The sequence below is a fragment of the Parabacteroides sp. AF19-14 genome (assembly GCF_003635485.1).
Lineage (GTDB): Bacteria > Bacteroidota > Bacteroidia > Bacteroidales > Tannerellaceae > Parabacteroides > Parabacteroides distasonis.
Genome location: NZ_QTMJ01000017.1, coordinates 57,672 through 104,453 on the forward strand (window position 1 = coordinate 57,672; position 46,782 = coordinate 104,453).

General features: G+C 47.7%; 38 protein-coding genes and 1 tRNA gene (1 of these 39 cut by a window edge). 24 read left to right on the plus strand and 15 right to left on the minus strand.

Annotated features, from left to right (window positions below; translation table 11 throughout):
- Positions 1-841, minus strand: the start of a protein-coding gene (locus DWX33_RS16100) for a SusC/RagA family TonB-linked outer membrane protein (RefSeq protein ID WP_005865330.1). It extends 2,405 nt beyond the left edge of the window; the window shows 841 of its 3,246 coding nt (coding positions 1-841); it begins with the start codon at positions 839-841; the stop codon falls past the left edge of the window.
- Between the two features lie 559 nt (positions 842-1,400).
- On the opposite strand from DWX33_RS16100, the gene DWX33_RS16105 reads away from it, so the two are divergent.
- Positions 1,401-2,069, plus strand: a complete 669-nt coding sequence (locus tag DWX33_RS16105; protein ID WP_008771694.1) for a DUF1080 domain-containing protein — start codon at positions 1,401-1,403, stop codon at positions 2,067-2,069.
- Positions 2,070-2,120: 51 nt separating this feature from the next.
- Here DWX33_RS16105 and argB read toward each other — a convergent pair whose 3' ends face one another.
- The gene (argB, locus tag DWX33_RS16110) at positions 2,121-2,888 is read right to left on the minus strand and encodes an acetylglutamate kinase (RefSeq protein ID WP_005855613.1); all 768 of its coding nucleotides are present in this window, start codon (positions 2,886-2,888) and stop codon (positions 2,121-2,123) included.
- 77 nt (positions 2,889-2,965) lie between these two features.
- Here argB and DWX33_RS16115 point away from each other — a divergent pair.
- From DWX33_RS16115 to DWX33_RS16140, 6 genes are all read left to right on the plus strand, one after another.
- Positions 2,966-3,038: transfer RNA gene (locus tag DWX33_RS16115), tRNA-Gly, on the plus strand.
- Positions 3,039-3,400: 362 nt separating this feature from the next.
- Entirely contained in the window at positions 3,401-4,588 is a 1,188-nt protein-coding gene (locus tag DWX33_RS16120; protein ID WP_122380671.1) for a DUF4105 domain-containing protein, read from the plus strand.
- On the plus strand, positions 4,585-6,174 hold the full coding sequence (locus tag DWX33_RS16125) for an alkaline phosphatase family protein (protein ID WP_005865323.1): 1,590 nt from the start codon (positions 4,585-4,587) through the stop codon (positions 6,172-6,174). Before DWX33_RS16120 ends, DWX33_RS16125 begins: the two co-directional genes overlap by 4 nt.
- Positions 6,175-6,339: 165 nt before the next feature.
- Positions 6,340-9,720 carry a preprotein translocase subunit SecA gene (secA, locus tag DWX33_RS16130; protein ID WP_005855607.1) on the plus strand — a complete coding sequence of 1,127 codons (3,381 nt, stop codon included), beginning with the start codon at positions 6,340-6,342 and terminating at the stop codon, positions 9,718-9,720.
- 96 nt (positions 9,721-9,816) lie between these two features.
- Complete coding sequence (gene ald, locus DWX33_RS16135; protein ID WP_122380672.1) at positions 9,817-10,911, plus strand: alanine dehydrogenase; 1,095 nt, start codon at positions 9,817-9,819, stop codon at positions 10,909-10,911.
- 155 nt (positions 10,912-11,066) lie between these two features.
- On the plus strand, positions 11,067-11,810 hold the full coding sequence (locus DWX33_RS16140; protein WP_005855602.1) for a lipopolysaccharide assembly protein LapB: 744 nt from the start codon (positions 11,067-11,069) through the stop codon (positions 11,808-11,810).
- Between the two features lie 91 nt (positions 11,811-11,901).
- Here the strand turns inward: DWX33_RS16140 and rseP are convergent, their stop codons facing one another.
- The 8 genes from rseP to DWX33_RS16180 form a co-directional block, all read right to left on the minus strand.
- Positions 11,902-13,230 (minus strand): RIP metalloprotease RseP, encoded by a 1,329-nt coding sequence (gene rseP / locus DWX33_RS16145; RefSeq protein ID WP_005865319.1) that lies wholly within the window; start codon positions 13,228-13,230, stop codon positions 11,902-11,904.
- 30 nt (positions 13,231-13,260) lie between these two features.
- Complete coding sequence (locus tag DWX33_RS16150) at positions 13,261-14,412, minus strand: 1-deoxy-D-xylulose-5-phosphate reductoisomerase (protein ID WP_022193136.1); 1,152 nt, start codon at positions 14,410-14,412, stop codon at positions 13,261-13,263.
- A gap of 6 nt (positions 14,413-14,418) precedes the next feature.
- The gene (locus tag DWX33_RS16155; protein WP_122378967.1) at positions 14,419-15,282 is read right to left on the minus strand and encodes a M23 family metallopeptidase; all 864 of its coding nucleotides are present in this window, start codon (positions 15,280-15,282) and stop codon (positions 14,419-14,421) included.
- A gap of 10 nt (positions 15,283-15,292) precedes the next feature.
- Entirely contained in the window at positions 15,293-15,826 is a 534-nt protein-coding gene (rimM, locus tag DWX33_RS16160; protein ID WP_022193134.1) for a ribosome maturation factor RimM, read from the minus strand.
- Between the two features lie 12 nt (positions 15,827-15,838).
- On the minus strand, positions 15,839-17,143 hold the full coding sequence (gene murA / locus DWX33_RS16165) for a UDP-N-acetylglucosamine 1-carboxyvinyltransferase (RefSeq protein ID WP_121962395.1): 1,305 nt from the start codon (positions 17,141-17,143) through the stop codon (positions 15,839-15,841).
- The gene (locus DWX33_RS16170) at positions 17,140-17,745 is read right to left on the minus strand and encodes a DUF4290 domain-containing protein (RefSeq protein ID WP_005855584.1); all 606 of its coding nucleotides are present in this window, start codon (positions 17,743-17,745) and stop codon (positions 17,140-17,142) included. Before DWX33_RS16170 ends, murA begins: the two co-directional genes overlap by 4 nt.
- 66 nt (positions 17,746-17,811) lie before the next feature.
- The gene (locus tag DWX33_RS16175) at positions 17,812-18,309 is read right to left on the minus strand and encodes a GNAT family N-acetyltransferase (protein ID WP_122115022.1); all 498 of its coding nucleotides are present in this window, start codon (positions 18,307-18,309) and stop codon (positions 17,812-17,814) included.
- A gap of 93 nt (positions 18,310-18,402) precedes the next feature.
- Positions 18,403-20,217, minus strand: a complete 1,815-nt coding sequence (locus tag DWX33_RS16180) for a glycoside hydrolase family 2 protein (protein ID WP_122380673.1) — start codon at positions 20,215-20,217, stop codon at positions 18,403-18,405.
- Positions 20,218-20,612: 395 nt separating this feature from the next.
- Between DWX33_RS16180 and DWX33_RS22920 the strand changes: the two genes are divergently transcribed.
- The 13 genes from DWX33_RS22920 to DWX33_RS16250 all read left to right on the plus strand — a co-directional run bounded on the left by DWX33_RS22920 (position 20,613) and on the right by DWX33_RS16250 (position 36,598).
- The gene (locus tag DWX33_RS22920; RefSeq protein WP_229040523.1) at positions 20,613-20,897 is read left to right on the plus strand and encodes a hypothetical protein; all 285 of its coding nucleotides are present in this window, start codon (positions 20,613-20,615) and stop codon (positions 20,895-20,897) included.
- A gap of 447 nt (positions 20,898-21,344) precedes the next feature.
- Entirely contained in the window at positions 21,345-21,797 is a 453-nt protein-coding gene (locus DWX33_RS16190) for a hypothetical protein (protein ID WP_005865306.1), read from the plus strand.
- An 11-nt stretch (positions 21,798-21,808) separates the two neighbouring features.
- The gene (locus DWX33_RS16195) at positions 21,809-23,578 is read left to right on the plus strand and encodes a C13 family peptidase (protein WP_122380674.1); all 1,770 of its coding nucleotides are present in this window, start codon (positions 21,809-21,811) and stop codon (positions 23,576-23,578) included.
- A gap of 926 nt (positions 23,579-24,504) precedes the next feature.
- Positions 24,505-24,939, plus strand: a complete 435-nt coding sequence (locus DWX33_RS16205; protein ID WP_122380675.1) for a hypothetical protein — start codon at positions 24,505-24,507, stop codon at positions 24,937-24,939.
- A gap of 201 nt (positions 24,940-25,140) precedes the next feature.
- On the plus strand, positions 25,141-25,992 hold the full coding sequence (locus tag DWX33_RS16210; protein ID WP_005855566.1) for a DUF3298 and DUF4163 domain-containing protein: 852 nt from the start codon (positions 25,141-25,143) through the stop codon (positions 25,990-25,992).
- Between the two features lie 13 nt (positions 25,993-26,005).
- Positions 26,006-26,698, plus strand: coding sequence for a 16S rRNA (guanine(527)-N(7))-methyltransferase RsmG (rsmG, locus tag DWX33_RS16215; RefSeq protein ID WP_008778511.1), 693 nt, complete (start codon positions 26,006-26,008; stop codon positions 26,696-26,698).
- Positions 26,695-27,333, plus strand: coding sequence for an MBL fold metallo-hydrolase (locus DWX33_RS16220; RefSeq protein ID WP_122380676.1), 639 nt, complete (start codon positions 26,695-26,697; stop codon positions 27,331-27,333). Before rsmG ends, DWX33_RS16220 begins: the two co-directional genes overlap by 4 nt.
- 12 nt (positions 27,334-27,345) lie before the next feature.
- Positions 27,346-30,198, plus strand: coding sequence for an aminomethyl-transferring glycine dehydrogenase (gene gcvP / locus DWX33_RS16225; protein WP_122380677.1), 2,853 nt, complete (start codon positions 27,346-27,348; stop codon positions 30,196-30,198).
- A complete protein-coding gene (locus DWX33_RS16230) occupies positions 30,195-31,304 on the plus strand; it encodes a hypothetical protein (RefSeq protein WP_008778512.1) in 1,110 nt (369 codons plus the stop codon). The genes gcvP and DWX33_RS16230 overlap by 4 nt, the downstream gene beginning before the upstream one ends.
- A gap of 111 nt (positions 31,305-31,415) precedes the next feature.
- Positions 31,416-32,801 (plus strand): MFS transporter, encoded by a 1,386-nt coding sequence (locus tag DWX33_RS16235; RefSeq protein WP_057327314.1) that lies wholly within the window; start codon positions 31,416-31,418, stop codon positions 32,799-32,801.
- 155 nt (positions 32,802-32,956) lie between these two features.
- Complete coding sequence (locus tag DWX33_RS16240; protein WP_057329207.1) at positions 32,957-33,862, plus strand: electron transfer flavoprotein subunit beta/FixA family protein; 906 nt, start codon at positions 32,957-32,959, stop codon at positions 33,860-33,862.
- 4 nt (positions 33,863-33,866) lie between these two features.
- Entirely contained in the window at positions 33,867-34,886 is a 1,020-nt protein-coding gene (locus DWX33_RS16245) for an electron transfer flavoprotein subunit alpha/FixB family protein (RefSeq protein WP_008771673.1), read from the plus strand.
- A gap of 2 nt (positions 34,887-34,888) precedes the next feature.
- Positions 34,889-36,598: an acyl-CoA dehydrogenase family protein gene (locus DWX33_RS16250; protein ID WP_048927739.1), complete on the plus strand. Its 1,710-nt coding sequence runs from the start codon at positions 34,889-34,891 to the stop codon at positions 36,596-36,598.
- A 136-nt stretch (positions 36,599-36,734) separates the two neighbouring features.
- Here DWX33_RS16250 and DWX33_RS16255 read toward each other — a convergent pair whose 3' ends face one another.
- The 3 genes from DWX33_RS16255 to DWX33_RS16265 are packed head-to-tail and all read right to left on the minus strand — an operon-like array spanning position 36,735 to position 39,420.
- On the minus strand, positions 36,735-38,042 hold the full coding sequence (locus DWX33_RS16255) for an MATE family efflux transporter (protein WP_122380678.1): 1,308 nt from the start codon (positions 38,040-38,042) through the stop codon (positions 36,735-36,737).
- A 14-nt stretch (positions 38,043-38,056) separates the two neighbouring features.
- Entirely contained in the window at positions 38,057-38,899 is an 843-nt protein-coding gene (locus DWX33_RS16260; RefSeq protein WP_122380679.1) for a PAS domain-containing sensor histidine kinase, read from the minus strand.
- Positions 38,896-39,420, minus strand: a complete 525-nt coding sequence (locus DWX33_RS16265) for a response regulator transcription factor (RefSeq protein ID WP_122380680.1) — start codon at positions 39,418-39,420, stop codon at positions 38,896-38,898. Before DWX33_RS16265 ends, DWX33_RS16260 begins: the two co-directional genes overlap by 4 nt.
- A gap of 175 nt (positions 39,421-39,595) precedes the next feature.
- On the opposite strand from DWX33_RS16265, the gene DWX33_RS16270 reads away from it, so the two are divergent.
- Together DWX33_RS16270 and DWX33_RS16275 are read left to right on the plus strand one after the other, a co-directional pair.
- The gene (locus DWX33_RS16270) at positions 39,596-41,938 is read left to right on the plus strand and encodes an FtsX-like permease family protein (protein WP_122380681.1); all 2,343 of its coding nucleotides are present in this window, start codon (positions 39,596-39,598) and stop codon (positions 41,936-41,938) included.
- A 49-nt stretch (positions 41,939-41,987) separates the two neighbouring features.
- Positions 41,988-42,668: an ABC transporter ATP-binding protein gene (locus DWX33_RS16275; protein ID WP_005865277.1), complete on the plus strand. Its 681-nt coding sequence runs from the start codon at positions 41,988-41,990 to the stop codon at positions 42,666-42,668.
- A 98-nt stretch (positions 42,669-42,766) separates the two neighbouring features.
- On the opposite strand, the gene tpx is transcribed toward DWX33_RS16275, so the two are convergent.
- On the minus strand, positions 42,767-43,267 hold the full coding sequence (gene tpx / locus DWX33_RS16280) for a thiol peroxidase (RefSeq protein WP_005865275.1): 501 nt from the start codon (positions 43,265-43,267) through the stop codon (positions 42,767-42,769).
- A 164-nt stretch (positions 43,268-43,431) separates the two neighbouring features.
- Here tpx and DWX33_RS16285 point away from each other — a divergent pair, with 164 nt between their 5' ends.
- Positions 43,432-44,703, plus strand: a complete 1,272-nt coding sequence (locus tag DWX33_RS16285; RefSeq protein ID WP_122144508.1) for a DNA recombination protein RmuC — start codon at positions 43,432-43,434, stop codon at positions 44,701-44,703.
- The gene (locus tag DWX33_RS16290; RefSeq protein ID WP_048927735.1) at positions 44,700-46,283 is read left to right on the plus strand and encodes a YfcC family protein; all 1,584 of its coding nucleotides are present in this window, start codon (positions 44,700-44,702) and stop codon (positions 46,281-46,283) included. Before DWX33_RS16285 ends, DWX33_RS16290 begins: the two co-directional genes overlap by 4 nt.
- Here DWX33_RS16290 and trxA read toward each other — a convergent pair.
- Positions 46,280-46,579 (minus strand): thioredoxin, encoded by a 300-nt coding sequence (gene trxA, locus DWX33_RS16295; protein WP_005855547.1) that lies wholly within the window; start codon positions 46,577-46,579, stop codon positions 46,280-46,282. The two genes, DWX33_RS16290 and trxA, sit on opposite strands and share 4 nt — an antisense overlap.
- Positions 46,580-46,782 lie beyond the last annotated feature (203 nt).

Genomic DNA, 46,782 nt, shown 5'->3' on the forward strand with positions numbered 1-46,782 from the left:
CCTTCCAATCATACTCGGAAGCGTAATAGCCTTGTCCGTACTTATTCTGCAATCTAGGCAAATTATAAACCCGGTCAATCGTGATATCACCCTCATAAGAGATAGATACACCCTTGTCTTTCTTACCGGATTTAGTAGTAACCAAGATAACGCCATTACCGGCACGCATACCATACAAAGCGGCAGATCCACCCTTTAACACAGAGATAGACTCTATATCCTCCGGATTAATATCATTCAAGCCGGAACCCAAGTTTACAGTGGCACCTTTCGCGTTATCATTAGCGATAGGCACACCATCCACAACGATCAACGGTTGGTTATTACCAAAAGAGGAATTACCGCGAACCACGATATTCTGCGACGCACCAACCTGTCCACCTTGAGAAGTAATCTGCACACCGGCGATCTTACCGGAAAGTGAGGTCGCCAAGCTCTGTTGGCCAGCTTTTGTCAACTCATCAGATTTCACCTCTTGCAGGGCATAACCCAAGGCTTTCTTCTCACGAGTCAAACCCATAGCGGTTACAACCACCTCATCCAACGCTTTTGAATCCGAGTCCAAAACAACGTTGATCACGGATGCCACAGGTACTTCCTTCGTTTTCAATCCTACATAAGAAATAAAGATCATCTTAGCGTCTCTCGGTACATCTAAACTAAAGTTTCCCTCAAAGTCCGTAACCGTACCAATCGTAGTGCCTTTCACAACGACAGCCGCACCGATCACGGGTTGCTGATCTTCCGATGATATAACATTACCTGTTATCTTCATCGTCTGTGCCGTTGCGACTCCTATGCCTATAAACAAGCATAATAACAAAAAAGTCAACCTTCTCATAAACACACTTTTTGTTTAACAATTAATTATTTAAATCAAAATTCACACATAACTTACCATAGTTTACGAAGAACTTAGTTTAAAACAGCAGGATTATACATGCATATATTTAAAATTACATTAAAATATTCACTTTACTTTTACATACAATCATACATATACCTAATCTTCACACCGCAAATATAAAGAATATTTTCTGTTAAAAACAAATAATATAATAGTTTTATGTCATCAAAACAGTCAAATATATTTCACAACGTCATTTTTAGACCTATTAAATGCATATTTTGACACACAAGCAATATCATAATAACACAAAACCAATCAAGCAATAGGTAATTTTCAGTTAATCTATTTTACAACAATAAAGATTATACAAGATTTTAATATCATTTTAACAAACTATTTGATTTTTGATAAAAAAAGAAGATTTCCTTAAGAATCATAGCATTTCAACCTATTTCGCTTTCACTTGTAAATAAAATCGTTCTTCGTAGACTATGTTCCTTCCAAAATAAATGAATACATTTGCCTCACGTAAATCTTTAAAACTAATAGCATGAAACATTTTCTTTTAGCCATGGCTACTTTATGGTGTGTGGCAGGTACATTCTCCTTATTCGCGGCGGATAACAATAAATGGAAGCCTCTCTTCGGTAAAAATCTGGAAAACGCCAACTACAATCCGGAAGTTTGGAGCGAGACTGATGGCGTGTTAGGTGCCGTGAAGGACGAGTCTATCTGGACAAAGGATGAATATGAGAACTTCGAGCTGGATCTTGATTTTAAGACCGACGTAGGCACGAACAGCGGAGTAGTCGTTTACTGTACGGACACGAAGGACTGGATACCCAACTCGGTAGAAATACAGATAGCGGACGACCATTGTGAAAAATGGGGAAACGGCAAGCCGTATGAGAAATGCGGAGCCATTTACGGACATCTAGGCGCCGTGCAAGACAAGGTTGTCAAAAAACCCGGGGAGTGGAATCATATGCGTATCAAATGCGCCGGACAACATATCATGGTTATCCTCAACGGAAAGAAAGTTACCGAAATGGATATGAGCAAATGGACTTCCGGCACCAAGAACCCGGATGGAAGCGATATCCCAAGCTGGCTGCCCAAACCTTTCGCCGAATTACCGACAAAAGGATTTATCGGATTACAAGGAAAACATGGGGATTCATTAATCTGGTTCCGTAATATCAAGATTCGGAGTCTTTGATAGACCTATTATATAATGTACGTGAGGGGCCATAAACAGCCCCTCATTTATTTAAAAGACTCTCGTCCCTTTTCCTTGGTGAATCTCCGAGGCTTGCGTAATAATCACTTGCTTCACCCCGGCGTCTATCGCTTGGTAAGCGTTTTCCAGCTTTGGGATCATGCCCCCTTGGATAATTCCTTGTTCTACATATCCCTTAAACGCTATACGATCGATTTCCGGTATCACGCTCTCATCATCGTTCTCGTCCAACAAAACGCCTTTTTTCTCGAAACAGAACATCAATGTCACCTCAAAATGTTTCGCCAACGCTTTAGCGGCTTCTCCCGCTATCGTATCAGCGTTCGTATTCAACATATGGCCTTGCTTATCATGTGTAAGAGGAGCCAGTACCGGCACGATACCTTGATGGATAAGAGAGGCTAGCAAATCGGCATTCACCTCTTTCACGTCGCCTACGAAACCATAATCCACCTCTGCCACGGGACGTTTGTCGGAGCGCATCAAATTCATGTCCGCACCAGTCAATCCTAAAGCGTTTACGCCCAACGCCTGCAAGCCCGCTACGATGTTTTTATTCACCAACCCGCCATAGACCATTGTCACGACCTTCAAGGTCTCGGCATCCGTAATACGGCGACCGTTCACCATCTTGCTCTCGATCCCTAATTGGGCGGCAAGCTTGGTAGCCGAGCGTCCTCCCCCATGCACCAAGACCTTATATCCCTCGATAGCAGCGAAATCGTTCAATAATTGACGAAGCGTTTCTTCTTCCTCAACGATCTTCCCTCCTACCTTTATCAAGACTAGTTTTTCCATACTTAATTCTTTTTTATAAAATTTTCTCGCCAAAGTTACTAAAAAAAGAAAGATTTGTATACATTTGCACTCGCAATGCGGTAGTAGCTCAGTTGGTAGAGCATCAGCTTCCCAAGCTGAGGGTCACGAGTTCGAGCCTCGCCTACCGCTCTATCAGGCATTAGGCGATTATCCAAATAAGGATGGTCGCCTAATTTTGTTTTATCTCCTCAATGCTCCTTCTAAAAGCAACGTCCGTTTCTCTAGCTAGAAACTAGAGTTTTGTGCAAGGGAAACTTCTGTTTCCTCATAGGAAAACTTTTGTTTTCCCTAGAAGAAACTAAAGTTTCTTAAAAAAAAATCCGTAAAAACTGCAACACTCTTATAATCAAAGACGTAACCAAGTTTCCTTTTCCCTTTATAATAAAAACAAAGCTATCTCTTTTCTCGACATAAAGCCATATGTTATGCTTAAACGATCTATACTGTTTAAGAAAAATAATCTACCTTTGCGTCAAATAATCAAGAAGAGAATGACAAAAAGCATATTTCTATTTCTGCTGGGGATTCTTTCCCTATCGGCGATGGCGCAACCCAAACTGAGCGAGGAAGCCCGTATCAGTCTGATGACCAGCGCACCGTACGATGAAGAGGTATTCACCGTGTACGGGCATGCCGCTCTACGCATATACGATCCCAAGCAAAATATAGATTATATATTCAATTACGGTATATTTGATTTCTCCAAGCCTAATTTTATCTACCGATTCGCTAAAGGAGAGACGGATTATAAATTGGGAGTGGCCGATTTCCAAGACTACGTGATCGAGTACCAAATGCGGGGCAGCGATATCACGGAACAAGTATTGAACCTCACCCAAGAAGAGAAAGAACATATATGGGATGCCCTGCTTATTAATTACAGGCCGGAGAACAGGGTATATCGTTATAACTTCTTCTTCGATAATTGCGCTACCCGCCCTGCCGCGATATTGGAAAAGGAGATCAACGGGAGCGTCGATTATCAGTATCCCTATCAATCCCAGACCTTCCGGGATCTTATTAATTATTGTACCCGAAACCATCCGTGGCTCACATTCGGATGCGACCTAGCGCTAGGCAGCCCCACCGACCGGGAGGCCACCCAGCACGAGATGCTCTTCCTCCCCCCTTATCTAAAAGAAGCGTTCGCTAAAGCCACCATCACGGGCCCGGACGGGACAATCCGCCCATTGGTGAGCGAGACCCACGTGATCGGAGCCGGGGAAGCCGACGAGCCGGAAAAAGATATCTGGGATTTATTCACCCCTTTAGTCTGCGCTTGGCTTCTGTTCGGAATCGTTTTAGGGTTTACTTGGATCGAATGGCGCAAAAAAAAATACTTCTTGTGGGTGGATTGTGTCCTTTTCTCGGTAGCCGGAGCCGGAGGTGTCATCCTCTTCTTTCTTAGCTTCATATCCGTCCATCCCTGCACGTGGCCGAACTGGTCTTTGGTATGGTTACAGCCGCTCGATTTGATCGCTGTTATTTTGTTTTGCGTAAAAAAGCTGAAGAAGGCTGCATATTACTATCATTTTATTAACTTTGCGGCGCTTACGCTGATGTTACTGGGATGGTATTTCATTCCGCAACATCTAAACAGTGCCTTTATTCCGCTTGTAGCCTCGATTTGGGTTCGTTCGGGTTGGGGTGTTTACAGAAAGATATGGAGAATCGGATGAGAAAAATTATAACGTCACTTATCGCTATCCTCGTGGTAACAAACCTTGAGGCGCAGCAACGTACCCCCAAATTGGTGGTATGTATTACAGTGGATCAGCTAAGGGGCGACTATATAGAATACTTTTATAATACATTTGGTGAACGTGGCTTCAAGCGTTTGATGAACGAGGGGTTGGTGTACAACAATATCCGCTTCGAGTTCTCGGACATAGACCAAGCCAGCGCGTTCGCGACTCTTTTTACCGGAAGCAACCCTTGCTTCAGCGGTATCGCGGGGGAGAAGACGTTTGATTTCGAGAAAGAGAAAGAGGTCTCGATCTTAAATGATCCTGAATATCTGGGTAATTACACGAAAGAGAATTATTCGCCCAAGAATTTATTCAGTTCCACGATCGGCGACGAGTTGAAAATCGCCTCTCAAGGAAGAAGCGACGTATATTCCATCGCCCCGGATGCCGAGAGCGCTATCCTTTCCGCCGGACATGCGGCGAACGGAGCTTTCTGGATGGATAACACCAACGGGAAATGGGCTACCACGACGTACTATAAGGGAATCCCTTGGTACGTAGACCGCTATAATAACGGCCCGGAATCCTTGGCGTCACGCTTGGAAACCATGGTATGGACTCCTACCCTTCCGATGGAGAAATACGATGCCTTTCCTTACGTATTGGATGATCTTCCTTTCCGCTATACGTTCAGCGAGAAGTTCGCGAACTGCTATCCGAACCTGAAGACCTCGCCGTTCATCAATAAGGAGATCAATCGCTTGGCCCTCCAGTTCCTAGAGTACGGAGGGTTTGGTACACGCAGTTGCCCGGATATGTTGTCTATCACGTACTACGCGGGCAATTACCGGGGTACGATGAGCAAGGAATACACCCGGGAGATTCAAGATACGTATTATCAACTCGATCAAGATATCGAGAAGCTACTGGATACGATCGACAAGAAAGTGGGCTTGGCCAATACATTGGTAGTCTTCACCGGTTCCGGTTATTATAAAAGCGAGGAGTCTTATCCGGACGGCCTGATGGTGAACGGTGGCGAGTTCCACCCGAAACGTTGTCTGGCCCTGCTTAATATGTACTTGATGGCCATTTACGGCCAACATACCAGTTGGGTACAAGGATACTACAACAACCAGATCTACTTGAACCGCAAGGCGATAGAAGACGCCAAGCTGGATTTGACGACTTTACAGAACAAGGCCGCCGAATTCATACAGGAATTTAGTGGCGTACAACTCGTCACCACGGGCAGGAGCTTGCTTACGGGCGACTGGAACGAGGGAACCGCCAAATTCCGTCAAGGTACGCACCATCTGAGACGGGGCGATCTGATCATCGAGTTGCAACCCGGTTGGAAAGTGAACCTCGACAATCCGAAAGAAAAAGTCAAGATTATACGCAATAATGCTGTTATCACCCCGCTGGTATTTATGGGCAACGGGTTGAAACCCCAACATATCTACCGCGAAGTCAAGGCCACTGAGGTAGCCCCCACGGTAACCCATGTGCTAAGAATCAGGCCACCAAACGCTACTCAAAGCCTACCGCTTTGGGAATTGAAAATTGGTAATTGAGAATTAAAATTATCATAGAAGGGAAAGGTAGGTGGTTCTCCCCTAAGTATTTTATCTGAATTCAAATAACAAAGTAATAACAGACGATGATTGCTCATTGACAATCGGAAGTTGAACTCTCAATTTTCAATTTTCAATTATCAATTATCAATTAACATAAGAATCATGGGATTTAATGAGTTTATGACGAAGCTGTTCGGCAATAAGTCGCAGCGTGACCTTAAAGAAATCACACCTTACGTAGATAAGGTAAAGGCCGTATATCCGTCAATCAAGGCACTCTCGAACGACGAGTTGCGTGCGAAAACAGATGAGATCAAACAACGTATCCAGGACTACGTAGCCGAGGAGAAAGCGCAAGTGGAAGAGCTTCGCAAAGGCATCGAGGATAAGGAACTGGAAGAACGTGAGGCGATCTGGGCCGAGGTAGATAAAATCGAGAAAGCCATCACGGACAAGATGGAAGTGGTACTGGAGCAATCCTTGCCCGAGGTATTCGCCATCATGAAAGATACGGCCCGCCGTTTCGCCGAGAATGAGGAAGTGGTAGTTACCGCTAACCAATTCGACCGGGATCTGGCCGCTCGTTTCGACTTTGTCCGCATCGAGGACGATAAGGCGATTTACGCCAATCATTGGAAAGCCGGTGGAAACGAGATCACATGGGATATGATCCATTACGACGTTCAGCTATTCGGTGGCGTCGTTCTTCATAAAGGTAAGATCGCCGAGATGGCGACCGGTGAAGGTAAGACCTTGGTGGCTACCCTTCCGGTATTTTTGAACGCCTTGACACGTAACGGTGTACACGTGGTAACCGTGAATGATTACTTGTCAAAACGTGACTCCGAGTGGATGGGACCGCTTTATATGTTCCACGGACTTTCCGTAGACTGTATCGATAAGCACCAGCCGAACTCCGAGGCTCGCCGTAAGGCTTACGAGGCGGATATTACGTTCGGTACGAACAACGAGTTCGGTTTCGACTACTTGCGTGACAATATGGCGATCAGCCCGAAAGACTTGGTACAACGCAAGCATAACTACTCCATCGTCGATGAGGTGGACTCCGTATTGATCGATGACGCTCGTACGCCGCTGATCATCTCCGGACCGATCCCTCGTGGCGAGGAACAATTATTCGAGCAATTCCGCCCGAACGTGGAGGTTGTCGTGAACGCGCAGAAAGACCTTTGCTCCAAATTATTGATCGAGGCCAAGAAGAAAATGGCTAGCGACGACCAGAAGGTCGTTGAGGAAGGCTCTATCCTTCTGTACCGCTCCTTCAAGGGATATCCCCGCAACAAGGCGTTGATCAAGTTCTTAAGCGAGCAAGGCGTAAAAGCTCAAATGTTGAAGACGGAAGAATATTTCATGTCCGAGAATATGCGCCATATGCACGAGGCGACCGATGAGTTGTATTTCGTGATCGACGAGAAGAACAACAGTATCGAATTGACGGATAAAGGTATCGACCTATTGACCGGTAAGACGGACGACCCGACCTTCTTCGTACTTCCCGATATCACGTCCCAATTATCTCAATTGGAGAACATGACAGGAACCGAGGAAGAGAAACAAGCTCAAAAGGACGAGATCTTGGCGAACTATTCCGTTAAGAGCGAGCGTGTACATACCATCAACCAGTTGTTGAAAGCTTACACCTTATTCGAGAAGGATGATGAGTACGTGGTTATGGACAACAAGGTCATGATCGTTGACGAGCAGACGGGCCGTATCATGGACGGACGTCGTTATTCCGATGGCCTGCACCAAGCGATCGAGGCTAAGGAACGTGTAAAGGTAGAGGCCGCTACACAAACATTCGCCACGATCACCTTGCAGAACTACTTCCGTATGTACCATAAGCTGTCCGGTATGACCGGTACGGCGGAGACGGAAGCAGGCGAGTTCTGGGATATCTACAAATTGGACGTAGTAGTGATCCCGACCAACCGACCGATCGCCCGTAACGATATGAACGATCGTATCTACAAGACAAAACGTGAGAAATATAACGCTGTTATCGAGGAAATCGTTCAGCTGACGGAAGCAGGCCGTCCGGTATTGGTGGGAACAACATCCGTAGAGATCTCCGAGCTATTGAGCCGTATGCTTACGATGCGTAAGATCCAGCACAATGTATTGAACGCTAAGTTGCACCAGAAAGAGGCCGAGATCGTGGCCTTGGCGGGTCAAAAGAGTACGGTTACGATCGCTACCAACATGGCCGGTCGTGGTACCGATATCAAGCTGTCCAAGGACGTGAAAGACGCAGGCGGTTTGGCTATCATCGGTACGGAACGCCATGAGAGCCGTCGTGTAGACCGTCAGTTACGTGGTCGTGCCGGACGTCAGGGAGACCCGGGTTCTTCCGTATTCTTCGTTTCACTGGAAGACGACTTGATGCGTTTATTCGCTTCCGAGAAGATCGCCGGCTTGATGGATAAGCTTGGTTTCAAGGAAGGCGAGGTTCTGGAGCACAATATGCTGAGCAAGTCCGTAGAACGTGCCCAGAAGAAGGTCGAGGAAAACAACTTCGGTATCCGTAAACGTCTGTTGGAATACGACGACGTGATGAACTCGCAACGTAACGTAATCTACACCCGCCGTCGCCACGCCTTGATGGGAGAGCGTATCGGTCTGGACGTATTGAACACGATTTACGATACTTCTACAGCTATCGCCGATCAACACGCCGAGGACTTCGAGGGCTTCAAGTTGGAATTGTTCAAGACATTCGCCATGGAAAGCCCGTTCACGGAAGACGAATTCAAGAGCATGAAACCGGAGCAACTCGTAGAGAAATTGTTCGAGGAGGCATTGAAGACTTACAAACGTCGCATGGAACGCATGACGCAAGTCGCTCACCCGGTCATCAAGCAAGTGTACGAGAATCAAGGAGCGATGTACGAGAACATCATGATCCCTATCACGGACGGCAAGCGCATGTATAATGTATCTTGCAACCTGAAAGAGGCTTACGACACGGAATGTAAGGCAATCGTTAAATCCTTCCAGAAATCAATCGTATTGCATATGATCGACGAGGGATGGAAAGAGCATCTACGTGAGATGGATGAGCTGCGCCACTCCGTACAAAACGCTAGCTACGAGAACAAGGATCCATTGTTGATCTACAAACTTGAATCTTACAACCTGTTCAAGACAATGGTAGACAACATGAACCGTAAGACAGCCGCCATCTTGATGCGTGGACAGATCCCGGTACGTGAGGAGCCGACCGAGGAGCAACGCCAAGCCATGCAAGCCCGTCAAGCGGCCGTAGCCCAGCAAGCCGCCCAAGCGATTGCCGAGGAAAGAGCCCGTCAACGTATCGCCGTACAAGAGGCCGCCCCGGAGAAGCACGAGGATATGAGCCGTTACCGCACGGAGAAAACAGACTTGAGCGGAAACAACACCCAAGCTGAGGCACCTCAACCGAAGCAAGCTCCGGTCCGTGCCGAGAAACGAGTAGGACGCAATGATCCATGTCCTTGCGGAAGTGGCAAGAAATACAAGAACTGCCACGGACAAGGTTTATAAGGAACAAGAAATAAGATAAAAAAAGAGGGACAGAATACCAATCTGTTCCTCTTTTTTGTATATTGCAGGCATATAAACCCATTAAATGCTACCATTATGATTATTGGAATTCCAAAAGAAATCAAAAACAACGAGAACAGGGTAGCTCTTACTCCCGCCGGAGCCAAAGAGTTGGTGAAAAGAGGTCATACCGTGTATGTACAACACACGGCTGGTATAAACAGTGGTTTCGCCGATGATGCCTATGTGGCGGCAGGGGCCCGGATACTCCCGTCCATTGAGGATGTATATGGAATTGCCGAGATGATCGTAAAAGTAAAAGAACCGATCGCCAGCGAATATCCCTTGGTACGCAAAGGACAGCTTGTCTTCACCTACTTCCATTTCGCATCCGACGAGGCTCTCACCCTTGCCATGATAAAGAGCGGCTCCATCTGTCTGGCTTACGAGACCGTGGAGAACCCAGATCATACGTTACCCCTTTTGATTCCTATGAGTGAGGTGGCCGGACGCATGTCCGTACAGGAAGGCGCTCGTTTCCTTGAGAAACCGCAAGGTGGCAAAGGCGTATTGCTAGGTGGCGTGCCGGGCGTGAAACCGGGTAAGGTATTGGTTTTAGGCGGTGGTGTGGTAGGCCACAACGCCGCCTTGATGGCCGCCGGGCTAGGCGCCGATGTCACGATCGCCGACATCTCGCTTCCCCGCTTACGCTATCTGTCCGAGACGATGCCGAAAAACGTGAAGACGTTGTTCTCTTCCACGCATACGATCGAACAGGAATTACCCACTACCGATTTAGTGATCGGCGCCGTATTAATCCCCGGAGCCAAGGCCCCGCACCTGATCACCCGGGATATGTTGAAGTTATTAAAACCGGGCAGCGTATTGGTAGATGTAGCCATCGATCAAGGCGGTTGCTTCGAGGCCTCCCACCCGACTACGCACGCCAATCCGGTTTATGAGATAGACGATATCCTCCATTACTGCGTAGCCAACATTCCGGGAGCGGTCCCGCAGACTTCCACATTAGCCTTGACCAACGCTACCCTGCCGTACGTGATCAAGCTTGCCGACAGAGGTTGGGAAAAAGCCTGCGAGGAAGATCCGGGCCTAGAACTGGGATTAAACATCGTGGAAGGAAAGATTGTCTACCCCGCCGTGGCTGAGGCTTTTCCTTCACTCAAAGCATAAGTTCCAAAGAATCTTTCATTAGTAGGGATTGCTTGCGGCAATCCCTTTTTTATGTTTTCTATTTTTATTGTTTTCTAAAAAACGTAAAATATCTTGGCTCCTTTTCCCGCACACCTTAACTTAGAGCACAAAATCAATTAAATTTAATAATTACCATGAAGAAAATTGTTTTATTAGTGGCTTTATGCCTATGTGTCGGAAACCTATTCGCACAAGACGCTGACAAATTAAGAGATGAAGGTGACGCTGCTTTGAAAGCAAAAGATTACGCTACCGTCGTAACAAAATACGGCGAATACTTGAAACAAAACAATTACCAAGACACCGCCCGTATCTTCAATTGCGGATACGCCGCTAATCAAGCGAAGAACTACGCCGAGGCCGCCAAATACTTCGACATGGCCGTTAAGATGAACTACAACGTAGACGACTCTTATGTAGGCGAGGCTATGGCTTACCGTAACTTAAACAAAACTGAAGAATTCCTGACTACGGTAAAAGAGGGATTAAAAGTGATTCCCGATGGAAACAAGAATAAGACCAATCTGGAAAAGTTGCTTTACGGTTACTGCATCAAACAAGGACAAGCCGCCCAAAAGAAGGGAGATCTGGCCGGTGCCGAGAAAATGTACAAAGAGGTCCTAGCCGTATCGAACAAGGATTACCAGAGCAACGCTTACTACAGCCTTGGCGCCATGCTGTATGGCAACGGAGCGAAGATATTACAGGCCGCTACCCCGATCGCTACTTCCGAGCCGGATAAATACAACGCCGAGAAAGCGAAAGCCGACAAAGACTTCAAGCAAGCGAAAGAATATTTGACAAAGGCTGTCGAACTCGACCCGAAAGACGAGAACTCCAAGAAGATCCTCGCTTCTATCAACGACATCCTGAAATAAGAAAGAGGACTTTATTCATACAAAAAAACCTCCCGGATCACATAGAAAAGTGATCCGGGAGGTTTTTTGTATCTAGTTGTAGAGACATACGTTACTTGAAGAAGAAGCGGAAGATGTCATTTCCATTCGCATAGATCAATAAAGCGAACAGGATAAACATACCTGCCATTTGGGCATACTCTAGGAATTTATCGCTCGGTTTGCGACGGGCCACTACCTCATAGATCAAGAACATCACGTGTCCGCCATCCAAGGCCGGAATCGGCAAGATATTCATGAACGCCAAGATGATAGATAGAAAAGCCGTACGTTCCCAGAAAATCCGCCAATCCCAGACAGACGGGAACAATCCGCCGATCGTACCGAAACCGCCCAAACTGGAGGCACCTTCCTTCGTAAACACATATTTCATGTCGTTCACATATCCCTTCAAGGTATTAATACCTAATTTAATACCGGCGGGGAACGACTCGAAAAAGCCGTATTCGCGGGTCACGGTCTGATAGAGATCCGTAGGCAACATCACCGCTACGCCAATTTTCCCGGCCGAGTCCGTCCTCATGGTCAACGACTCCAACTGGCCGTTCCGGTAGAAATCTACTGTCACCTCTTCGCCCTTATTCTCTAACAATAACCCGGAGGCATCATAAAACGTCGGGGTAGCCACACCGTTAATAGCCACCACGCTATCCTTCGGCAGCATGCCAGCGAGAGCCGCCGGGGCATTCTTGTCGGGAAGCTCACGAACAACCATCGGGATACGCAAAGGATCGGCGAAGCCTTTTCCGTCACGCATGCAACGTTGCATCATATCCTCCGGTATGGAGATCACGGTCTCCCGCCCGTCACGGAGCACCGTCACGGTCTTTGCCTCCACCACCTTGCGGAAACTGTCGCTACCGAAACGCTCCAACTCCTCATTGTCCGCTCTCAGCAAGATATCACCGTCCTGAAAACCGACGTTCTGGAACGTCTCGCTATAATTCATACCCATCTTCATGTTCTTCAAAGGCAAGTACGTATCGCCCCACGTAAACAAGATCATGGAATAAATAAACAAAGCCAGCAAGAAGTTGAACACCACGCCCGCTACCATAATCATCAAACGCTGTCCGGCCGGCTTGGAGCGGAACTCGTAAGGCTTGGGCGGCTGGGCCATCGCCTCCTTGTCCATACTCTCGTCGATCATACCGGAGATCTTACAATATCCTCCCAACGGAAGCCAGCCTACGCCGTATTCCGTGTCACTGTTTTTCGGCTTGTACTTGAATAGCGAGAACCACGGATCGAAGAAGAGGTAGAACTTCTCTACCCGCACCTTGAAAATCCGGGCAAAGATAAAATGCCCGAACTCGTGGACAATCACCAGTATCGATAAGCTCAAGATAAGCTGTAACGCCTTAATCAAAAAAGTTTCCATCTACTATTGTTTGTTCTGTTTTAAATTATTTCAAAATAACTCGGCCGCCAACCGCCTAGCCTCGGTGTCGGTAGCCACGTAATCCTCATACGAGGGATTGACGATAAACGAGGCTTTCCGCATGGTCTGCTCAATCACGTCGCTCATTTGCAAGAAGCCGATACGATCTTGCAGGAAGGCGGCCACCACCACCTCATTGGCGGCATTCAAGATACAGGGCATATTCCCTCCTTGGCGGGCCGCCTCGAAAGCGAAAGCCAAGTTGCGGAAACGTTCCATATCCGGCTCCTCGAACGTCAAGGTCGAATATTGGTTGAAATCCAGACGGGGCGCCATGCTCCTCATACGTGTCGGGAACGAGAAAGCGTAGGCGATCGGCAATTTCATGTCGGGAATTCCCAGCTGGGCGATCACGGCGCCATCCTCAAACTGCACCATCGAGTGGATCACCGACTGCGGGTGCACCACCACCTGTACCTGATCCGGCGTGACATCGAACAACCATTTCGCCTCGATCATCTCGAAGCCCTTGTTCATCATCGAGGCCGAGTCTATCGTGATCTTCGCCCCCATCGTCCAGTTCGGATGCCTCAAGGCCTGCGCCTTCGTCACGGTAGCCAGCTCCTCCAGCGTCTTCCGCCGGAACGGACCACCGGAAGCCGTCAGCAAGATCTTCTCGATCGGATTATCGTACGCACCTGTTAAACATTGAAAAATGGCCGAATGTTCCGAGTCCACCGGCAAGATAGGCACCTTATGCTCGGCGGCCAGCTTCATGATCAGCTCGCCGGCCACGACCAATGTCTCCTTATTCGCCAAGGCGATCGCCTTTCCCGCCTTGATCGCCGAGATCGTCGGTCGCAAGCCGGAATAGCCCACCATCGCCGTCAGCACCATATCGATCGGCTCCGACTGCACCATCTGGGCGATAGCGTCGGCACCCGCCCATACCTTGATCGGCAGGTCTTCCAAGGCCTCTTTCAGCTCGGGATATTTCCGCTCATTGGCGATCACCACCACCTCCGGCATATATTTCCGGGCCTGATTGATCAATAAGTCCACTTGGTTATTCGCGGTCAAGGCATACACCTCGAAAAGATCGGAATGCTCGCTCACTACCTCCAAGGCTTGGGTTCCGATGGAACCGGTCGAGCCTAATATCGCTAACTGTCTTTTTTTCATGGATTATCAAAAAGCTATATATTCTTCCGGATTCACCGGATTGCCCTTATACCACAACTCGAAATGCAGGTGCGGCCCGGTAGACAACTCTCCCGTATTCCCGACCAGAGCGATCGCCTCACCGGCTACCACATGGTCTCCCACCTCTTTCAGCAACAATTCGTTGTGCTTATAAACCGAGATGAATCCGTTCTTATGTTGTATTTGAATTACGTTTCCGTGGTTCGGATCGAAACCGGTATAGATCACCGTACCATCCAACGTAGCCAAGACACTCTCCTTCGGGGCCGCGGCCAGATCCACGCCATAATGATGGACATCCGTCTCATAATGAGAGGTGACCACGCCATTCACGGGCTTATAGAAAAAGACCCCCTCGGTCGGTACCTTGCCCGGGTCGGTCAATACCGATAAATTATATTTCTCCTCTTCCTCGTAATCTTTCACGAAGCGAGTCTCTTCCTTGCTACGAGGAATCTCATAGTTAATATCGTTGCTAGCCAAAGAATCTATCTGACGGATCGAGTCCAAGGGCATCGTACCGGAAAGGATTCCGGCCACATTATTCAGATAAAGGGACTGGATCTCCATCATACGCTCCAACGAATCCGCCCGCAAGGCATTCTGCATAATCTCCTTGCGAACCTCCACGTCGAGATAGCCCGGCAAGTAGTTGCGAATCGGTGTCTTGATGATGATAAAGGCGGTAACGGCGATCAAGAAAAAGGCGAACACCGCCAAAGTGACAAACGCCGATAACTGCGAAAGCCGGAAAGACCACACCTCCTCCAACGTCCCCTCATTGATGAAGGAAAGTTTATATTTAAACCGGATCCGGTGCCAAAACGATTTCGTATTCTTCTTTTTCAACCCCTAATCTTCAATTATCAATTATCAATTCTATAAGTCCCTCCGGCAAAGACACCGTGAGACTACGGGCCTCATGGTCGGCCTCAGTGATCAACTCCTCCACGGCGGGGATCAACAGCTCCTCGCCTTTATGATCGACACGCAGAAGGACGTTGATTGTCGTCTCATCCACGTCTGTTATCTCTCCTAAATAGCCTTTCTGTACGTCCGTCACGGTATAACCGATAAAACTGTCCCACGTCATATCCCCCACGAGATCCTCCTCGTCCACGGCGTCCAAAGGATAAAACACCTCCTTGCCCACAAACATGCGAGCATCCTCCTCGGAATTCACGTCCTCCAGTTTCACCAAGACCACCGTATCGGTCTTATAGCGGAAATCCTCCACGAAGAACGGTACCAAGATACCATCCATCTCGCAAACAATGTACGGGTCCTCGGCATCTTCCAGCACATCGCTGTTCGTCACCAACGACAACTCCCCCTTGATACCATGGGGCTTGGCAAACTGCCCGATCTTGAAAACCTCTCCTTCTCTAATCATCGCCTAAAATCTTTAAATCCTCGTGATACGTGCCCCGATCTGGTTCAATCGCTTATCGATCCCTTGATATCCCCGGTCGATCTGGTCTATATTATGGATCGTGCTGGTACCCTCGGCGCTCATAGCGGCGATCAGCAAGGCGATACCCGCGCGAATATCCGGGGATACCATCGTAGAGCCCCGTAGCTTGAAGCGGTTACCCAGCCCGATCACCGTAGCCCGGTGCGGGTCGCAAAGGATGATCTGGGCTCCCATATCGATTAGCTTGTCCACAAAGAACAAACGGCTCTCAAACATTTTCTGGTGGATCAGCACGCTCCCCACAGATTGCGTAGCCACGACGAGAAATACGCTCAGCAAGTCCGGCGTAAGCCCCGGCCAAGGAGCGTCGGCGATGGTCATGATAGACCCATCGATAAACGTATCGATCTCGTAGGAATCATGCCGGGGGATATAAATATCATCGCCTCGCTGCTCCACGATAATACCCAAGCGGCGAAAAGCGTCCGGGATGATCCCCAGCTTATCATATCCTGTATTCTTGATGGTGATCTCCGATCCGGTCATAGCTGCCATACCGATAAAGCTACCCACCTCGATCATATCGGGGAGGATGGTATGCTCCGTGCCGGAAAGCGACCGTACACCTTCTATCGTCAATAGGTTAGAACCGACACCTGAGATTCTCGCTCCCATGCGGTTCAGCATCGTGGAAAGTTGTTGCAGGTAAGGCTCGCAGGCGGCGTTATAGATCGTCGTCACCCCCTCGGCCAGCACGGCAGCCATCAAGATATTCGCCGTTCCGGTCACGGAAGCCTCGTCGAGCAGCATATAAGCGCCTTTCAACTGGCGTGCCTCTATCTCGTATACTTGCCGCCCGGCGTCGTAGCTAAAGCAAGCGCCCAGCTTCTGGATTCCCACGAAGTGCGTATCCAGCCGGCGTCGCCCGATCTTGTCGCCACCCGGTTTCGGGATCAGCGCCCTGCCGAAGCGGGCTACCAACGGGCCTACGATCATCACGGAACCCCGCAGGCTACCACTCTTGCGCAGGAACTCCTCAGTACTCAAATACTCCATGTCCACGTCGTCCGCCTGAAAGGTATAGGTATCGGCGGACGGATGCTCCACCTTGACCCTCATATCCCTAAGGAGCTGGATTAAGTTATTCACGTCCAAGATATCAGGCACATTGTGTATGGTCACCTTCTCCGGTGTTAGCAATGTCGCGCAGATCACCTCCAACGCCTCATTCTTGGCGCCTTGCGGAACGATCTCGCCGGACAAGCGATAACCACCTTCTATAACGAACGAGCTCATCTGCCTTTACGCGTAAAGTTCCTTTTGTTGCCGCCACTGTTATTACGGGCCAAGATATCACGGCTCTCGGCCAATTTGTGTTCCTCCTCGCTCAATACGATCTTGCCGCTAGACAGCTCGTCCAGATCCTTGAAGATCTTACGGTCGTCCACGCTTTCCTTGTTCCAAGTAAGGAACGATTTCTTCATCTGGTTTGCCAGCAACCGCACGAGCTGGTCTTTCTCCATACCGGGTTGCAGCTCCGTGGCCTTGCGGATCATCAGCTCCAAGGTCTTTCCGTAATGGCGGTAGCGTATACGGTTATTGTTGTACGGGATACGAGGCGGACGGCTATACAGGTTCTCCTTCTTGATGATCTCGTACGGATAGTCTATATCGAGCTTAAAATCGGCCATGATCGCCAGATGATCCCAGAGGATATGCTTAAAGTCATTTACGTCACGCAAGTGCGGGAACATGTTTCCCATGATGTTGATAATCGTGTTGGCGCAACGCTTACGCTCTTCCCGGTCTTGGATAGTCACGCAATAGTCTACCATATTTTGGATATTGCGTCCGTATTCGGGCAAAGTCAATCTTTTTCCTTCTGTATTGTATTTCATTCTTTACATTTTGTTTATCGCGAAGATAGGTATATTAATTGAGAATTGAAAATTGAGATTCGAAAGTTACCTCTCGTTAGGCTTAATTATCAATTCATAATCTACCACGTCCAGCCACCGCCCGAATTTCAGCCCTACTTTCTCGAAGTGGGATACTTTTCTGAACCCCAGCTTCTCATGCAGCGAGCAGCTAGCCTCATTCCCCTCGGTAATGCAGGCAATCAAGGCGTGGTAGCCGCCTGCCCGACATTCCTCGATCAGCCTTTCCATAAGCTGCCGGCCGATCCCCTTGCCCTTGTATCTCGGGGATAAATAAACGGTGGTCTCAAGCGTATATTTATAAGCTGCCTTTTCTTTCCATGCGTGGGCATAGCAATATCCCACGACCTCATCATGATCTACGTATACCAGATAAGGATAGCTCGCCGAGATCCCGGCTATGCGGCCCTCCATCTCCTCCACCCGCAAAGGTTCCGTCTCGAACGTAGCCACGCTATTCACGACATATTCATTGTATATATCCACGATCGCCTTGGCGTCTCGCGAACTCACATTTCGAATCATATTCATTCCGTTAAAACAATCCGATCCGGGAAAGAATCTCTCTCTGCCCGGACCGGATCTATCATCGAATCAAATTACTAATTTTTCGGCTTTCTACTCAGACAACGCCTTGATCACCTCTTGGTTCGCCTTGCGCACCTCGGCCTCATTGATCTTGATCACTTTACGGTCGTAGGTCATAAGGCCGTTCACCTCGCCCTCCACGTCCGTGGTTTGCGTGTAGACAGCGGCGGAGAAACCCTTCGGGACCATCGCCTTCAACTCCTTGGCGTACTTCACGTACTCGGCGGTCACCTCATCGCTATTCTTAAACTGTACATAGCCCCAGTTGCGTTTGTTCCACCACAAATGGTTCTCCACAGCCAAGCCGATACCACCATACTCGCCCAATACATTCACACGCACCGGATCGAACAGGTACATCGCCGGGCCCGGGTAATTATGCAAATCCAAGATATCGCCGCACGCACGGAAATTACCGCCACTGGCCGGATTCACCAGACGGGAAGGATCGTATGTTTTTGTCCACTCGGCAGCCTTCTCGGTATCGAACTGGCCCCAAGCCTCGTTGAAGGGCACCCATACTACTACGCTAGGATTCGAGACGCACAGGTCCATGATCTCCTTCCACTCCTTGTAATAATTACGGATAGACTCCTCGGTACGCTCCTTGTCGGTTCCACCGTTATACGTATGAGGCGCCCATTGGTTACCCATGTCGCCGCTAGGCATATCCTGCCAAACCAACATACCTTCCTTATCGCAATGATAGTACCAGCGGGCCGGCTCTACCTTCACGTGCTTGCGGATCATGTTGAAGCCCCACGCTTTCGTCTTCACGATATCATACAGCAACGCCTCGTCCGTGGGAGCCGTGTAAAGCCCGTCGGGCCACCAGCCTTGATCCAGCGGGCCGTATTGGAACAGGTTCTTGTTGTTCAAGCGCATACGCATGATGCCGTTGGCGTCACGCTCGGCGGATATCTTACGGAAGGCGGTGTACGATTTCACCTCGTCCACCTTCTTGCCATTCTTCGACAAGCTCACCTTCATATCATATAAATAAGGATTGGAAGGTTCCCACAACGTAGGATTTTGCACGGCCAAGCGTAATTCTGTCCCTTGTACGCCCTTGGCGGTAGCAACCACCTGCCCCTTATCGAGCAAGCTGACCTCCACGATGTCCGACACCGGGGAGTCGGAACAAGCCCCGACCGTCACGCTCATCACGCCATTATCGATATTCGGGATCGCCTTGATAGAGGTGATATGCGAGGAAGCGACCGGCTCCAACCATACGGTCTGCCAGATTCCGGTGACCGGCGTATACCAGATTCCCTCCGGGTTGGCCACTTGCTTTCCACGGGGCTGGTAGCCTTTATCGCTCGGGTCCCATACACGCACCACCAGCTTATGCGTACTTTTGCCATTCAGATAGGGAGTGATATTCAAGGAAAACGGGGTAAAGCCTCCCGTGTGGGAGCCGATCAAGATATCATTCACGAATACGTCCGCTTTCCAATCCACGGCGCCGAAGTTCAACAAGATATCTTTTCCTTTCCATGAGGAGGGCACCGTAAAGGTTCGTTTATACCACAACTCATTCTTCTCCCCCACTTCTTTTTGCACGCCGGACAAGGAGGATTCCACGGCGAACGGCACCAAGATATTCCCATCGAAACTCGTCGGCTCCACCTGTCCTTTCGGAAGGATAGCGTATTCCCACTCGCCGTTCAAATTCTGCCAATCCGCACGTTCCATCCCGGGGCGTGGATATTCTGGCAATACATTCCGGGGATCTACTTTCTCAGCCCAGTCCGTCTTGATCTTGTCTCCGGCGGGCTTCCACTGCGCCCCGGCGCTACAAATCGTTGCGAACGCACAAAAGGCTAACAATAATTTTCTCATGATATTATTTACATTTTGAATTGATAATACACTTTCAAGTGACAAAGATAATAGAAAATATCCAAAATCCACATCGTCCTCGGATACCAATAGGAAAACCGCACCCAAATCGATCTAACCATAAAATGCCCAGAATATCTCTTGTGACAGAATCTCACTAGGTAAGGTTATTGTATTTTTTAATGTTCCTATTTTACATCAATATCATTTCCGGAAAAACACGTACGTGAATATCCAAAAACATGTACGACTTTTCGGAAAAACATGTACGTGTTTTAACGCAAACATTACGATGTTTTTTACGACTCTGATTTTCAACCCCTTGCAAACAAAACCTCATTTTCTGCTTATTGTAGAATTCTTCTGATTCAAGGATACCCGGAAAAGAAGGAGTAATGGCACGACCTATTAAAAAGGAGCCGGATTATTTCCCGCTCGACACGGATTTACTAAGCAACCGTAAAATCCGTCAAATAAAGCGCAAATACGGATCTGACGCTTTTCATTATATATTGCCCTGCTTTGTGACATCTATGCCAATGGCTATTATATCACGGCCTACAAGAAAGAGCGTGAGCTTGCCTTCCTCCGCAAGGTATTCCAGCAATACAAGGCCGGTTACCCACAGGAACGTCTCTACCCCGCCCATGTCTACCAATCCCTGCAAGAGCGGAGATTGATCAACGCCCCCCCCCGAGGAGAAACGCCACGCCATGAGCCTCTTCGCCTATTGGCGACCACCGGGTCACCTGCCCATCAGCGGGACTATCGGCTGACGATGGTGCGACAGCAGGCGATGGCGTGGTTGCTGCGGAGGTATTTCGATGGGCCGATAACAGAAGAGAAAGCAAAACGAACCATCTCCTTTGGAGATTAAGAAATAAAACATACACATTGTTAATTTAATGCAAAATCATAAATATAATACTTTTTCAAGCCAATAAATAATAATTAAATCATATCTTTGGAAAAAAGATAAAATAAAATTACAAGTCATGCTCTAACAGCCTTCATGTTTCTATAAAATGTAAGACTGAATCTAAACTAGCCAAACCAACTTCTACTTTTTAGTAAAGCGTATGGTTTTCTATTTCTAATAATAAAGATATTAAATTAACATTCTATTTATGAAAATCATTATTTTGCAATTCATGGCAATAATCGCTATGATCCTTATAAGTTGTAACGATAAGGAAAACAGCGTGTACCTAAAAAATGGTTCCTACTCGGAATGCGCCACGGGGAAAAACTTGACCAAGGCGCAAGAAGAGACCGCTTATGTAGAAATCAGTGCAGTTAACACAAACACTCTAAGAGTGGACATGTACCATGTCCAACTGAATTGCGCTCTGGAAAAAATAGAGTCGAGTATCAGTTATAATGAAAAAGTAATCATAATTAAATTCACGCCAATTGGCGATGATGCTAATTGTCTTTGTGGAAGACAATTAACATATGAAATCAGCAACCTTCAAGAAGGGCAGTCTTATGATTGTGTGATCATGCAAGAGAATAGTGAATATGCCTCTTTTAAATTTGATTTCACAAGAGATCTAACACAAACAATTAATCTAAATTAAATTACGACATTATGAAAAAAATGTATTTTATCATCATTTATGTGCTTCTACTATCTATAGGAGCCATAAACAGCGCAAATAAATCCATAACTAAACTCGAAGCTTATAATATAGTTATTAGTGGCATTGATTCGACTACATTAGATTCCACTGAAATATTTGTATCCAAGCAGATATTACCAGCCAACACAGTCATTGAGATTGGTGATAAAAGTATAGAATCCCCGGATTATGGCTCTTGGATGTTTTTCATAAATAAGTATCCTTTATCCAATTGGGGACACTCTTGTAACTATATGTTTATCGGAAGTAACAATGGTGAAGTAGATATAATAGAGAGTAATTTCTACCCTACTAAACCATCATTGGCTGATATGGATAAAATAAAGTCTAGCGTAGTTACATTTGATGAGTCTGTTTTTATCAAGCCTATGGCAAGGCCTCAGCTCCTTCAAACAAAGGCAACATATGATAGCAACAAATATGCAGTAATAATTAGTGGAGGAGGAAATCCCTCTGTCAATTACCCGAGATATTGGAACGATTGCTCTTCTATTTATCAGACATTGCTTTATACGTATAATTATGACCCTGCCCATATTACCGTTATAATGTCAGATGGAACGAGCAGCAACATCGATAGAAGCACTGGCGATTCTTCGCCGTTAGATTTAGACGGAAATGGAACAAACGATATACAATTTGCGGCGACAAGCAATAATATCAAGACTACTTTTAGCAATCTTGCGTCGAGGCTTACCTCCAACGACTATCTTTTTATTTTCACAATAGATCACGGAAATTATGACTCTTCCGGGAACTCTAGTTTAACATTATGGAACGATGAGAATTTGTATGCATCAACTTTCGCTCCTTGGGTGAATGCCATTAATGCCAAAGCGATCAATATCGTAATGGGACAATGTTTCAGTGGCGGTTTTATCTCTTATTTTAAAAATAATCCAAAGGTTTCCATATCAACGGCTTCCACTAAAGATCAGCCATCTTCTTCCATGAGTGACGGCCGTTACGATGAATTCGTTTACTATTGGACGGAGGCTGTCACGAAGAAAGCTTCTTCTGGATATATGGTAGGAGATGTTAACCAAGACGCTTTTACAACAGCTCATGAAGCATATGATTACGCAAGGACTCATGATAAGAAAAATGAAGATCCACAACACTATTCTTCGGATTTACTCTCTCATTTTTTAGCCCTAAATGGGATGAGAGCAAGAACTACGAGCGGAACGATTGCAGTAGAACGTGGAGAGACATTTAATTATTCCGGTATGGAAACTATCAACTGGACTATTCCCTTAAATTCACCTGTAAATATATCAATCAAATTCCCAACGAATATAGTGTACAAATGGAATTGCAGCAGTGGAAATCCCGGTAATTTTTATTCTTCATCATCTACAACAGCCTCTGTGTTAGCAAATTCAAGTAGCACATCGCCTATTGTCATTACAGCTAAAGCTGATGGCTCCACTTTAACGCAGACATTCCGCCTATATCTAAAAAACACCTATAGCATCATGAATGACAATTCATCTATACTAAATATCAATTTAGAGAATCAAGAAACTAACAATCTATTAAGTAAGTCGCAAGACTCTTATGAAATATACTCTATTAATGGAACAAAATGTAAGTCTGGATTACTAAATAGATACAATTCCATAGATATATCTTCTCTGGCGAATGGAATGTACTTTGTTACGATTCATAATTCGAATTCGATCTTGCAAAAAGAGCAATTCATCGTTAATCATTGAGAAATAAGAAGACTATCCGAGCCGGGTAAGAAATTCTCTTTACCCGACCCATTTCAATCAGTCCTTGCAAGAGCGGGGATTGATACACGATACCCCCGAGGAGAAACGCCACGCCATGAGCCTCTTCGCCCATTGGAGACCACCGGGTCACCTGCCCATCAGCGAGGACTATCGGCTGACGATGGTGCGACAGCAAGCCATGGCATGGTTGCTGCGGAGGTATTTCGATGGGCTGATAGCTAAAGAGAAAGCATAAGAACGAGTAGTATGCACTTGCATATCTGTTAATAATTCGCCAATAAAAACATTGATTTACAAAATATATAGTTATATTTGCATCGTCATGTGGCTATAGCGTTAGCTGAAAAGCATGGCGACATATTATGTATTAGAGCATCGAGTGTTATTCTAGGCATTGTCAAACATCCCTAAAAGCAAAGTCAACTAGAATAACAAACTTCATGCTCACGCTGTTGTATTATCTCAAATATACAATAATGGCGTGAGCTGTCGTTTGTTATAGTTGACAAAGGTATGGGGATACCTGACAAGCCTATAACAATATAACGGCAGCTTCACGCTTTTTTTTGTGTCTGCCCATAAAAACTCTATTTCTCCAATAATTATACATTTGGCCTATAATTAATCGAATTTAACAACATGGCTTTTCAGAGGAAAAGCTTGGTTATTTAGTTAAATAAAGAAAAGAGCTATCTCGTTCGTGAGAATATAGGTAGCTCACTATTGTTTAACCTTTTTAATGCGTTCACATCCTATTGATGGTAGACTTGTGCCAATAGGCTATAGTTAAATTTTATCATCATTACCCATAATTTCCTTCAAACTATAATGGTATGATAAAAACTAATTGTACATTTAGGGCAATCCTATTTTAGTTGTTAACTAATTAAAACTGATTCAGAAACATGAGAACTTCTTTATTTATATTTTTCATGGTCATTTTTATTGGTTGTAGTGAAAATGACATTATCGATGAAGGGGAAAAACCAGAAGATCCTCAAGCCGAAATAGAGGTTTATTATGACCAAGAAAGTACAAGCTCAAGAAAACCTGATGCAGGCGCAAAAGTGTATTTGTATTATGACATTAATATAACGACAGAGTTTGGTGGCCTTGCATCTTATGAAGGAAATGGAATATTAAAGTATAAAAGGCATAATACAGTCATTAAGCCAGATTCTGTTTTATATACAGATTATTTAGGAAAGACTGTTTTTGATCTAAAGCCTATGGATGTGATGTCTATAGTGGCAGAAAGCTCTTATTTTCTAAATATGATAACCTATACAGTTTGCTTTCATCCAGATGAAAGCTTGAAAATAACATTTATATTCTCATAAGGCTGGGTACGCCCCTAGGTGATATAAAATGGGAACTATTCTTCTCACGCAAGAGAACACCCGGAAAGTATCGGACAAATAGACAACTCAACCCGAAAACCACCGAGGAAAGATTGTCCTCTTATTAAACTTCATCGTGCAATTTGATTATACAATTTAATAACGTACATTCGCGTACAAATAAATTAAATCTGTAGTCCGATGAGAACGCATTTACGCGAAAGCATGTTGGCGCTTCTTTTGATAGGTATCTTAGCCACGGGTTGCGATACCGGAACGAAGAAGGCTTCTGAAAACAGTATCACGTTTGATTCTATCAGCGTGGAAAAGACTTACCATTTGTTAGATAATCCGGATAATCCCAATTGCAATCTAGAGATCAAGTTCGTTTATCCCCGGAAATATTCGGATAAAGAGGTTCTTAAGAATCTACAGAGACAGTTCGTCTCCTCTTATTTCGGCGAGAATTATGAGCAATTATCCCCCGAGGAGGCGGTACGGAAATATACCGACGACTATCTGGCCGCTTATAAGGATCTGGAAGAGGATTACAAGGCTGAGGTGGCGAAATCCGACGAGACACCGGTGGGCTCTTGGTTCTCTTACTATGAGATGTCGTCGGATGATATCGCCTTCAACCAAGACGATATCATCAGCTATACGGTAAGCTTCGAGAACTATACGGGCGGAGCGCATGGCGCACATTCCTACAATAACCATGTAGTGAACCTCAAGACCGGTAAGCCGATCACCGAGGAGGAGATATTCGTGGACAACTATCAAGACAATCTGGCGCGAATATTGGTAGATCAGATCGCCAAGCAAAACAACGTATCCGACGCCAAGGAACTGGAAAATATCGGTTTCTTTAGCGTGGACGAGATCTTCCCGAACGGTAACTTCCTCGTAGACGAGACGGGTATCACCTATTCTTTCAACGAATATGAGATAGCGGCATACGTGGTAGGCGTCACGAACGTCCATCTCCCTTACAAGGAAATCCGCTATTTGCTGCGGGATGACAGCCCGATAAGTCAGTTAATTGAAAATTGAGAATTGAAAATTAATGATAGATAAACCTATAAACAGATGTCCTATGGAACAAAATACGGAGAAATTTTCAATTCTCAATTCTCAATTTTCAATTCTCACATCTTATTTCCCCGATCTCACCGACCGGCAAAAAGAGCAGTACGCCGCCCTATATGACCTATATACGGATTGGAACGCCAAGATCAACGTGATCTCACGGAAGGATATCGAGAACCTATATCCGCATCACGTGCTTCACTCGCTGGGTATCACCGATATGCTGCGTTTCAAGCCGGGTTCCTCGGTGATGGATCTGGGTACGGGAGGCGGTTTTCCCGGCATCCCCTTGGCGATCTTATTCCCTGAGACCCATTTCCATCTGGTAGACAGCATCGGGAAAAAAATCAAGGTGGGACAAGCCGTGGCCGAGGCGATCGGGCTGGAGAACGTATCCTTCCGCCATTGCCGGGGCGAGGAGGAAAAGCAGCTTTTCGATTTCGTGGTAAGCCGTGCCGTGATGCCTCTGGCGGATCTGGTAAAGATCGTCCGCAAGAATATAAAGAAAGAACAGATCAACGCGTTGCCCAACGGATTGATTTGCCTGAAAGGTGGAGAGCTGGCGCACGAGATATTGCCTTTCCGGAACCAAGCGATAAGCATGGATCTGAAAGACCATTTTAAAGAAGAGTTTTTTGAAACTAAAAAAGTAGTGTACGTACCCTTATGATTACGATAAAATCTTTCGAAGTAAACTATTTCTCCGAGAATACTTACTTGCTATACGATGATACCAAGGAGGCAGTCCTTATCGATTGCGGCTGCCTGCGCAAAGAGGAACAAAAAGAAGTAAGCGACTTTATCGCCCAGAACGGGCTGACGCTGAAACGTTACCTTTGTACGCACCTCCATCTGGATCATATATTCGGTAACGAATTCATCCATGACACCTACGGATTGAGCCCGGAAGCCCATAAAGCGGACGTGGAGGGCCTTCCCTCCCCCGAGGAGCAAGCCAAGGCGTTCGGCCTGCCGATGAAGGCGAAAAGCGTCCCGGTAGGGAAATATCTGGTAAACGGGGAAATCATAAAGTTCGGGAAATCCGAGCTGGCGGTATTGAGCGTTCCCGGTCATTCGCCCGGAGGCGTGGCTTTCTATAACAAGAAGAACGATTTCGTGATCGTCGGGGATTCCTTGTTCGCCGGAAGCATCGGCCGTACCGATTTATGGGGAGGCAACCAAGATATACTGCTTGCCGCTATCAAGGACAAATTACTGTCGTTGCCGGACGAGACCGTGGTATACCCCGGCCATGGCCCCGAGACACGAATCATTGATGAGAAATTAAATAATCCTTATTTATAAAATACTAGAATTATGGACACAAATAAGTTTGTAAACCGCCACGTGGGCATCTCAGCGGAAGATATTCCCGCTATGTTGGAGACGATTGGCGTGAAGTCTTTGGACGAGTTGATCGATCAGACCATTCCGGCCAACATCCGTTTGAAAGAGCCGTTGAACCTCCCGGAGGCCATGACGGAACGTGAGTTCGCCGAGCATATCGCCGAGCTGGCCTCCAAGAACGAGGTATTCACCTCTTATATCGGTATGGGTTGGTACGACACGGTTTGCCCGGCCCCGATCCAACGTAACGTATTCGAGAACCCAGTTTGGTACACCTCCTATACTCCGTATCAGGCGGAAGTATCCCAAGGACGCTTGGAGGCGTTGCTGAACTTCCAGACTGTTATCAGTGAATTGACAGGATTACCTTTGACAAACTGCTCGCTACTCGACGAGGCGACAGCGGCAGCCGAGGCGGTTACCATGTTCCATGGTTCACGTAGCCGTGCGCAGGTGAAAGCGGAAGCGAATACGGTATTCATCGACGAGAATGTGTTCGCCTCTACGCTGGCCGTCATCCACACCCGCATGGTCCCGCAGGGCATCCAGGTGGTAGTGGGCGATTATAAGAAATTCGAGTTCACGCCGGATGTGTTCGCCGCCATCGTACAGTTCCCGAATGCGGATGGTTCGATCGAGGACTATAAGGAATTCGTAGCCCGTGCGGGCGCCGCCGGAGCCAAGGTAGGCGTAGCCGCCGACTTGATGAGCTTGGTATTGCTGACTCCTCCGGGAGAATGGGGAGCGGATGTCGTATTCGGTAGCAGCCAGCGCTTCGGTATCCCGATGTTCTACGGGGGTCCTTCCGCCGCTTTCTTCGCTACGAAGGACGATTATAAACGTACGATCCCGGGACGTATCATCGGTATCTCCAAGGACGCTTACGGCCATCCGGCTTATCGCTTGGCCTTGCAGACCCGCGAGCAACATATCAAACGTGAGAAGGCTACGTCCAATATCTGTACGGCTCAGGCGTTGTTGGCTACCATGGCCGGCTTCTACGCCGTATATCATGGAGCGGAGGGGTTGCGTAACATCGCCGGACGGATTCATTCCACGGCCGGATTCTTGGCCAAGGAGTTGGAGAAACTGGGATATACGCAATTAAACAAGGATTATTTCGATACCTTGAAGATACAGCTTCCTTCACACGTGTCGGTGAACGCGCTGCGTGAGATCGCCTTGGAGTGCAAGGTGAACTTGCGTTATTTCGAGGCCGGACAAGTGGGCGTCAGCATAGACGAGACAACATTGCCTACGGACATAGGCGTATTACTATACATCTTCGCCGGAGCCGCAGGTAAAGACTATATGCTGGACGAGTCTATCCCCGCCCAGACTTATTTCGACGCTAAATTCGCCCGTACCTCCAATTTCTTGCAGCAAGACGTATTCAAGAAATATCATACGGAGACCGAGTTGATGCGTTACATCACCCGTTTGGGACGAAAGGATGTTTCCTTGGCTCAATCCATGATCTCGCTGGGATCTTGCACGATGAAGCTGAACCCGGCTTCTACGATGTTGCCGCTTAGCCGTGCGGAATTCATGAATATCCACCCGTACGCTCCGGAGGAGCAAGTGGAGGGCTATACGGAGCTGATCGAGAACCTGTCTTCTTACTTATGCACGATCACAGGCTTCAAGGGCTGTACGTTGCAACCGAACTCCGGCGCCGCCGGCGAGTACACGGGTCTTCGTGTGATCCGTGCTTATCAGGAAAGCATCGGCCAAGGCCATCGTGATATCGTTTTGCTTCCGGCTTCCGCCCACGGAACCAACCCGGCCAGCGCTATCCAATGCGGATATAAGACCGTAACCGTTAAATGCGACGAGAATGGTAATATCGATCTGGAAGATTTCCGCGCGAAAGCCGAGGAGAACAAGGAGCGTCTGGCTGCCAGCATGATTACCTATCCGTCCACGCATGGTATCTTCGAGGTGGACATCAAGGAGATGTGCGACATCGTTCACGCTTGCGGAGGACAGCTTTATATGGATGGCGCCAACATGAACGCGCAGGTAGGATTGACAAATCCGGGTACGATCGGCGCCGATGTATGTCACTTGAACCTGCATAAGACCTTCTCTTCTCCTCACGGAGGTGGTGGTCCCGGCGTAGGCCCGATCTGCGTGGCCGAGCATCTGGTTCCGTTCTTGCCGCAGCATCCGGTGCTTTGGGGCAGCGACTTGAATACGGTATCCGCAGCTCCTTATGGTAGCGCCGGTATCCTGCCGATCACGTACGCTTACATCCGCTTGCTGGGTACGGAAGGTCTTGAGACAGTGACGAAGACGGCCATCTTGAACGCCAATTACTTGGCCGCTAAGTTCAAGGATACGTACGGCATCGTTTATACCGGAGCGACAGGCCGTGTAGGTCATGAGTTGATCTTGGAATGCCGCACGGTAAAAGAGCGTTCGGGCATCGACGAGGGCGATATCGCCAAGCGTTTGATGGACTTCGGCTACCACGCTCCTACCCTATCTTTCCCGGTACACGGCACCTTGATGGTAGAGCCGACCGAGAGCGAGAGCAAGGCCGAGCTGGATCGTTTCGTAGAGGTAATGGAATGTATCTGGAACGAGATCAAGGAGGTGGAGGAAGGCAAGGCTTCGAAGGAGGACAACGTCTTGAAGAACGCCCCGCATCCAGAATACGAGGTGACCGCCGACGAGTGGAAACACGCGTATCCCCGCACGAAGGCTGCCTTCCCGCTGGAATGGTTGCACGACAGCAAGTTTTGGATTAACGTAGCCCGTGTAGATAACGCTTATGGCGATCGTAACTTAATACCGACTTTATGCGCTTGCGAGATATGAAGAAGCTCTTTATCGCTTTGGCGGCCGTCGCTCTGACGGCTTGCGTCAAGGCTCCCGAGAAAACAGTCAAGGTCTACGCATGGCAAGGCGAAGGTGGGAATACCACCGAGCAAACCTTACAGGCGGACTTTAGTAAATGGCATGCCCACGGAGTAGACGGGATGTGCTACAACGCCGGCCATGACACGGAGAAAATTCAGCGTGCCGCCAAAGCGGCCCATGCCAATGGCATGGAATATCACGCATGGATTCCCGCCATGTTGCAACATGGATTGGACTCCACCCTCTACGCCGTGAACCGGAAAGGCGAGTCGGCCTATTCCGTACAGGCGTATGTGCCTTATTACAAATGCCTGTGCCCGAACCAAGAAGGTACGGCGGAGTTCTTGCTGAATCTGTATGGCAAGGTAGCCGATATCCCGGAGGTGGATTATATCCATCTGGATTATATCCGTTACGTGGATGTCATCCTAGCCCGCGGACTTTGGGAAAAATACGGTTTGGTGATGGACGAGGAATATCCTACGGCGGACTATTGTTACTGTGACAAATGCGTGGCCGATTTCAAGGCCGCTACCGGTATCGACATCAAATCCGTAGAGGATCCTTCCAAATGCGCAGAATGGGCGCAGTTCCGTTGCGACTTGATCACGAAATTGGTAAACCGCATCGCCGACGAGGTTCACGGCAAAGGCAAGAAAGTGAGCGCCGCCGTATTCCCGGGGCCGGACTCTCACGCTAAATGGATGGTTCGTCAAGAATGGAATAAATGGAATATCGACGCTTTCTTCCCGATGAATTATAACGATTTCTATCTGGAGGACGCTTCTTGGCTGGCTCCGATCGTGAAAGAGGAAGTAGCCTCCGTGCAAGGCAAGAAGCCGGTTTATAGCGGTTTGTTCATCTGCGAGGATTGGCAGAACAAGGCGAATATCAAGGACCCGGAAGGCCACGGACTGATCCCGTCCGAGATCGAGGAGGCCGTAAGAGGCTCCATGGAAAACGGAGCGGCTGGCGTGGCGTTGTTTACGCCGGGCAACATGACGGATGAGCATTGGAAAGCTTTCGATAAGGCGATCCACCAACCGTATACCGTAAAGCCCTAATTCGTAATTACTATACGATAAAACAAAGACGAGGAGGCGCAGCTCTTCATTTTCTCACCTGCGCCTCCTCTTTTACTTATCCATCTAATCTATCTTACTAATAAAAATATCATGACAACTAAGAAACAAGAGAAAATCAAGTTCAGTAAAGCATTCTGGGTAGCGAACACCGTCGAGTTGTTCGAGCGAGCCGCTTATTATGGCGTATTTATCGTTATCACCCTTTATCTTAGCCGCATCTTAGGCTTTAACGACATTCAGGCTGCCAGCATCGCCGGTATCTTTTCCGCTTGTCTGTATCTGCTGCCCACGTTTGCCGGAGCGTTGGCCGATAAGATCGGTTTCCGCAACTCGATGCTACTGGCTTTCACTTTGTTAACTTGTGGTTATCTAGGACTGGCAGTTTACCCTACTTGGCTTCAATCCGCCGGACTTGTTGAATACAGCACGACGACTACCTTTACGGGATTGCTGGAGAGCAATCTTCAGTACGGCATTATCCCTATCATGGCCTTGATCGTATGCGGCGGGGCTTTCATCAAGAGCGTTATCTCCGGTACGGTCGCTAAAGAGACCACGCCGGAAACCCGGGCAAAGGGCTTCTCTATCTTCTACGCTATGGTAAATATCGGGGCCTTCTCCGGGAAGACCATCGTGAAGCCGCTTCGCGAGGCGTTGGGCAACGAGGGATTGATTACCTTGAACTATTTCTCGGCGAGCATGACCTTCCTCGCATTGATAGCGATCTGGTTCTTCTACAAAAGCACTCAGCATTCGGGCGAGGGCAAGACGTTCGGGCAAATCTGGAACGCCCTGATCAAGGTTTGTAGTAACGGACGGTTATTGATCTTGATCCTCATCATTACAGGCTTTTGGATGGTTCAGCACCAGCTGTATGCCACGATGCCTAAATACGTGCTTCGTTTGGCCGGCGAGGGGGCCTCTCCTTCTTGGTACGCCAACGTAAATCCATTAGTCGTAGTTCTGACAGTCAATCTGGTCACGCGGATGATGCGGAAACGGACAGCGCTTACCTCCATGACGGTAGGGATGTTTATCATGCCGGTATCCGCCCTCTGCATGGCATCCGGCAATATGCTGGATACTAATTCCTTGATCTTAGGGATGCATCCCGTAGCCTTCATGATGGTGGTGGGTATCGTCTTCCAAGGGCTGGCGGAGACGTTCATCTCTCCTCGCTTTCTCGAGTATTTCTCCTTGCAAGCACCCAAAGGAGAAGAAGGTCTCTATCTTGGATTCAGCCATTTGCACTCTTTCTTATCCTCTATCTTCGGATTCGGATTATCTGGATTCCTTTTAAGTAAATACTGTCCGGAACCCACGCTGTTCGCCTCTCACGAGGAATGGCTCGCGGCAAGCGCAAACGCTCATTACATCTGGTATTACTTCGGTGCGATAGCCTTGGTCTCCGCTATAGCGTTGATCGTGTACGGACAAGTCGTAAAGAGATCGAGAACCAATCATCGCTACGAGTAATCAACAGGCAATACATGCTCAAACAGATACGAAGTGTGCAATTTCCCGACTAAAGTTCTTTGTTATAAAGAATGTTTGATTACTTTTGCACCTCGAGATTAACAAGAATGTAGAAGTATTATATCAACATAAAAATCTAATATTCCTAATATAATATGAGTTTAAGAATTATTGTTTTAGCGAAACAGGTCCCGGATACACGAAACGTGGGAAAGGACGCCATGAAGGCGGACGGTACGATCAATCGCGCCGCCTTGCCCGCGATCTTTAACCCGGAAGACCTGAACGCGTTGGAACAAGCGTTACGCTTGAAAGACGCTTACCCCGGGACGACAGTTACGCTGCTGACGATGGGCCCGGGACGTGCCGCCGAAATCATCCGCGAGGGTTTGTATCGTGGTGCTGACGGCGGTTTTTTGTTGACCGACCGTGCGTTTGCCGGAGCCGACACGTTAGCCACATCCTATGCGCTTGCCACGGCTATCAAGAAAATCAACGATTATGATATTATCATCGGTGGTCGCCAAGCGATCGACGGCGATACGGCACAGGTAGGTCCGCAAGTCGCCGAGAAATTGGGACTGACCCAGATCACGTATGCCGAGGAAATCCTGAACGTAGATAAAGAGGCCGGACGTATCACCGTAAAACGTCATATCGACGGAGGTGTCGAGACTGTGGAAGGTCCGCTTCCGATCGTAATCACCGTGAATGGTTCCGCCGCTCCCTGCCGTCCTCGTAATGCGAAGTTGGTACAGAAGTACAAATACGCCATGGGCAAGCAAGAGCGGAACACGCAACCCGCCTGTCACCAAGATGGAGAACCGACCGTTCGCTACCCGGAATTGTACGAGACCCGCCCGTATCTGGATATCCAGGAATGGAGCGTAGCCGACGTGAATGGAGACTTGGTTCAATGCGGCCTTAGCGGTTCGCCGACAAAGGTAAAAGCGATCCAGAACATCGTCTTCCAGGCCAAGGAAAGCAAGACGATCTACGGTTCCGACCAAGATGTAGAGGATTTGATTGTCGAACTATTAGCTAACCACACCATCGGATAAGATTATGAACAACGTATTTGTATATTGTGAGACAGAAGGCACGAGCGTTGCCGATGTAAGTCTTGAGCTTCTGACCAAAGGTCGTAAGCTAGCCAATCAATTAGGCTGCCAACTGGAAGCGATTGTTGCCGGCTCCGGCCTTGAGGGTGTAGAGAAACAAGTATTGCCTTTTGGCGTCGACAAGGTTCATGTGTTCGACGCTCCGGGTTTATTCCCGTATACATCACTTCCTCATTCTTCCATCTTGATTAATTTGTTCAAGGAGGAGAAACCGCAGATCTGCTTAATGGGCGCTACGGTGATCGGTCGCGACTTGGGTCCTCGTGTATCCTCGGCCTTGACAAGCGGCTTGACGGCCGATTGTACCTCTTTGGAGATCGGCTCGCACGAGGATAAAAAAGCGGGTATTACCTATGAGAACTTATTATATCAGATCCGTCCGGCGTTCGGTGGTAACATCGTAGCCACGATCATCAACCCGGAACACCGCCCGCAAATGGCGACCGTTCGTGAGGGCGTGATGAAAAAGGAAGTCCTTGACGAGAACTATAAAGGTGAAGTGATCCGCCACGACGTAGCGAAGTATGTCCCCGAGACAGACTATGTGGTGAAGGTGATCGACCGTCATGTAGAGAAAGCGAAGCACAACCTGAAAGGCGCTCCGATCGTAGTGGCCGGAGGTTATGGCGTAGGCTCCAAGGAGAACTTTAATTTATTGTTCGATTTAGCGAAAGAGCTTCACGCCGAGGTAGGCGCCAGCCGTGCGGCTGTCGATGCCGGTTTCTGCGACCACGACCGTCAGATCGGTCAGACCGGTGTCACGGTGCGTCCGAAATTGTATATCGCTTGCGGTATCTCCGGGCAGATCCAACATATCGCCGGCATGCAAGACGCCGGTATCATCATTTCGATCAATAATGATGAGAATGCCCCGATCAACACGATCGCCGATTACGTAATCAATGGTACGGTAGAAGAGGTGATTCCTAAGATGATTAAGTATTACAAAAAGAACAGTAAGTAAAGATGGCTAATTATTATACAGACATACCGGAACTCAAGTATCACTTGAACAATCCGATGATGGAACGTATTTGCGAGCTGAAGGAACGCGAGTACAGAGACAAGGAAGAGTTCGACTACGCGCCGCAAGATTATGCCGACGCGATAGACTCGTACGATAAGGTGCTGGAGATTACCGGAGAGATCACCGGAGAGATCATCGCCCCTAACGCAGAAGGCGTAGATGCCGAAGGTCCTCACTGCGCGAATGGTCGTGTGGAATATGCTTCCGGCACGAAGCAGAACCTCGACGCGATGGTAAAAGCCGGTTTGAACGGTATGACGATGCCTCGCCGTTTCGGTGGCTTGAACTTCCCGATCACGCCGTACACCATGTGTGCGGAGATCGTAGCGGCGGCTGACGCCGGCTTCGGTAATATCTGGTCATTACAGGATTGTATCGAAACCTTATATGAGTTCGGCAACGAGGATCAGCACAGCCGTTTCATCCCACGTATCTGCGCAGGAGAAACCATGTCTATGGACCTGACCGAGCCGGACGCTGGCTCCGACCTGCAATCCGTGATGCTAAAGGCTACCTTCGACGAGAAAGAGAATTGCTGGCGGTTGAACGGCGTAAAACGATTCATCACGAATGGCGACGCGGATCTTCACCTCGTATTGGCCCGTTCCGAGGAAGGTACCAAGGATGGACGTGGTTTGTCCATGTTTATCTACGACAAACGGGAAGGTGGCGTAAACGTACGCCGTATCGAGAATAAATTGGGAATCCACGGCTCTCCTACTTGCGAGTTAGTTTACAAGAACGCGAAAGCAGAGCTTTGTGGCGATCGCAAACTGGGCTTGATCAAATACGTGATGGCCTTGATGAACGGCGCACGCCTAGGTATCGCCGCACAATCGGTAGGCCTCAGCCAAGCCGCTTACAACGAAGGATTAGCCTACGCCAAAGACCGCAAGCAGTTCGGTAAGGCAATCATCGACTTCCCCGCTGTTTACGACATGCTCGCCATCATGAAAGCGAAGCTGGATGCCGGACGTGCGTTGTTATACCAAACCGCTCGTTACGTTGATATTTACAAGGCACTGGACGACATCGCCCGTGAGCGTAAACTGACTCCGGAAGAACGTAAGGAACAGAAGCAATACGCCAAATTGGCGGATTCTTTCACCCCGTTGGCAAAAGGTATGAATTCCGAATACGCCAACCAGAATGCCTATGATTGCATCCAAATACACGGAGGATCCGGTTTTATGATGGAGTATGCTTGCCAACGTATCTACCGCGATGCCCGTATCACCTCCATCTATGAAGGCACGACGCAATTGCAGACCGTAGCGGCCATACGTTACGTGACAAACGGGTCTTACCTAGCTACCATCCGTGAATTCGAGGCGATCCCTTGCTCTGCCGAGATGGAACCGCTGAAGGCTCGTTTAGTAGAGATGGCTAATAAGTTCGAGGCTAGCATGGCGAAAGTAAAAGAGTCTCAAGATCAGGAATTACTCGATTTCGTGGCTCGCCGCTTGATGGAGATGGCCGCTGATATCATCATGGCTCATCTATTGATCCAAGATGCGACGAAAGCGCCGGAGCTGTTCGCTAAGTCCGCGGTTGTTTACACCAATTACGTAGAGGCTGAGATAGAGAAACATCAGGGTTATATCGGACGATTCAACCCAGAAGAATTGATCTCATACAGACAACGATAAACAACTATCATTCCACATAACAAAGAAGGCGAGACTTGATTATCAACCAGATAGAAGTCTCGCTTTCTTTGTTTATTACAATGGGCATTATAAGCTCCTTATACTGGGCATTATAAGCCGCTTACGATGGGCATTGTCAGTTGCTTATAATGGGCATTGTAATTTTCCTATATCGCCAAAGTATCCATTGCATACCACCTCGCAAGGAGAGATATCCAAGGAAAGCCATCCATAACGCATGATTTCCCATCGATCGATAAAACAGGTAATAAATAATAAAGAAAGTAGCCGAGGCCACAAGCATCGAGTAAAGCATCTGGCGTGTAGCCGTGGCCCCGATAAAGATACCGTCCCAAAGGAAAGCGGAGAATCCACATAAAGGGATCGCCAATACCCAATAGAAATAATCCCCGGAAGCCTCAATGACCGAGGTATCGTTCGTCAACAGTCCCAGAAAATCCCTCCCTAAAAACGCATAAAGAATCGTGAATGATAAAGAGAGGCCGATTCCCCATAGAAACAATAAACGAATGCATTTACGTAACCCCACATCGTTTTTAGCCCCAATAAACCGGCCGGCTAATGCCTCTCCCGCATAAGCGAAACCATCCATTATATAAGAGAACAAGGTAAACAACTGCATCAACAAGGTATTTACGGCCAATATCACATCCCCTTGTCTCGCACCTGTAGAAGTAAAGAAGGTAGTAACAGCGACCAAGCACAAGGTCCGGAAAAATATATCACTATTGACCGAGAAAAAGCGACGTATCGCCTCCCCACCCCAAAGACCGTCCCAATCGATATACGCTTTCAGACGCCCATAATATTTCAACCAAAGAGCAAACGCCATGAAGAGGCCCGCATATTGGGCGATCAGTGTTCCCAGCGCTACACCTTCCACCTTCATACCCAGCACAAACACGAAACATAGGCTGGCCACAATATTCACGATATTCTGCGTGATAGCGATAAACATCGGAAAACGAGAATTCTGCATACCGATGAACCAACCGGCAAAGCCATATAAACCCAATACGGCCGGCGCTCCCCAAATACAGATATTAAAATAAAGAGAGGCCCATCGCTTCACCTCCTCCGTTGCGTCGATCAAAGTAAACGCAGCCTTTAAGATCGGGTATTGAAGTATCAAAAGTCCAAAGGAAATTAGGAAACCGACCCCGACAGACCGGAATAAGATCCGGGTAACTTCCGTCAAATCCCGTTTCCCGTAGGCTTGGGAAGTCATACCGCTTGTCCCCATACGGAGAAACCCGAATATCCAGTAGATAATATTAAACAGCATCCCGCCTACAGCGATCGCCCCGATGTACGACGCTGCTCCAAGATGTCCCACGATCGCCACATCTATCAATCCCAATAAAGGTACGGTTATATTAGAAATAATAGAAGGTATCGCCAGTTGAAGTATTTTCTTATTCATATCTCATCTTAAATTTATCCTAAGCAAGAAACTATAAACGTCACTTGATAACCCGACACAGGACGCTCCGCTAAACAAAGATCCCCGCCTTGCCGGACCATCATCTGCCGGGAAAGCGACAAGCCGATACCGGAACCCGTTCTTTTCGTCGTGAAGAAAGGAATAAAAATCTCCCGTTCGATAGCCACCGGAATAGGCGCACCATTGTTGCTGACCCACAACCCCTTCTTCCAACGCACATCCACGGTCGTAGCCCCTGCCTCACAAGCATTCCGGATCAGGTTAATCAGCACTTGCCGCAACATATTCTGATCCGTACACATCGTAGCAGACAAAGGGATGGAAAGATGCCACTCTAAATCGGAATAAAGAGCATGGATCCCCTCCATAAAATCATTCAAATAGACCTCTCCGATAACAGGTTCTTGCAGTTCCGCCAGTTTCCGGTAGCTGTCCACGAACAAGGCAAGTCCTCGGCTGGTATCGTGAATGGCACGGATCCCCTCCTCGTAAACCGTTCCGATAATCGCAGGATGCTCCAGATAGGCCTGACTGATACTGGCGATAGGCGTAGTGGCATTCATGATCTCATGCGTAAGCACACGGGTCAGCCGTTGCCACGATTCCACCTCATTGCGGGCAAGCAACCGGCCGATGTCCCTACCCGTCTCGTTGAGGGCCTCTTGCAACGCCCGCTCACCGAAGAACAGGCCCTTTACAGGAAGACGGAACGTGAATTCTTGGTTACGAATCGCCTCACGCATCAGATGCGCCCGATCTTTTAACAATACCTGATGGCGGTAAAACCATCCGATAAAGAGAACGACAACTACTCCCAAAGAGCCTATCAACATCATAGCTTTTTCATTTTAGCATACAGCGTCTGCCGGGTAATCCCCAACAATTCGGCCGCCCGGCTGATATTGCCGTGGCAACGCTCCACCACCTTGCTCACATGTTCCGCCTCGACCTGTTCCAATGGAACCACATTACGCCCGGCATCAATCGCATCTTTCAAGATGCGGATCAGCTCTTGGTTATCCCACGGCTTGGCGACAAAGTCTGCCGCCCCCATCTTCAAACCACGCACCGCCAACTTGATATCAGCGTATGCCGTCACCAGTACCACCGGGATAGCCGGATGCTTCTTGTGGATCGCCCGAAGCCAAAGCAAGCCGTCCAGCCCGGAGTTTCCCCCTTGCGTGAAGTTCATGTCGAGCAAAATCCCGTCCACTTTCTCTTGTGCCAATACCGTAAAAAGCGTGTCGGGAGAAGTGAGTGTCAATACCCTGTCAAATTCACCTACCAAGCAGATCTTGACCGCCGTAAGAATCGCCGGATTGTCATCTACCACCACTATTGTCCCGTAATTTGCCATATCCGATTCGTTTGTTTTCCTTTATCTCTTTTATCGGGGATAAAGGTACGGAAAAAGGCTGTATGAATATCATACAAGCAGGTGTATGATTTTCATACAAACTACCGCGACCGGGCATCCAAGCCCTTGCCAGATACCAACCACTCTATACCTTTGTATCAAAAACAAGCAAAATATGAAATCGTACTTTACCTTTCTCGGCCGTAACAAACTCTACACAACTATCCAGTTCTGTGGATTGGCTACCGCGCTGGGAGTTGTCATCCTCCTGACCTCGTATGCTGAAACCGAATTTAATATCGGTAACAATCAGCCGTACTCTCACAAATTGTATGCCGTCGGCTATGGAGATGGGATCGGTATGACAACCGGGACTGCCCCGGAATTGTTCCCTTCCATTCCGGAAATAAAAGAGTGGACACGCCTGATCCATATTGAAGCGGCCGACTTCATGGTAGACAACCAATATTATCAAGTAAACGGCATCGCGGCAGATCCTAATTTTTTCCAGATGCTCAACTATACGCTCGTTGGATGCGACCGCAACAAAGCACTGATCGGGACAGACGAGGTCATCCTCTCCGAGCCATTCGCCCACAAAGTATTCGGGAATGAAAATCCGATCGGCCGTACCGTGATGTACTTGAACCAGACACCGCTACAGGTCATTGGGATTCTCCCAGCTTTCAGCTCGACAGAACTGTTGAAACCGATAGACATCTTGATTCCTTTCAAACTGGCAGAAAAGGATTATGCATGGATGGACAGTTATGGTTCAACGCAAATACTCATCACGTTGGAAGAAGGGGTAACTCCCGATGTTGTTGCCCGTAAACTACTCGATAAGTATAAAGGCTATTGGGAATACTGGAAAGAAGACAACAGCACAAACAGGCTTTTTTGGGGTTCTTCGGTGACACGCATGGACGAGATTTATTTCTCTCCCCTGAACCAATACGGCCCTTTCCGTAAAGGGACACGGAAACAGGTACAAATCTTGTTCTCGTTGGCATTTGTATTGCTACTCTCTGCTATCTTCAATTACATCAACCTGACCGTATCGCAAACCAGCAAACGAGCCCATGAAATGGCGACCCGCCGGCTGATGGGTGACTCGGCAGGGCAAATCGTATTACGCTACCTCGCAGAGTCCGCTATCTTCACAACCGGTTGTTTCATCGGCGGTTGCTTAGTTGCCGTCATCACAAAGCCCTATTTCGAGTACTTGCTCTCCACCCGGATCGCTTTGGTCTCTTCACCGGCGATGGTAGCCTATTCGCTGTTGCTATGGGTAGGAATCGCCGGCATATCGGGATTGTTACCAGCCATCATCACCTACAAATACAGTCCGATAGATATCGTAAAAGGAAATTTCCGCATGCACAACAAGCAACTGTTCAGCCGCTTGTTCATCATCGTGCAGAATATCATCAGCACGGTACTCATCACCTTGGGACTCACCATGGCCTTCCAAATATACCACCTTGCCACCCTGCCGACCGGTTATAATACAGACCTAGTATTCGTCAAGACATGGGACTTGGGACACACCTACGACAAGCAAGTCATCCTCCAGAAACGCTTACAGGCATTACCCCAAGTGACAGAAGTAGCATTGGCACGAAGACTGCCTTTCTTCACCGGTCACGATGGTGTACTGCAATCGGAAGAAGAAGGGTACTCGTGGCTCCACCTTTCGGATATAGACAGCGCCGCATTCCGGCTGTTGGGCTTCGAAGTGGTAGAACGTTGGTCTGACCCACTGCCCGGCATGGTTTGGGTAACGGAAGAGACTTGCCGTCGTTACCAGCTTTCATCCGGCAGACCCCATTTTGGAAAAAATGGCGACAAGGGCGGCTATCGATATAACGTCTGTGGTGTCATCCGCAACTATCGTTCGCTGGGCGCGTTGAACACACCCCAACCCGATTCGCATGGAGCCGTTATGGTGTTGAACCCACAAGACTACATCATCCGTCAAATCGTCAAGACACAAGGCGATCGGGCGGAAGCCTTAGCCGCCATCCGCCGCACTTGCCGGGAAGTGTCCAATGAAGTGATCGGGATACCGAAAGAGTTGGAAGCCGATTATATCGACGATTATATGGACAAGGATTTAACCCATGAGAAGAACACGCTGATGCTTGTCCTTTGCTTCATGACCATCTCCATCCTCATCTCTGCCCTGGGACTGCTGGCCATGTCGATAAGCTACACCGAACAGCAAAGCAAACGGATCGCCTTGTGCAAGGTGATGGGAGCCGAGACAAGTGGCGCGGTATGGGAACTTTCCAAACGATTCATGGCACTCTCGTTGCTTGCCGCCTGTTTCGCCCTGCCCATCAGCGTGAAAGCGGTTCAAATCAGTTTGGAGTCGTTCTATAACCGCATCGCCTTTCCGTGGTATCTCATAACCGCAGCAGTTTTGGCAATCATAGCCATCGCTTTCGTGTCAATCATCGGGCAAACCTTGAAAGTCGCCCGCCGTAACCCCATCAAAAGTATCCGGACCGAATAAAAGCAACATTCTATAATAGGTATACATTCTCACAAAAACAAGACAAGTCATGATTCAAATAAAGAACCTCAGCAAAAACTTCCGGACGGAAGAAGTAGAGACCATCGCGCTCAATGGCATAAGCATGGAAGTGAAAAAGGGCGAGTTCATCGCCATCATGGGACCCAGCGGATGCGGCAAATCAACCCTGCTACATATTCTCGGCCTGCTGGATAACCCGGACGAGGGCAGCTATCTATTAGAAGGCGAAGAGGTGGGACACCTAAAGGAGAAAGACCGTACACGCTATCGCAAGGGACGCATTGGTTTCGTGTTCCAAAGCTTCAATCTCATTGATGAGCTTACCGTCGAGGAAAACGTAGACCTCCAATTGAAATACCTCGGCATCCCCAAGGCTGAGCGCAAACAACAAGTACTCGACATCCTGCGCAAAGTACGCCTCAGCCAACGTGCCAAACATTACCCGCAGCAACTCTCCGGCGGACAGCAGCAACGTGTCGCCATCGCTCGAGCCGTCGTAGGTAAACCTATGCTGATATTGGCTGACGAACCGACTGGAAACCTCGACTCTAAAAACAGTCTTGAAATTATGAAATTACTCAGTCAACTGAATGCCGAAGGGACTACGATCGTCATGGTGACACACTCGCAACATGACGCGACCTACGCCGACCGTATCATCAATCTCTTCGATGGGCAAATCGTCGATGAGCTGGAAGGAAAACTTTAGCCTCTTCACAAAAAAAACGAAGGCCGCGGGATTCACATCCGACGGCCTCCTACACTAACCCTTAACTTTAACCAATGAAAAACAATAATCTACTATATTTATTTCAACGCCGCCAAAGCCGCGTCGTAATTCGGCTCGGTAGTAATCTCGGGAACAAGTTCCTCATAAACCACCTTACCAGCTCCATCGACTACTATCACGCCACGGGCTAATAACCCTTTCAGCGGACCGTCTACCAGAAGCATCCCGTACTTATCCTCAAAACATGAACACCGGAACACAGACAATGTAATCACCTTATCAATACCTTCCGTAGTACAGAAACGTCCATGCGCAAAAGGTAAATCTTTAGAAACAGCTAATACTACCGTATCCGGATGCGAAGCGGCTTCTTTATTGAAGCGTCTTACCGAGGCCGCACATACACTTGTATCCAAGCTCGGGAAAACATTTATCACCACTTTCTTTCCTTTCAAGTCGCTTAACGACAATTCGGATAAATCACTTTTTACACCCTTGAAGTCCGGAGCCTCTGTCCCAACTTTCGGCAACTCGCCGTTCGTATGAATTTCGTTACCTTTTAATGTTACTTTTGCCATCTTTGTATGTAAATTTAATAGTCTTACTTAAGTTGGCTGCACAAATATAAGCAGCTTTCTGTCGATAAAACAAACGAAAATAAACAATGTTCTTTTATTTAACTCTATTTAACTGCTGTTACAAAATACAGATTACCTATCTTTGACGTCAAAATCAAAAACAGATGGATTGGATTATTATTGGCGGACTTCTTATAATCATCGTGATGCAAATCCTTTTGCGTCCTAAACAGCTAAATAATAACAAAGAAGACCTGGAAAAGTTGCTAAACGAGATACAACGCTCGTTCGACCGTATCGAGAAAAACTTTAGGGAAGACTTCCGCCTGAACCGGGAAGAAAGCCGTTTGGTAGCGAAAGATAACCGAGAAGAACTGGCTCATTCCATGAACGAGTTCAGGGAAGCTTTCGAACGTGGTATCGATTCTTTTAACAGGTTGCAGAAAGAGAAATTCGCCGCCTTGGACGAACGCCAGCAGAGATTAGTGGATAACACGGAAAAAAGACTGGAAGAAATCCGAGTCACCGTAGACGAGAAACTTCAAAAGACATTGAACGACCGTATCGGGCAATCTTTCCGTTTAGTCACCGAACAATTAGAAAGTGTACAAAAAGGACTGGGCGAGATGCAAACCTTAGCGCAGGATGTAGGAGGATTAAAACGGGTACTTAGTAATGTTAAGACCCGGGGAAATATCGGGGAGATCCAACTCAGTATGTTATTGGAGCAGTTATTGGCCCCCGAGCAGTACGAGGCGAACGTGCGTACCCGGAAAGGTTCGGACGCTGTCGTTGAATTCGCAGTCAAGCTCCCCGGGCGGGATGATGCCCGAGAATTCGTATACCTTCCCATAGACGCTAAATTCCCGAAAGATGTATACGAACAGCTCCTAGACGCTTACGATGCCGCAGATTCCCAAGCGATCGAGACAGCCGGAAAATTATTGGAGACAACGATCAAGAAGATGGCTAAAGATATTTCGGACAAATATCTGGCGCCTCCCGCCACGACCGATTTCGGCATTATGTTCCTGCCGTTCGAGGGCATTTACGCCGAGGTCGTACGCCGTTCCGCTTTATTGGAGGACTTGCAACGAAACTACAAGGTAGTCGTAACAGGTCCCACTACCCTAGCGGCCATACTAAACAGTTTACAAATGGGCTTCCGTACATTGGCGATCCAAAAGCACTCAGGGGAGGTATGGACGATCTTAGGGGCCGTGAAAAAAGAATTCGAGAAAGTAGGCGGTATGCTCGAGAAAGCCCAAAAGAACTTGCAAACCGCCAGCGGGCAAATAGAAGAGGTTTTAGGTACCCGTACCCGTGCCATCCAACGTAAACTCAAAGACGTAGATACGCTTAGTGACCGTGAGGCCCGAGCTATCCTTCCCGAGATCGGAATATTAACAGAAGAAGACGAAAAAACAGAATCATGAAAAAGAGACAAATACCCCACACATACGTAATTATCTTTTACATCATCTTATTTTGCGCCATATTGACATGGGTTATTCCCGGTGGGCAATATACGGAAAGTATCAGCCCGGACGGAGAGCGAACCGTTGTATATGAATCCGTGGAAAGCGTACCTCAGACTTGGGAAGTACTCTCCGCCTTTTATAAAGGATTTGTAGACAAGGCGGATATCATTGTCTTTATCCTTATCATCGGTGGTGCATTCTGGATCGTGAACGACAGTAAGGCATTTGATATCGGAACAGTCAGTTTCCTGCGGAAAGCACGCAAAATGGAGAACAACCCTATCCTTCGTAAAATAGGTGTGGACAATTTCTTATTAACTGCTATCATGCTACTTTTCAGCCTATTCGGAGCCGTATTCGGGATGAGTGAGGAAACCATCGCTTTTTGTCTGGTCTTGGTCCCGATGGCGATATCTATGGGGTACGATTCCATAACTGGCGTATGTATGGTTTTTATAGCGGCGGGATTAGGTTTCGCCGGGGCGATTTTAAACCCTTTCACGATCGGTATAGCGCAAGGCTTGGCGGGGATTCCTCTTTTCTCCGGTATCGAGTATCGCATCGTTTGCTGGTGTATTATCAATGTGGTAGGCTTCACATGGATATTGCGTTATGCCGCCAAGGTAAAAAAGAACCCTCAATTGTCACCAGTCTATGAGGATGATCAATATTGGAGAGATTTGCATAGTACCAATTCCTTGGAAATCGTATACAGAACCCCGAAAGCCGCATGGATCAGTTTCGTCCTATTGGCTATCGTACTCGTTATCTTTTCGTTCTATTACCCCCAGACATCCTTAAAAATAGGAAATAGCGTAATCAAGGGACTACCCTTAATTCCGATTCTTAGCGTAGCGTTCGTGATCAGCTCGATATTTGCCCTACGGAAAACCGTGCACTTATATATATTGAACCTTTTATTCTTCACGATCTTTTTCTTGATAACAGGCGTAATGGGCTACGGTTGGTATATTATGGAAATAGCGACCTTGTTCTTCGCCTTGGGCATAGCGGCGGGAATTGCCAATGGACGCGATCCGAATGAGCTTGTGAAACTATTCTTAGAGGGCTGCAAGGATATTATGAGCGCCGCCTTGGTTGTCGGCTTAGCTGGAGGTATTATCGTAATCCTGCAAGACGGTAAAGTGATCGATACGATTCTCTTTAACCTAGCGAAAGGGATGGAAGGTTTGGGACAAGTAGCTACGGTCGGGATGATGTACGTTATTCAAACGCTTATCAATTTAGTTATTCCTTCCGGAAGTGCCAAAGCGGCCCTCACCATGCCTATCATGGCCCCATTCTCGGAGTTGATCGGTTTATCCAAGCAAGCCACCGTCATGGCCTTTCAGTTTGGCGATGGCTTCACGAACCTGATAACTCCCACATCTGGTGTTCTGATAGCGGTTCTAGGAGTAAGCCGTATTCCGTATGATAAATGGTTCAAATGGGCATGGAAATTCATCCTTGTCCTAGTGATCCTAGGATTCCTATTATTGATCCCAACGGTATTGATCCCGATGAACGGCTTTTAATCGATATAGCTTTGCGCCTTCCGCAATAGGCTTCCGTGATCCATCACGCCGGAAGAGCGCCATACGATCTCACCTTTCTTAAAGATGATCAAAGTGGGTACGGATTGGATCCTCAACTGTGTGGCAAGTGCCTCGTTCTTATCTACATCAATTTTAAGGACACGCACTTGTCCCGCCAACTCCTTCCCCAATGCCTCGACCGTCGGACTCAACACCTTACACGGGCCGCACCATGTCGCAAAAAAATCCACCAATACAGGTTTATCCCCTTTAATGATATCGTCAAATGTTTCCATCTTATCTACTTTTTAAATATTTACAATCTGTTTAATCTCAAATACAGGAATCCTGCTTAATAGCCCTTATCCCATCAAAAACAAAATTATGAAATTCTATCTCGAAATCTTCTATATAATAACCGATAGATAACACTCAAAGTTTTCCATAAAAGATCAATAAACGGCTCACCCGATAAATCAGGGGGAAAATTCTTTAATTC

Excerpts from the sequence above, each read along its gene's own strand:
- DWX33_RS16105 (WP_008771694.1), top strand. The coding sequence starts at position 1,401 with ATGAAACATTTTCTTTTAGCCATGGCTACTTTATGGTGTGTGGCAGGT.
- argB (WP_005855613.1), bottom strand. The coding sequence starts at position 2,888 with ATGGAAAAACTAGTCTTGATAAAGGTAGGAGGGAAGATCGTTGAGGAA.
- DWX33_RS16120 (WP_122380671.1), top strand. The coding sequence starts at position 3,401 with ATGACAAAAAGCATATTTCTATTTCTGCTGGGGATTCTTTCCCTATCG.
- DWX33_RS16125 (WP_005865323.1), top strand. The coding sequence starts at position 4,585 with ATGAGAAAAATTATAACGTCACTTATCGCTATCCTCGTGGTAACAAAC.
- secA (WP_005855607.1), top strand. The coding sequence starts at position 6,340 with ATGGGATTTAATGAGTTTATGACGAAGCTGTTCGGCAATAAGTCGCAG.
- ald (WP_122380672.1), top strand. The coding sequence starts at position 9,817 with ATGATTATTGGAATTCCAAAAGAAATCAAAAACAACGAGAACAGGGTA.
- DWX33_RS16140 (WP_005855602.1), top strand. The coding sequence starts at position 11,067 with ATGAAGAAAATTGTTTTATTAGTGGCTTTATGCCTATGTGTCGGAAAC.
- rseP (WP_005865319.1), bottom strand. The coding sequence starts at position 13,230 with ATGGAAACTTTTTTGATTAAGGCGTTACAGCTTATCTTGAGCTTATCG.
- DWX33_RS16150 (WP_022193136.1), bottom strand. The coding sequence starts at position 14,412 with ATGAAAAAAAGACAGTTAGCGATATTAGGCTCGACCGGTTCCATCGGA.
- rimM (WP_022193134.1), bottom strand. The coding sequence starts at position 15,826 with ATGATTAGAGAAGGAGAGGTTTTCAAGATCGGGCAGTTTGCCAAGCCC.
- murA (WP_121962395.1), bottom strand. The coding sequence starts at position 17,143 with ATGAGCTCGTTCGTTATAGAAGGTGGTTATCGCTTGTCCGGCGAGATC.
- DWX33_RS16170 (WP_005855584.1), bottom strand. The coding sequence starts at position 17,745 with ATGAAATACAATACAGAAGGAAAAAGATTGACTTTGCCCGAATACGGA.
- DWX33_RS16175 (WP_122115022.1), bottom strand. The coding sequence starts at position 18,309 with ATGATTCGAAATGTGAGTTCGCGAGACGCCAAGGCGATCGTGGATATA.
- DWX33_RS16180 (WP_122380673.1), bottom strand. The coding sequence starts at position 20,217 with ATGAGAAAATTATTGTTAGCCTTTTGTGCGTTCGCAACGATTTGTAGC.
- DWX33_RS22920 (WP_229040523.1), top strand. The coding sequence starts at position 20,613 with ATGGCACGACCTATTAAAAAGGAGCCGGATTATTTCCCGCTCGACACG.
- DWX33_RS16190 (WP_005865306.1), top strand. The coding sequence starts at position 21,345 with ATGAAAATCATTATTTTGCAATTCATGGCAATAATCGCTATGATCCTT.
- DWX33_RS16195 (WP_122380674.1), top strand. The coding sequence starts at position 21,809 with ATGAAAAAAATGTATTTTATCATCATTTATGTGCTTCTACTATCTATA.
- DWX33_RS16205 (WP_122380675.1), top strand. The coding sequence starts at position 24,505 with ATGAGAACTTCTTTATTTATATTTTTCATGGTCATTTTTATTGGTTGT.
- DWX33_RS16210 (WP_005855566.1), top strand. The coding sequence starts at position 25,141 with ATGAGAACGCATTTACGCGAAAGCATGTTGGCGCTTCTTTTGATAGGT.
- rsmG (WP_008778511.1), top strand. The coding sequence starts at position 26,006 with ATGATAGATAAACCTATAAACAGATGTCCTATGGAACAAAATACGGAG.
- DWX33_RS16220 (WP_122380676.1), top strand. The coding sequence starts at position 26,695 with ATGATTACGATAAAATCTTTCGAAGTAAACTATTTCTCCGAGAATACT.
- gcvP (WP_122380677.1), top strand. The coding sequence starts at position 27,346 with ATGGACACAAATAAGTTTGTAAACCGCCACGTGGGCATCTCAGCGGAA.
- DWX33_RS16230 (WP_008778512.1), top strand. The coding sequence starts at position 30,195 with ATGAAGAAGCTCTTTATCGCTTTGGCGGCCGTCGCTCTGACGGCTTGC.
- DWX33_RS16235 (WP_057327314.1), top strand. The coding sequence starts at position 31,416 with ATGACAACTAAGAAACAAGAGAAAATCAAGTTCAGTAAAGCATTCTGG.
- DWX33_RS16240 (WP_057329207.1), top strand. The coding sequence starts at position 32,957 with ATGAGTTTAAGAATTATTGTTTTAGCGAAACAGGTCCCGGATACACGA.
- DWX33_RS16245 (WP_008771673.1), top strand. The coding sequence starts at position 33,867 with ATGAACAACGTATTTGTATATTGTGAGACAGAAGGCACGAGCGTTGCC.
- DWX33_RS16250 (WP_048927739.1), top strand. The coding sequence starts at position 34,889 with ATGGCTAATTATTATACAGACATACCGGAACTCAAGTATCACTTGAAC.
- DWX33_RS16255 (WP_122380678.1), bottom strand. The coding sequence starts at position 38,042 with ATGAATAAGAAAATACTTCAACTGGCGATACCTTCTATTATTTCTAAT.
- DWX33_RS16260 (WP_122380679.1), bottom strand. The coding sequence starts at position 38,899 with ATGATGTTGATAGGCTCTTTGGGAGTAGTTGTCGTTCTCTTTATCGGA.
- DWX33_RS16265 (WP_122380680.1), bottom strand. The coding sequence starts at position 39,420 with ATGGCAAATTACGGGACAATAGTGGTGGTAGATGACAATCCGGCGATT.
- DWX33_RS16270 (WP_122380681.1), top strand. The coding sequence starts at position 39,596 with ATGAAATCGTACTTTACCTTTCTCGGCCGTAACAAACTCTACACAACT.
- DWX33_RS16275 (WP_005865277.1), top strand. The coding sequence starts at position 41,988 with ATGATTCAAATAAAGAACCTCAGCAAAAACTTCCGGACGGAAGAAGTA.
- tpx (WP_005865275.1), bottom strand. The coding sequence starts at position 43,267 with ATGGCAAAAGTAACATTAAAAGGTAACGAAATTCATACGAACGGCGAG.
- DWX33_RS16285 (WP_122144508.1), top strand. The coding sequence starts at position 43,432 with ATGGATTGGATTATTATTGGCGGACTTCTTATAATCATCGTGATGCAA.
- DWX33_RS16290 (WP_048927735.1), top strand. The coding sequence starts at position 44,700 with ATGAAAAAGAGACAAATACCCCACACATACGTAATTATCTTTTACATC.
- trxA (WP_005855547.1), bottom strand. The coding sequence starts at position 46,579 with ATGGAAACATTTGACGATATCATTAAAGGGGATAAACCTGTATTGGTG.